The 55,048-nt window shown below is 44.7% G+C and carries 65 protein-coding genes (1 of these 65 cut by a window edge); 35 read left to right on the top strand and 30 right to left on the bottom strand.

The features are described 5' to 3' along the window. On the top strand, window positions 1-966 hold the 3' portion of the coding sequence (locus LZT21_RS00320; protein WP_233923076.1) for an undecaprenyl-phosphate glucose phosphotransferase. The gene continues 366 nt to the left of window position 1, outside the view; the window shows 966 of its 1,332 coding nt (coding positions 367-1,332); its start codon lies off the left edge, out of view; its stop codon occupies window positions 964-966. Window positions 967-979: 13 nt separating this feature from the next. Further along, window positions 980-2,374 (top strand): hypothetical protein, encoded by a 1,395-nt coding sequence (locus tag LZT21_RS00315; RefSeq protein ID WP_233989062.1) that lies wholly within the window; start codon window positions 980-982, stop codon window positions 2,372-2,374. Here LZT21_RS00315 and LZT21_RS00310 read toward each other — a convergent pair. Continuing rightward, the gene (locus LZT21_RS00310) at window positions 2,371-3,681 is read right to left on the bottom strand and encodes an O-antigen ligase family protein (protein WP_233989061.1); all 1,311 of its coding nucleotides are present in this window, start codon (window positions 3,679-3,681) and stop codon (window positions 2,371-2,373) included. The two genes, LZT21_RS00315 and LZT21_RS00310, sit on opposite strands and share 4 nt — an antisense overlap. Window positions 3,682-3,827: 146 nt before the next feature. On the opposite strand from LZT21_RS00310, the gene galE reads away from it, so the two are divergent. The 3 genes from galE to LZT21_RS00295 are packed head-to-tail and all read left to right on the top strand — an operon-like array spanning window position 3,828 to window position 6,763. Further along, window positions 3,828-4,841, top strand: coding sequence for a UDP-glucose 4-epimerase GalE (gene galE, locus LZT21_RS00305; protein WP_233923073.1), 1,014 nt, complete (start codon window positions 3,828-3,830; stop codon window positions 4,839-4,841). 12 nt (window positions 4,842-4,853) lie between these two features. Next, a complete protein-coding gene (locus LZT21_RS00300; protein ID WP_233989060.1) occupies window positions 4,854-5,768 on the top strand; it encodes a DUF6492 family protein in 915 nt (304 codons plus the stop codon). Window positions 5,769-5,779: 11 nt separating this feature from the next. Next, complete coding sequence (locus LZT21_RS00295) at window positions 5,780-6,763, top strand: glycosyltransferase family 2 protein (RefSeq protein WP_233989059.1); 984 nt, start codon at window positions 5,780-5,782, stop codon at window positions 6,761-6,763. A gap of 30 nt (window positions 6,764-6,793) precedes the next feature. Here the strand turns inward: LZT21_RS00295 and LZT21_RS00290 are convergent, their stop codons facing one another. Next, on the bottom strand, window positions 6,794-7,696 hold the full coding sequence (locus LZT21_RS00290) for an alpha-1,2-fucosyltransferase (protein WP_233989058.1): 903 nt from the start codon (window positions 7,694-7,696) through the stop codon (window positions 6,794-6,796). A gap of 94 nt (window positions 7,697-7,790) precedes the next feature. On the opposite strand from LZT21_RS00290, the gene LZT21_RS00285 reads away from it, so the two are divergent. From LZT21_RS00285 to waaC, 7 genes are read left to right on the top strand one after another with little or no spacing between them, the layout of a single operon-like run. Next, window positions 7,791-8,870 carry a glycosyltransferase family 10 domain-containing protein gene (locus LZT21_RS00285; protein WP_233989057.1) on the top strand — a complete coding sequence of 360 codons (1,080 nt, stop codon included), beginning with the start codon at window positions 7,791-7,793 and terminating at the stop codon, window positions 8,868-8,870. A gap of 8 nt (window positions 8,871-8,878) precedes the next feature. After that, window positions 8,879-9,787: a hypothetical protein gene (locus LZT21_RS00280; RefSeq protein WP_233989056.1), complete on the top strand. Its 909-nt coding sequence runs from the start codon at window positions 8,879-8,881 to the stop codon at window positions 9,785-9,787. Window positions 9,788-9,814: 27 nt separating this feature from the next. Next, a complete protein-coding gene (rfbB, locus tag LZT21_RS00275; RefSeq protein WP_233923067.1) occupies window positions 9,815-10,876 on the top strand; it encodes a dTDP-glucose 4,6-dehydratase in 1,062 nt (353 codons plus the stop codon). Then, window positions 10,866-11,846 (top strand): dTDP-4-dehydrorhamnose reductase, encoded by a 981-nt coding sequence (rfbD, locus tag LZT21_RS00270; RefSeq protein ID WP_233989055.1) that lies wholly within the window; start codon window positions 10,866-10,868, stop codon window positions 11,844-11,846. The genes rfbB and rfbD overlap by 11 nt, the downstream gene beginning before the upstream one ends. After that, window positions 11,839-12,720 (top strand): glucose-1-phosphate thymidylyltransferase RfbA, encoded by an 882-nt coding sequence (gene rfbA, locus LZT21_RS00265; RefSeq protein ID WP_233989054.1) that lies wholly within the window; start codon window positions 11,839-11,841, stop codon window positions 12,718-12,720. The genes rfbD and rfbA overlap by 8 nt, the downstream gene beginning before the upstream one ends. A 13-nt stretch (window positions 12,721-12,733) precedes the next feature. Next, a complete protein-coding gene (rfbC, locus tag LZT21_RS00260) occupies window positions 12,734-13,291 on the top strand; it encodes a dTDP-4-dehydrorhamnose 3,5-epimerase (RefSeq protein WP_233934977.1) in 558 nt (185 codons plus the stop codon). A 29-nt stretch (window positions 13,292-13,320) separates the two neighbouring features. Continuing rightward, on the top strand, window positions 13,321-14,394 hold the full coding sequence (waaC, locus tag LZT21_RS00255) for a lipopolysaccharide heptosyltransferase I (RefSeq protein ID WP_233989053.1): 1,074 nt from the start codon (window positions 13,321-13,323) through the stop codon (window positions 14,392-14,394). On the opposite strand, the gene LZT21_RS00250 is transcribed toward waaC, so the two are convergent. Then, on the bottom strand, window positions 14,365-16,050 hold the full coding sequence (locus LZT21_RS00250; RefSeq protein WP_233989052.1) for a TolC family protein: 1,686 nt from the start codon (window positions 16,048-16,050) through the stop codon (window positions 14,365-14,367). The two genes, waaC and LZT21_RS00250, sit on opposite strands and share 30 nt — an antisense overlap. Window positions 16,051-16,161: 111 nt before the next feature. Here LZT21_RS00250 and LZT21_RS00245 point away from each other — a divergent pair, with 111 nt between their 5' ends. The 4 genes from LZT21_RS00245 (at window position 16,162) to trmB (ending at window position 19,287) form a co-directional block, all read left to right on the top strand. Further along, window positions 16,162-17,040 (top strand): undecaprenyl-diphosphate phosphatase, encoded by an 879-nt coding sequence (locus LZT21_RS00245; protein ID WP_233923372.1) that lies wholly within the window; start codon window positions 16,162-16,164, stop codon window positions 17,038-17,040. A 19-nt stretch (window positions 17,041-17,059) separates the two neighbouring features. Continuing rightward, window positions 17,060-17,527, top strand: a complete 468-nt coding sequence (locus tag LZT21_RS00240) for a DUF2721 domain-containing protein (protein WP_233923061.1) — start codon at window positions 17,060-17,062, stop codon at window positions 17,525-17,527. 68 nt (window positions 17,528-17,595) lie between these two features. Further along, window positions 17,596-18,564 carry a UDP-glucuronic acid decarboxylase family protein gene (locus tag LZT21_RS00235; RefSeq protein ID WP_233989051.1) on the top strand — a complete coding sequence of 323 codons (969 nt, stop codon included), beginning with the start codon at window positions 17,596-17,598 and terminating at the stop codon, window positions 18,562-18,564. Window positions 18,565-18,573: 9 nt separating this feature from the next. Beyond that, entirely contained in the window at window positions 18,574-19,287 is a 714-nt protein-coding gene (gene trmB / locus LZT21_RS00230; protein WP_233989050.1) for a tRNA (guanosine(46)-N7)-methyltransferase TrmB, read from the top strand. 11 nt (window positions 19,288-19,298) lie between these two features. Here trmB and LZT21_RS00225 read toward each other — a convergent pair whose 3' ends face one another. Next, the gene (locus LZT21_RS00225; RefSeq protein WP_233989049.1) at window positions 19,299-20,789 is read right to left on the bottom strand and encodes an NAD-dependent succinate-semialdehyde dehydrogenase; all 1,491 of its coding nucleotides are present in this window, start codon (window positions 20,787-20,789) and stop codon (window positions 19,299-19,301) included. A 458-nt stretch (window positions 20,790-21,247) separates the two neighbouring features. On the opposite strand from LZT21_RS00225, the gene LZT21_RS00220 reads away from it, so the two are divergent. Then, complete coding sequence (locus LZT21_RS00220; protein WP_233989048.1) at window positions 21,248-22,129, top strand: lytic transglycosylase domain-containing protein; 882 nt, start codon at window positions 21,248-21,250, stop codon at window positions 22,127-22,129. Between the two features lie 24 nt (window positions 22,130-22,153). On the opposite strand, the gene nusB is transcribed toward LZT21_RS00220, so the two are convergent. The 3 genes from nusB to ribBA are packed head-to-tail and all read right to left on the bottom strand — an operon-like array spanning window position 22,154 to window position 24,296. After that, window positions 22,154-22,624, bottom strand: coding sequence for a transcription antitermination factor NusB (gene nusB / locus LZT21_RS00215; RefSeq protein ID WP_233923056.1), 471 nt, complete (start codon window positions 22,622-22,624; stop codon window positions 22,154-22,156). Beyond that, window positions 22,624-23,139: a 6,7-dimethyl-8-ribityllumazine synthase gene (gene ribH / locus LZT21_RS00210; RefSeq protein WP_233934984.1), complete on the bottom strand. Its 516-nt coding sequence runs from the start codon at window positions 23,137-23,139 to the stop codon at window positions 22,624-22,626. The genes nusB and ribH overlap by 1 nt, the downstream gene beginning before the upstream one ends. Window positions 23,140-23,159: 20 nt before the next feature. Further along, window positions 23,160-24,296 carry a bifunctional 3,4-dihydroxy-2-butanone-4-phosphate synthase/GTP cyclohydrolase II gene (gene ribBA, locus LZT21_RS00205; protein ID WP_233989047.1) on the bottom strand — a complete coding sequence of 379 codons (1,137 nt, stop codon included), beginning with the start codon at window positions 24,294-24,296 and terminating at the stop codon, window positions 23,160-23,162. Between the two features lie 124 nt (window positions 24,297-24,420). On the opposite strand from ribBA, the gene LZT21_RS00200 reads away from it, so the two are divergent. The 6 genes from LZT21_RS00200 (at window position 24,421) to LZT21_RS00175 (ending at window position 28,189) form a co-directional block, all read left to right on the top strand. Further along, entirely contained in the window at window positions 24,421-24,690 is a 270-nt protein-coding gene (locus tag LZT21_RS00200; RefSeq protein ID WP_233989046.1) for a hypothetical protein, read from the top strand. Next, window positions 24,687-25,322: a hypothetical protein gene (locus tag LZT21_RS00195; RefSeq protein ID WP_233989045.1), complete on the top strand. Its 636-nt coding sequence runs from the start codon at window positions 24,687-24,689 to the stop codon at window positions 25,320-25,322. The genes LZT21_RS00200 and LZT21_RS00195 overlap by 4 nt, the downstream gene beginning before the upstream one ends. Further along, entirely contained in the window at window positions 25,319-25,762 is a 444-nt protein-coding gene (locus LZT21_RS00190; protein ID WP_233923051.1) for a hypothetical protein, read from the top strand. The genes LZT21_RS00195 and LZT21_RS00190 overlap by 4 nt, the downstream gene beginning before the upstream one ends. A gap of 18 nt (window positions 25,763-25,780) precedes the next feature. Further along, window positions 25,781-26,338 carry a GspH/FimT family pseudopilin gene (locus tag LZT21_RS00185; protein ID WP_233923050.1) on the top strand — a complete coding sequence of 186 codons (558 nt, stop codon included), beginning with the start codon at window positions 25,781-25,783 and terminating at the stop codon, window positions 26,336-26,338. A 67-nt stretch (window positions 26,339-26,405) separates the two neighbouring features. Beyond that, entirely contained in the window at window positions 26,406-27,533 is a 1,128-nt protein-coding gene (ribD, locus tag LZT21_RS00180) for a bifunctional diaminohydroxyphosphoribosylaminopyrimidine deaminase/5-amino-6-(5-phosphoribosylamino)uracil reductase RibD (protein ID WP_233923049.1), read from the top strand. An 8-nt stretch (window positions 27,534-27,541) separates the two neighbouring features. Next, window positions 27,542-28,189: a riboflavin synthase gene (locus tag LZT21_RS00175; RefSeq protein ID WP_233923048.1), complete on the top strand. Its 648-nt coding sequence runs from the start codon at window positions 27,542-27,544 to the stop codon at window positions 28,187-28,189. On the opposite strand, the gene queC is transcribed toward LZT21_RS00175, so the two are convergent. The 7 genes from queC to tolQ form a co-directional block, all read right to left on the bottom strand. After that, complete coding sequence (gene queC, locus LZT21_RS00170) at window positions 28,186-28,914, bottom strand: 7-cyano-7-deazaguanine synthase QueC (RefSeq protein ID WP_233923047.1); 729 nt, start codon at window positions 28,912-28,914, stop codon at window positions 28,186-28,188. The two genes, LZT21_RS00175 and queC, sit on opposite strands and share 4 nt — an antisense overlap. Before the next feature lie 27 nt (window positions 28,915-28,941). Then, window positions 28,942-29,745 (bottom strand): tol-pal system protein YbgF, encoded by an 804-nt coding sequence (gene ybgF / locus LZT21_RS00165; protein ID WP_233989044.1) that lies wholly within the window; start codon window positions 29,743-29,745, stop codon window positions 28,942-28,944. Further along, on the bottom strand, window positions 29,681-30,184 hold the full coding sequence (pal, locus tag LZT21_RS00160; RefSeq protein ID WP_233989043.1) for a peptidoglycan-associated lipoprotein Pal: 504 nt from the start codon (window positions 30,182-30,184) through the stop codon (window positions 29,681-29,683). The genes ybgF and pal overlap by 65 nt, the downstream gene beginning before the upstream one ends. Before the next feature lie 94 nt (window positions 30,185-30,278). Further along, window positions 30,279-31,514: a Tol-Pal system beta propeller repeat protein TolB gene (gene tolB, locus LZT21_RS00155; protein ID WP_370634740.1), complete on the bottom strand. Its 1,236-nt coding sequence runs from the start codon at window positions 31,512-31,514 to the stop codon at window positions 30,279-30,281. 79 nt (window positions 31,515-31,593) lie between these two features. Further along, on the bottom strand, window positions 31,594-32,412 hold the full coding sequence (locus tag LZT21_RS00150; RefSeq protein ID WP_233989042.1) for an energy transducer TonB: 819 nt from the start codon (window positions 32,410-32,412) through the stop codon (window positions 31,594-31,596). 42 nt (window positions 32,413-32,454) lie between these two features. Further along, on the bottom strand, window positions 32,455-32,883 hold the full coding sequence (locus tag LZT21_RS00145; RefSeq protein WP_233923043.1) for an ExbD/TolR family protein: 429 nt from the start codon (window positions 32,881-32,883) through the stop codon (window positions 32,455-32,457). A 23-nt stretch (window positions 32,884-32,906) separates the two neighbouring features. Then, a complete protein-coding gene (tolQ, locus tag LZT21_RS00140) occupies window positions 32,907-33,560 on the bottom strand; it encodes a protein TolQ (protein WP_233923042.1) in 654 nt (217 codons plus the stop codon). Between the two features lie 137 nt (window positions 33,561-33,697). On the opposite strand from tolQ, the gene glyA reads away from it, so the two are divergent. Then, entirely contained in the window at window positions 33,698-34,942 is a 1,245-nt protein-coding gene (gene glyA, locus LZT21_RS00135; protein ID WP_233923041.1) for a serine hydroxymethyltransferase, read from the top strand. Between the two features lie 15 nt (window positions 34,943-34,957). Next, entirely contained in the window at window positions 34,958-35,404 is a 447-nt protein-coding gene (gene nrdR / locus LZT21_RS00130) for a transcriptional regulator NrdR (RefSeq protein ID WP_233934999.1), read from the top strand. Window positions 35,405-35,604: 200 nt separating this feature from the next. Here the strand turns inward: nrdR and LZT21_RS00125 are convergent, their stop codons facing one another. The 8 genes from LZT21_RS00125 to LZT21_RS00090 all read right to left on the bottom strand — a co-directional run bounded on the left by LZT21_RS00125 (window position 35,605) and on the right by LZT21_RS00090 (window position 42,137). Beyond that, on the bottom strand, window positions 35,605-36,291 hold the full coding sequence (locus tag LZT21_RS00125) for a glycosyltransferase family 2 protein (protein WP_233989041.1): 687 nt from the start codon (window positions 36,289-36,291) through the stop codon (window positions 35,605-35,607). A 20-nt stretch (window positions 36,292-36,311) separates the two neighbouring features. Next, complete coding sequence (locus LZT21_RS00120; protein WP_233989040.1) at window positions 36,312-37,919, bottom strand: hypothetical protein; 1,608 nt, start codon at window positions 37,917-37,919, stop codon at window positions 36,312-36,314. Window positions 37,920-38,027: 108 nt separating this feature from the next. Further along, window positions 38,028-38,693 (bottom strand): adenylate kinase, encoded by a 666-nt coding sequence (gene adk / locus LZT21_RS00115; protein ID WP_233923037.1) that lies wholly within the window; start codon window positions 38,691-38,693, stop codon window positions 38,028-38,030. Between the two features lie 138 nt (window positions 38,694-38,831). After that, a complete protein-coding gene (gene kdsB, locus LZT21_RS00110) occupies window positions 38,832-39,608 on the bottom strand; it encodes a 3-deoxy-manno-octulosonate cytidylyltransferase (RefSeq protein WP_233989039.1) in 777 nt (258 codons plus the stop codon). A 31-nt stretch (window positions 39,609-39,639) separates the two neighbouring features. Then, the gene (locus tag LZT21_RS00105; protein ID WP_233923035.1) at window positions 39,640-39,822 is read right to left on the bottom strand and encodes a Trm112 family protein; all 183 of its coding nucleotides are present in this window, start codon (window positions 39,820-39,822) and stop codon (window positions 39,640-39,642) included. Between the two features lie 50 nt (window positions 39,823-39,872). Then, on the bottom strand, window positions 39,873-40,973 hold the full coding sequence (gene lpxK / locus LZT21_RS00100; protein WP_233989038.1) for a tetraacyldisaccharide 4'-kinase: 1,101 nt from the start codon (window positions 40,971-40,973) through the stop codon (window positions 39,873-39,875). Window positions 40,974-41,002: 29 nt separating this feature from the next. Beyond that, window positions 41,003-41,500, bottom strand: coding sequence for a biopolymer transporter ExbD (locus tag LZT21_RS00095; RefSeq protein ID WP_233989037.1), 498 nt, complete (start codon window positions 41,498-41,500; stop codon window positions 41,003-41,005). Then, the gene (locus tag LZT21_RS00090) at window positions 41,490-42,137 is read right to left on the bottom strand and encodes a MotA/TolQ/ExbB proton channel family protein (RefSeq protein WP_233989036.1); all 648 of its coding nucleotides are present in this window, start codon (window positions 42,135-42,137) and stop codon (window positions 41,490-41,492) included. Before LZT21_RS00090 ends, LZT21_RS00095 begins: the two co-directional genes overlap by 11 nt. A 332-nt stretch (window positions 42,138-42,469) precedes the next feature. Here LZT21_RS00090 and xseA point away from each other — a divergent pair, with 332 nt between their 5' ends. Continuing rightward, window positions 42,470-43,681, top strand: a complete 1,212-nt coding sequence (xseA, locus tag LZT21_RS00085) for an exodeoxyribonuclease VII large subunit (RefSeq protein ID WP_233989035.1) — start codon at window positions 42,470-42,472, stop codon at window positions 43,679-43,681. 3 nt (window positions 43,682-43,684) lie between these two features. On the opposite strand, the gene LZT21_RS00080 is transcribed toward xseA, so the two are convergent. From LZT21_RS00080 to murB, 4 genes are all read right to left on the bottom strand, one after another. Continuing rightward, entirely contained in the window at window positions 43,685-44,077 is a 393-nt protein-coding gene (locus tag LZT21_RS00080) for a type II toxin-antitoxin system HigA family antitoxin (RefSeq protein WP_233935025.1), read from the bottom strand. Further along, a complete protein-coding gene (locus tag LZT21_RS00075) occupies window positions 44,043-44,372 on the bottom strand; it encodes a type II toxin-antitoxin system RelE/ParE family toxin (protein ID WP_233935029.1) in 330 nt (109 codons plus the stop codon). The genes LZT21_RS00080 and LZT21_RS00075 overlap by 35 nt, the downstream gene beginning before the upstream one ends. Further along, window positions 44,369-44,671, bottom strand: a complete 303-nt coding sequence (locus tag LZT21_RS00070; RefSeq protein ID WP_233935030.1) for a type II toxin-antitoxin system ParD family antitoxin — start codon at window positions 44,669-44,671, stop codon at window positions 44,369-44,371. The genes LZT21_RS00075 and LZT21_RS00070 overlap by 4 nt, the downstream gene beginning before the upstream one ends. Before the next feature lie 75 nt (window positions 44,672-44,746). After that, window positions 44,747-45,799, bottom strand: coding sequence for a UDP-N-acetylmuramate dehydrogenase (gene murB, locus LZT21_RS00065; protein WP_233989034.1), 1,053 nt, complete (start codon window positions 45,797-45,799; stop codon window positions 44,747-44,749). A gap of 60 nt (window positions 45,800-45,859) precedes the next feature. Between murB and LZT21_RS00060 the strand changes: the two genes are divergently transcribed. The 3 genes from LZT21_RS00060 to plsY all read left to right on the top strand — a co-directional run bounded on the left by LZT21_RS00060 (window position 45,860) and on the right by plsY (window position 48,011). Then, window positions 45,860-46,345, top strand: a complete 486-nt coding sequence (locus tag LZT21_RS00060) for a YajQ family cyclic di-GMP-binding protein (RefSeq protein WP_233923026.1) — start codon at window positions 45,860-45,862, stop codon at window positions 46,343-46,345. Between the two features lie 31 nt (window positions 46,346-46,376). Continuing rightward, window positions 46,377-47,294 carry a site-specific tyrosine recombinase XerD gene (xerD, locus tag LZT21_RS00055; protein WP_233989033.1) on the top strand — a complete coding sequence of 306 codons (918 nt, stop codon included), beginning with the start codon at window positions 46,377-46,379 and terminating at the stop codon, window positions 47,292-47,294. Window positions 47,295-47,399: 105 nt separating this feature from the next. Continuing rightward, complete coding sequence (gene plsY / locus LZT21_RS00050) at window positions 47,400-48,011, top strand: glycerol-3-phosphate 1-O-acyltransferase PlsY (protein ID WP_233923024.1); 612 nt, start codon at window positions 47,400-47,402, stop codon at window positions 48,009-48,011. Here the strand turns inward: plsY and LZT21_RS11890 are convergent. Beyond that, entirely contained in the window at window positions 47,970-48,059 is a 90-nt protein-coding gene (locus LZT21_RS11890) for an SVM family protein (RefSeq protein ID WP_370634739.1), read from the bottom strand. The genes plsY and LZT21_RS11890 overlap by 42 nt on opposite strands. Between LZT21_RS11890 and LZT21_RS00045 the strand changes: the two genes are divergently transcribed. From LZT21_RS00045 to LZT21_RS00025, 5 genes are all read left to right on the top strand, one after another. Beyond that, a complete protein-coding gene (locus LZT21_RS00045; RefSeq protein WP_233935038.1) occupies window positions 48,041-48,412 on the top strand; it encodes an MAPEG family protein in 372 nt (123 codons plus the stop codon). The two genes, LZT21_RS11890 and LZT21_RS00045, sit on opposite strands and share 19 nt — an antisense overlap. Window positions 48,413-48,485: 73 nt before the next feature. Next, the gene (folE, locus tag LZT21_RS00040; RefSeq protein ID WP_233989032.1) at window positions 48,486-49,229 is read left to right on the top strand and encodes a GTP cyclohydrolase I; all 744 of its coding nucleotides are present in this window, start codon (window positions 48,486-48,488) and stop codon (window positions 49,227-49,229) included. A gap of 140 nt (window positions 49,230-49,369) precedes the next feature. Next, entirely contained in the window at window positions 49,370-49,678 is a 309-nt protein-coding gene (locus LZT21_RS00035) for a high-potential iron-sulfur protein (protein WP_233989031.1), read from the top strand. Window positions 49,679-49,827: 149 nt separating this feature from the next. Next, window positions 49,828-50,010, top strand: a complete 183-nt coding sequence (locus tag LZT21_RS00030; RefSeq protein ID WP_233923370.1) for a type II toxin-antitoxin system HicA family toxin — start codon at window positions 49,828-49,830, stop codon at window positions 50,008-50,010. A 14-nt stretch (window positions 50,011-50,024) separates the two neighbouring features. Further along, window positions 50,025-50,417, top strand: coding sequence for a type II toxin-antitoxin system HicB family antitoxin (locus tag LZT21_RS00025; RefSeq protein ID WP_233923020.1), 393 nt, complete (start codon window positions 50,025-50,027; stop codon window positions 50,415-50,417). A 142-nt stretch (window positions 50,418-50,559) separates the two neighbouring features. On the opposite strand, the gene LZT21_RS00020 is transcribed toward LZT21_RS00025, so the two are convergent. From LZT21_RS00020 to LZT21_RS00010, 3 genes are all read right to left on the bottom strand, one after another. Next, window positions 50,560-50,997, bottom strand: coding sequence for a rubrerythrin family protein (locus LZT21_RS00020; RefSeq protein ID WP_233989030.1), 438 nt, complete (start codon window positions 50,995-50,997; stop codon window positions 50,560-50,562). 294 nt (window positions 50,998-51,291) lie between these two features. After that, the gene (locus tag LZT21_RS00015) at window positions 51,292-53,436 is read right to left on the bottom strand and encodes a DUF6311 domain-containing protein (RefSeq protein ID WP_233989029.1); all 2,145 of its coding nucleotides are present in this window, start codon (window positions 53,434-53,436) and stop codon (window positions 51,292-51,294) included. A 54-nt stretch (window positions 53,437-53,490) separates the two neighbouring features. Next, window positions 53,491-54,057, bottom strand: coding sequence for a 5'-methylthioadenosine nucleosidase (locus LZT21_RS00010; protein WP_233989028.1), 567 nt, complete (start codon window positions 54,055-54,057; stop codon window positions 53,491-53,493). Between the two features lie 138 nt (window positions 54,058-54,195). On the opposite strand from LZT21_RS00010, the gene LZT21_RS00005 reads away from it, so the two are divergent. Beyond that, entirely contained in the window at window positions 54,196-54,924 is a 729-nt protein-coding gene (locus LZT21_RS00005) for a hypothetical protein (protein WP_233989027.1), read from the top strand. Window positions 54,925-55,048 lie beyond the last annotated feature (124 nt).

Here is a 55,048-nt window from a genome sequence, read left to right as displayed (position 1 = left end):
TTAGTGAGCTATATTTTGTTGCGTCAGTATCGTGCCAAAGGCGTAAATCTGCGCCACATTGCCATTATTGGATCTGGCTCAACCGCCGAAGAATTAGTCACTCGCATTGAATCTTCGAGATGGTCTGGCTATCGTATTCAAACCCATTTAAGAGAATTGAATCCGCAGCAGTTAACTGCGCTGGCTTTACAACCGCTGAATGAAATTTGGCTCGCCTTACCGATGGGCGATGGTAGTCAAATGCGCATGGTCATGGAGCATCTCAAATTAAGTACCGCGACCATTCGCTTTGTGCCCGATTGGTTTTCATTTCGCTTAATTAATCATGGCGTTAGTGAGGTGTTGGGGATGCAGATGATTGATTTATACGGCACCCCGATGGCTGGGGTAAATCTATTTATCAAAACAGTAGAAGATTACGTGTTGGCAACCCTGATTTTAATCTTGATCAGCCCCCTCATTTTAATTTTGGCTATCTGCGTCAAGGTCAGCTCACCAGGTCCAATTTTTTATCGCCAAGAACGCATTGGCTGGAATGGCGAAGTTTTTGAAATTCTGAAGTTTCGCAGCATGCCTACAAATCTAGAAGAAGAGCAGGTGCAGTGGGGTGGTTCAGCAAATAAATCCGTTACGGGTTTTTCAAAATGGATGCGCGCCACTAGCCTGGATGAATTGCCACAGTTTTTTAATGTCTTACAAGGCCAAATGTCGATTGTGGGCCCACGCCCCGAACGCCCGATTTTTGTTGAGCAATTTAAACAAGAAATTCCAGACTACATGAAGAAGCATTTAGTAAAAGCAGGAATCACGGGCTGGGCCCAAATCCATGGCTGGCGGGGGGATACCGATTTGCATGCCCGTATTGAGCACGATTTATATTACATTGAAAATTGGTCGCTCTGGCTCGACTTCAAGATTATTTTCTTAACGATCTTTCGCGGCTTTGTAAATAAGAACGCATATTAAAGTTAAGGCGCCAATGAACTCGACCATGAGCTCCACCATGGACGTCACCGAACTAGAGTACTTACCCAAACGTTGGTTAATTCTGGCGCATGGTTTTAATATGGATGGACGTGCCGCAAGTCAAACGATTACTGATAAGGTGCCTTATTTATTGGCTGCTGGTCTAGAGTTAACAGTCTTTAGTGCGGTTACTGGTTCTGCTGATCAACGCTTTACGCATCGGCAATTTTTCCCTTGGGGGCCTGCAGGTTTACGCTTTGATTTTCGCCATTGGCTTGCTATGCGGTGTGGACGAGGCTTTATTTATAAAGTCTTGACGGTTTCATTATCGGCATTGCTGGCGCCTTTTATTGCTCTCGAGCGACTCATTGCTGGTTATTCAAGTCAATGGTCATGGGCATTGCCAGCAGCCTGGCATGGTATTCAGTTAGCCCGCGCTGGCAAAATTGATCTGGTGTATTCCACTGGCGGAGCTTGGTCAGCTCATTTAGCAGCAATGTGGATTAAGCGCTATGCAGGCAAAAACGCGCAGCTAAAGTGGCTGGCAGAAATTCATGACCCCTTAGTCATGCGCAGTAATGAGCAGGATGATGGACTCAATGCCCCAAGTGAGCGTGAACCCCATTTTCGCTTTCAGCTAGAAAAGCAAATTTGTTTACATGCAGATCGGGTTTGGTGGTTTACACCAGGTGCTTTAAGTTATGCACAAAAGCGTAACCCTAACTTATTAGTGCCTGATGCGCGCGGCAAGTTAAAAGGCTTAGTTGTCTTGCCAGGGGCAAACCCACCAAGGACTGAGACTGCGCCGCTTGCCTGGAGGGCTAGTGGACAATTGCATTTGGCTCATTTTGGCTCTTTATCGCATACTCGCTCATTACAAGGACTGCTCAATGCATTGCCAGCGTTTTTTTCTCGGCATCCAGAGGCAAGAACGCATTTACGGATCGATATTTATGGCTCTGACTTAGATGCACTTTCAGCTCGCGCGATCCAAGATCATCGGCTAAGCGATATTGTGATCACACACGGGCGTTTAGAGTTTGATTCTGCTAGTCAACAATCGGGTCGCGAAAAAGTCAATCAACTGATGCGCGAAGCTGATGTATTGCTTTTGCTCCATGGTAATAGCGAGTGGTGTGCTGAATATATACCTTCAAAAGCCTATGAATATTTTTGGGCGCAGCGACCAATTTTGGCTTTAACCCACCGCAACCCCACCTTTAATCAGCTCTTGGTTGAGCATCAAGCTTATATTGCCGAGCAAAGTAATCCAAGTGCGATTATCGCCACGCTTGAGCAAATTTACGCCGCTTGGCAGCAGCAGCAAATGCCCGTCATTAGCGCAAAACCGCTGGGAGTTGATCAAGCTGTACAAACGATTTTGCATGCCGTTGGCGAGCTCAACTAAGTAGAATCGGTTGCTGGCAAAATCATTGCACTCAAGAGTGCAATACAGAAAAATAATATTTCAATTGAATGTTTACTGCTGACCTCAGCTACGGTAAAAGTAAGTAATAAACCAGATGCGACCCAAATCGCCATCAGTGCATTGGGCGAAGTGCTTGCACTTAGCTGCCTCAAGGCGCTGCCGATGATGCTAAGTAAAGCGCCCAGAGTTAATAGCAAACCAGGAATACCAAAAGCTAGCCCATAATCAATCCAAGCGCTGTGAGCTGATTTAATAGTGGCATTAGGATAAGATTGTTTAATGACTCTCTCTAATGAGTGCTCAAGCAAGCCAAAGCCCAAAGGATTTTTAGTAATCGAATCAATCCCTGCGGTCGCCCAGGCAGCGCGTTCGTAATTATTGGGATACACCATTTCACCGCTAGCAGTTTGAGGATAACCGAGCTGCTGCGTATTCTGCCATTGGGGGTAACGATCAATTTGCGTGGCAATGTGTAAATCTTCAAAAAAATGATTCCAACCCCGATTAATTTGTAGATGACCTTGAATAAAAAATAGTAAAACAAGCAAAGGCAGCGCTATAAGGAGTATTGATTTCCAATAACTTACATTGAAATTAGTGCCCAATCTATTTTTTATGCTGCGCAATTTAGCGAGCAAAATAATCATAATCCAGACAATTAATAGAATAGTAGCGATACCAATTCCATTGCGCGTATCAATAATGGTGGTGTAAGAAAATAAAATAAGCAGAACACCCGAAAGCCAAAAGGCAGATAAGCCCCAGTTGAGCTTCATTTTATTTAAACTGATTTGTTGATACTGAAAAGCAGCCGCGCCGCAAACTGCACTAATAAATAGGATGCCCATGATTACGGTATTAATCTTGTTACCAAAGGGGCTGACAAAATAATAACGGGGCATAAATACTTGTCCCGTTTGTGTAAAGGCGACTAAGTAGTCAACCAGTAAGAATAAGAAACTGGCATAGATGCCAAGCCACAGGAAGTTAGTTTGCTGCGGGCGCTGGCGCAGCACTAAGCCAGTTGCTCCACCGATGAGAAAGGCCAACAAGCTTCGCTTCCAAGTACTACCGAGCTCATGCAGTTGCAAAATAGGGTCTTGACTGAACAGCAAGAAATGCAATAAAACCCAAATGAACATGCCAATACTCAGACTGATGGGTAAAAAACGGATTAGGTTTTTGGTGCAAGAAAAACGCTTAAAGACGATTAGCGCCAATATAGTGCCAGCAATGAGCAATCCATTACGTAGGGCAATCGTATTACTGATGGGCCAAATCAACAATAAAATACTGCTTATGGCGATCAGGATAAAGTCCAAAATAGGGCTTGAGCTGTTGGCAGTGGACGACCTCATAAAAACAAATGATAAAGGGTAATCGGGGATAATAAGTAAATTACTAAATTGCTTAATGAAGGTATTGGTAAGACATGATTCTTTTAACAGGCGCAACGGGTTATATCGGCTCGCATACATGGCTTGAACTGCTGCTAGCAGGGCACGAGGTAATCGGGATCGATAATTTTGTGAATTCGAGCCCTCAAGTACTGCGGCGGCTTGAAGGACTCGCTAAACAAGTTCCTAATTTTATGGAAGGGGATGTTTGTGACCCCATTTTTATGGCAGCGCTGTTTAATCAATATCCTATTGAAGGGGTCATTCATTTTGCGGCACTAAAAGCGGTCGGCGAATCAGTCGCCAAACCCTTAGCCTATTACCAAAATAATTTGCTCGGCTTATTAACGGTTTTACAGGTAATGCAAGAGCACCATTGCAAGCGATTTGTATTTAGTTCTTCAGCAACAGTTTATGGCGATCCCGATGTCGTTCCCATTGATGAGCAGGCAGCATTACGGCCGACAAACCCCTATGGTCAAACCAAACTCATGAGTGAGCAAATTCTGCGTGATTTAGAAATTGCTGACCCAAGTTGGCATATTGCCTACTTGCGTTATTTCAACCCCATTGGTGCGCATGAGTCTGGTTTAATTGGTGAAGATCCACTGGGCATTCCGAATAATTTATCTCCCATTGTGGCGCAAGTAGCCATTGGTAAATTACCCGTACTCAATGTGTATGGTAACGATTGGCCTACACCCGATGGAACGGGGGTGCGCGATTACATCCATGTGGTTGACTTAGCTCAAGGACATGTGCGGGCAATCGATTATTTATTGGATGACAAGCCTTCCCTTACCGTCAATTTAGGCACTGGCTTGGGTTACAGCGTGATGGATGTATTACGTGCTTACGAGCAAGCAGTAGGGCGCGCAATACCTTATCAAGTAGTAGCTAGGCGTGCTGGCGATATTGCAAGTTGCTATGCAGACCCCCATTTAGCCGCACAACAGCTTGGCTGGAAAGCCTCTCGTGGTATTGAGCAAATGTGCGTTGATAGCTGGCGCTGGCAATCGCAAAATCCTCAAGGCTATAAAAATGAATAAGGTCTAGGCAGAATGACCCAAAGCATGGTGCTCTACTGTAAATCATACCGCCGCGATTTTCTGCGCGTTAAGCGCTTATTAATTTCCTTACAAAAACACAATCGCGACCAGTTACCGTTTTATATTTCTACACCTACAGCCGATCGTGAATTACTTTTAGAAGTGCTAGGCAAAGATGGGCAAAGCTTCAGTTTTACCTGGATCGCCGATGAAGCCATTATTGCGGCAAATCCGCGCGCTTCTAAAGATGTGCAGCTAGATATGCCTGGAGGCTTAAGCCAAGCAATCATTAAAGCCGAGTTCTGGCGTTTAGGTTTAGCCGATAACTATCTTTGTATTGATTCAGATAGTATTTTTATTCGTGATTTTGGCAAGACCGATTTTTTAGCTAGCGATGGCTATCCCTATACTGTTTTGCATCAAAACAAAGAATTATTTCAATTGGCTACCAACCGTGGCTATACCAAAGTGGAATCGAATTTACGTGAAGAGGCGATGCGGGTACAGCAATTATTTGGTCGGGAAGGCCCCCAATATTATTGTGCTCCTGCGCCATTTATCTGGTCGGCTAAAGTATGGCAATCACTCGATGAACAGTATTTGATGCCTAAAGGCATTACTTTATGGGATGCCGTTACACCCGAATACCCTGAAACTTTGTTCTATGGTGAGGCCTTACTGAATTTTCAGGCCATTCCCATACGCATGATTGAACCTTTATTTCGCATTTATCACTACGACTGGCAATACTATACGGCGCAACGTTTAGGCGAAACCGAAGCAAAATTAAAGCAGAATTTTTTAGGGGTAATTTATCAATCCAATTGGGAAGTCGAGCTCGATTATGGGGTAGGTAATAAATCATTACCCTCAAGATTGCTGAAATCGGTCAAACGATTTTTGCGCTACATTAAAAGCTATTTTTAAGCTGAATATGTATGGATGCAATTGAACTAAACAATTCATTTCTACAGGCCGCAGAGGATAAGCCAAGCGTTTTAGGCCCATTGGTAAGCGTTTCAATGCCAGCGTTTAATGCTGAACGCTATATTGGCGAAGCAATTGAAAGTATTCTTTCGCAAACTTACACCAATTTTGAACTGATTATTATCGATGATGGCTCTACCGATCAAACCCGCGAAATTATCAATCGCTATCACGATACGCGAATTGTCAAAATTTTTTCTGATCAAAATCTCGGATTAATTGCCACCCGTAATCATATTGCTCAATTAGCACGGGGGAAGTATTTAGCTTTATTAGACGCTGACGATCGGGCCTTTCCGAATCGCCTTGAACTACAAGTTAATTTTTTAGAACAAGGCATTGCTGATTTATGTGGCGCCGATCATTGGACCCTGAATCAGGGTAATGGCGCCATTAAGCCATCTAAACAGCGCCATAGTAATGCCGATATTCAAGCACTACTAACTGTTTGCAGTCCTATTTGCAATCCAGCAGTAATGGGTAAATTGGAAATTTTTCAACGTTTGCCCTACAAAAAAACGTCCTTACATGCAGAAGATTATTCTTTATGGACAGAAATTGCTTTAGCTGGATATCGTTTTGCAAATCTAAATAAGAAACTCATTATTTACCGTTTACACCCAACTCAAACCAGCATTAATCACATGGAAGCAGCAAAAAATGTGTTTAAGCAGTCACAATCACACTACCTTGAGTCACTAGGTATCCCCATTACATTTCTACCACGGGCTTTGCCCGTTAAAGAGCGCTTGGTTTTTGGTATTCGCTTTATGCGCATCTTAAATCAACGTATTCGTAATATATCAATTGGGGCAAACTATGAGCTTTATGCCCGCTTCCAATTTCGTCAAAATGGCTTGCTCACCCCGTTAACGCGCTTAGAGCGTTTACTAGTGGCAATTTCAGCCAGTTGGATTGGTCGACAAGAAACATAAATCAGCTGCATGTAGTTAACTGCACGTAATTTATGCGGGTAGTCTTTGCCAATTGGCTGGTAATAAATCACTTAGGTCTAGGCTTGTATCAGAAATCCAGCGATTTGGGGCGATCACCAAGCCGTCGATATTTTTTCTTAACCATGCGCCCCACCAGCTAAAAGAACTATTCGCAATAATAAAGTGCTGGCAATAAGTCATTAGATCTATTTCTTGAGCGTCTGCATCCGCCGCATCACTTCGGTCTATATATGTAATTTTAAAATCACGAGGGAAATTTTCTTTACACCATGGCAGGTCATCAGAAAATAAGAAGAACTGAGTATTGGGTTCACGCTCCAGAATTAAGCGCATGCCTGCAAGGTAGTAATGCAAAGATAGGGCACCGTGAAATTGCGCTGCAGCAGGTAAATGGATGTAATCACCACGCCGTACATGGACCATTGCCGCAGGGCTAGATTGCATTAATGAGCGATAGTATTGGTAGTGCTGATTAAGCCCAGCACGAGGCTGAAATTCAGCCTGTAACTGTGTGCGAATAGCCTCGATGTAGTTAAAGGCTTGCCAATAACCCGTAAAAAAGTGATTTTGCGTGTTAGCTGAGTTAAGCGTAAAAACGGCACGGTCGAAAAAAAACCCCTTTTTTTCACGATGAACGACTGGACCATTCGGTAAAAAAGATTGTAATAATTTTTTAAGCCGGGTTGATTTTATGAAGCTAAAAGCTTCCTTTTGCGGAGGGATGAATTGCGTATTACTAATTTTCAAGCACATTAAATCCATCTGCCTTGCGGTATCTGCAGCTGGTAGGCGTGCATACCAAGAATCGTCAAGTAGTAAATTGGTTTGATAATGTTGGGCTAGCGCTGTGCCAAAGGCATATTGAAACATTTGGTTGCCAAGGCCGCCAACAAGATGGATAGTTATGGTCATATCTCTATAATTAAAGCACTAAGTAAGGTGTTACAACAGTTTTATGCTTTATTAGCAAGGTAATTTTAGATTAATTTAAATAGAGCAACTCTTCATGCTAATTGGAAGTATTGTCGGGTGGGAGGTAGGTCAGGACGATCTATTTAACCCACAAAGCCCGCGCAATCGGGACGATTGCCTTGAGCCTTTCCGTGTATTAAAGGCGCAAGCATTAGCTTGTGGCATTGAATTACATACGCTGGATGTAATTCATAGTCAGGGTAAAGAGCCTGACTTCAATCTCTATATCGAGTCAATCCCCCTGATTACCCAAGGTCAAGGTAAAAATTATTTAATCCGTTTTGAGACTGAATTAACTGTACAAGCCAATGCAGACGCTGTGTATTTGCAGCAGTTTGATGGCATTTTTACTTGGGATAAAAATTTACTCGAAGCTAATCCACAGTCGCTAATCGGCTTAGGGCTTGCTAAAGCAAAATTACATGCAATGACGATACCAAATCCACTGCCTGCTGAATTTAGTCCACATCAAGTAGTTAATTTAGGCTTTAGTGCACGCCCTCAGTTTTGTATTTTAATTGCCAGTAATCGGCATGCTAATTGCAGGGATGAGCGGGAATTGTATTCAGAGCGAGTAAAAGCTATTCGCTGGTTTGAGACTAATGCACCAAGCGATTTTGTTTTGTATGGACACGGGTGGAAAGTACCCCAAAAGCGCTTTGGTATGCTAGGAAAGATGCGCTATCGTCTGGCTAAGGTGCCGCCCTTTCTCATGGGCAAAGCCGTTTTTCCAAGCTATGGTGGTCCGGTAAACAGTAAATTTACCGCCTTAAGTCAAGCTCGCTTTAGCATTTGCTTTGAAAATGCGCGTGATATCCGTGGCTACCTTACCGAAAAAATATTCGACTGTTTATTTGCGGGATGTGTACCGATTTATTGGGGTGACCCTGAGGTAGAAAAAGTCATTCCAAAAAATTGCTTTATTGATTTTCGTCAATTTCAATCCTACGGAGCACTCTATAGTTTTCTAAAGGATTTATCTGCAGAAGATTATCAGGCATACCAAATAGCGGGTCAGCAATTTTTAGCATCTCCCCAATTTCAAGGGTTTAGTTCAGCAGCATTTGCTCAAAAGATTATTGCTTCCATTCAACATGATTTTGCATTAACTTGAGTTTGGCAATGTCAAAGCGAAAGCCGATAGATCAAGCAGAAATATTAATTGCTGGCCCAGCGCGGAATATTGCCGCCCATATTAACCAAGAGCTCGATGCTTTGTATGAGGCCATGCGCGACTTCAAGTGTATTCATGGCTTAGTAGTAGAAAGCGATTCGGATGACGGCACCATCCAACAATTAGCGACATTAAAATTACGCTTACCAAATTTTGATTACATTAGCTTTGGTAGATTAATCAAGCAGATACCTATGCGTACGGCCCGTTTGGCATATGCGCGTAATTACATCGTGACAGAGGTGCAAAATAATCCCCGCTATGCCGGTGTAGATTTTATTGCGATGGCCGATTTAGATGGCATTAATCGGCATATTTCCGCGCAATCGATTGCGCAATGCTGGGAGGTAGCCGAAGAGTGGGATGTAATTACGGCCAATCAGTTGCATACTTATTATGATGTCTGGACCTTGCGCCACCCAGATTGGAGTCCAGTCGATTGTATGGTGCAGATGCATAAACTAGAGCCCATCCTAGGTGAGTCAGCGGCCCAAAATTTAGCAGTACAGGCTAAGCAGGTTCACTTAAACGCTAATCAAGGCATGATCGAAGTTGACTCTGCATTTGGTGGGCTGGGCATTTATCGCCGCGGGGCTTTTCTGGCTGGTCGATATAGTGGCGTTAATGCGGCAGAGCAAGAGGAGTCTGATCATATTGCTTTTCATGCTGATTTACGCAAACAAGGCTATCGAATTTATATTAATAGCGCCCTGATCAATAGCGCTAGTCACCTTGATCCGCCACCACCTCCCCTTGCTAAAAAACACACTTTTTGGACAATCGGCGTCATGCGATGGCTGGGCAGGTTACTATTTGGGCATAAACGGTTTAATAAGTATCTTGATCTTCTTAAATAAACTGAAATAAGATTTGGGCGTGTCATTATGATTGTAGTTACTGGTGGGGCAGGTTTTATTGGCAGTAATTTTGTCTTGGATTGGCTTGCCAACCCCAAGGCTGAAGGTATTATTAATTTAGACAAACTGACTTATGCAGGTAATTTAAGTACCTTAGCCCCGCTCGAAAAAGACCCCCGTCATATTTTTATTCAAGGCGATATTGGCGATAGCACTTTAGTGGCTAATCTTCTCCAAGAGCATCGCCCTCGTGCCATTATTAATTTTGCTGCCGAGAGCCATGTCGATCGGTCAATTCATGGGCCGGCTGATTTTATTCAAACGAATATTTTGGGCAGTTTTAATTTATTAGAATGTAGTCGTACGTATTGGAATTCATTACCGACTGAAGCGCAGCAGCAATTTCGCTTTTTACATGTATCTACTGATGAGGTATATGGTTCATTAGGAGCAAGCGCTGCGGCGTTTAAAGAAACTACGGCCTATGAACCCAATAGCCCCTACTCAGCTTCCAAGGCTGCCTCTGATCATTTAGTACGCGCCTGGTTTCATACCTATGGTTTACCTGTGCTCACCACCAATTGTTCAAATAATTATGGACCTTATCATTTTCCCGAGAAGCTGATTCCGCTAGTAATTTTGAATGCCTTAAACGGTCAGCCGCTACCAATTTATGGTGACGGCATGCAAGTGCGCGATTGGCTTTATGTGGGTGATCATTGCGCGGCAATTCGACGTGTACTTGAAAAAGGGACTCTGGGGGAAACCTATAACGTGGGTGGCTGGAATGAAAAAACGAACTTAGAGGTCGTCAACACGATTTGCTCGATTCTAGATGAGCTTAGACCCCGCTCAAGCGGCGGATCTTATGCTGAGCAAATTCGTTTTGTAACCGATCGGCCAGGGCATGATCGGCGCTATGCAATTGATGCGAGCAAGCTAGAGCGAGAACTTGGCTGGAAGCCAGCGGAAACTTTTGCTACAGGCATTCGGAAAACCGTAGAGTGGTATCTAGCTAATCCGGAATGGGTGGCTGGAGTGCAAAGCGGCTCTTACCGCGATTGGATTAATCAGCATTATGTCGCTTAGTCATTCATTTAGTAAGATTCTGGTTTTTGGAAAGAATGGGCAGTTAGGGCGCGCGTTTCAAAATGCCCTAAGTAATCATGTACAGCAAGATATTATTTTTATTGGGCGGGGCGTTGGCAGCAATGAGGAGCCCAACGCTTGTGATTTAGAAAATCCCTTAGCACTTGGACAGCTTTTAAAAAAACAGCAGCCTAAGCTCATTATTAACGCTGCGGCCTATACCGCAGTCGATCGGGCTGAAACCGACAAAGAACGCGCGTTTGCGATTAACGCTACTGCAGTGCAAATCATGGCCGAGTACGCCGCTAAAACGAATGCAACTTTATTACACTACTCAAGCGATTATGTTTTTGACGGTAAAAAAGAAGCCGCCTATCTAGAGACTGATTTACCAGCACCACTGAGCATTTATGGGGCAAGTAAAGCTGCTGGAGAAGCAGCAATCATTGCATTAGCACCCCACTATGCAATTTTTAGAACCAGTTGGGTCTATGGCGATGGCGCTAATTTTATTCGCACCATTTTACGTTTGGCGAAAGAACGTGAGCAACTAGCCATTGTGAGTGATCAATTTGGGGTGCCAACTAGCGCAGCTTGGTTAGCGCAAATAAGTTTAGACTTTATCGCTCAGCCATTTGCATCAGGTATTTATCATGCTGTACCTGATGGTGAAACGACCTGGTATCAATTGGCTTGTTTGGTGGTGCAAACTGCGCTAGACGCTGGCGCCACCCTAAAACTGCAAGTAGCAAATATCCGTCCCATTCCCACTAAAGATTACCCAACTCCAGCCCCGCGACCAAACAACTCTAAAATGGCTAATACGAAGCTAAAAGGGGTCTTTGCCGATCGATTAGCCGCGAGTGCCAATGGCGTTCCCGACTTTCCTCATTGGCAGCCAGCCGTGATTGATTATGTTCAGCAGTTAGTAAAGCAGGGTAAACAAGAGATGATGAAGTCAAATGAATAAGCGCAAGGGAATTATTTTAGCGGGGGGCTCGGGTACGCGTTTATACCCAGTAACCCAAGCTGTTTCAAAACAGCTGATGCCAATTTATGACAAGCCCATGGTGTATTACCCTTTAAGCACCTTAATGCTTGCGGGTATTCGGGAAGTTTTATTAATTTCTACTCCGCACGATACTCCTCGCTTTCAAGAGTTGCTGGGCGACGGCTCGCAATGGGGATTGCAAATTCAATATAAGGTGCAACCTTCGCCCGATGGCTTAGCCCAAGCATTTATTCTCGGGAAATCATTTATTGGCCAAGACCCTAGCGCATTAGTTTTGGGTGACAATATTTTTTACGGCCATGAATTAGTCAATCAATTACACCGTGCCGATCGGCAAACTACGGGAGCCACAGTCTTTGCCTATCATGTGCAAGATCCAGAACGGTATGGAGTAGTTGAATTTGATACGCAGTTCAAAGCCATTTCAATTGCCGAAAAGCCACTCAAGCCGCGTAGTAATTATGCGGTTACAGGCCTGTATTTTTATGACTCGCAAGTCTGTGAGATTGCCGCAGGAATTAAACCGAGCGCGCGTGGTGAATTAGAAATTACCGATGTGAATCGACATTATTTGCAGGCAGGTCAACTCAATGTTGAAATCATGGGCCGGGGTTTTGCGTGGCTAGATACAGGCACACACGATTCCTTATTAGATGCTGCAGGTTTTATTGCCACCTTACAAAAACGCCAAGGTTTAATGGTGGCTTGCCCAGAAGAAATTGCCTATCGGCAAGGATGGATTACAGCCGCAGGCGTTGAAAAAATCGCTAGCCAAATGATGAAAAGTGGCTACGGTCAATATCTGCAACGCATCTTGCAAGAAAAAGACTGAGGATGAGTGGCGCATGAGTAATTTATTGGTAACACCAACCCGTATTCCTGAGGTCTTAGTTTTAGAACCCAAAGTCTTTGGCGATGAGCGGGGCTGGTTTTATGAGTCGTTCAATGCAGCCCAGTTTCTTGCGGCAACGGGTATTCAGGCCGAGTTTGTCCAAGATAACCAATCTTTCTCGAAAAAGAACACGCTACGCGGCTTGCATTACCAAGTAGAAAAAACCCAAGGTAAATTGGTACGCGTTACTGCCGGCGCAGTCTTTGATGTCGCAGTTGATTTACGCCAGTCATCAGCCCACTTTGGGAAATGGGTCGGGGCAGAGTTAAGCGCGCAAAATCATCGGCAAATGTGGATTCCAGCAGGGTTTGCCCATGGTTTTTTTGTGCTCTCGGATGCTGCTGAGTTTCTGTATAAGACGACTGATTATTATTACCCCCAAGGTGAGCGTTGTTTAGCTTGGAATGATCCCACGGTAGGGGTTGTATGGCCCATTCCAGAGGGAATAGAGCCGACTATGAATGCCAAAGACTTAACTGGCTTTGCGTGGAATCAAGCGCCAAAATTCTAGTCTTTTAAAAAAGCAAGATAATTAGCGGTATGAGTTCAGCACACATCCGCATTTTGATCGTGAAGTTATCTTCTTTAGGAGATGTCTTACATAACCTACCCCTCGTTTGGGATTTGCGAGAACACCTTCCAGAGGCACAAATTGATTGGGTAGTTGAAGAGGCCTATCTTGATTTACTAGAGCCCTTGCGCTCGCGTAATGGCTTGCGAGGTATTGATCGCATTATCCCCATTGCGTTAAGGCGCTGGAGAAACAATATCTTCAGCTTAAAAACCTGGCAGGAATTTTTTGCTTTTCGTAAACACTTACAAGCGCAGACCTATGATGTAGTAATTGAAACCCAAGGACTTTTAAAGTCGGCTTTAGTTTGTGCCATGACTAAGAAAACCTCGACTACTGTCGTAGCAGGCCTCGCTAATGCCACCGAATACTCGGGTTATGAGCCAATTGCTCGGCGTTTTTATACGCAAGCCGTGCAAGTGCCTCGCCAATGTCATGCAGTTGATCGTTCGCGTTGGGTTATGAGTGCTGCTTTTGATTGGCCATTACTGAATCGCCAGCAACAACCCCCCTATTTTTATCCCCAAGCATGGGTCGAGGGTTTAATCTCCGCCACTCAAAATAGCATTAGCCAAAATTACGTGGTATTTTTTCATGCGACTGCTCGAGAGGCTAAACGCTGGCCCAATAAAAACTGGATTACTTTAGGTCAAGGGCTAGCCGAACAAGGCTTGCAGATCATTTTGCCGTGGGGCAGTGCAGCAGAAAAATTAACCAGTGAACTCATTGCCAAAGAAATTGATGGCGCTGTAGTACCAACCGCGTTTTCGATCAAAGAAGCTTTTGCTGTCGTCGTTGGCGCCCAATTAACCATTGGGGTGGACACGGGCTTAACGCATTTAGCCGCAGTCTTAGCTAGACCTACGATTGAACTATATTGTGATTCACCGAAATGGAAAACGGAGGGCTACTGGTCAGAAGCGATTTGCAATTTGGGTGATCTGAAAAACCCACCAGCGGCGAAAACAGTGCTCGCGGTTGCTGAGCGCTTATTGAAAGCAAGCCAAAGCGCTTTATCTAAGCAAGCCATTGATGCTAGTTAAGTCCGAATCCGTTAAGGTACCCGCATACGATTTTAATTTCAGCGCATTCATGATGGTGTTGTAACGAGCCTGATTTAAAGACAGCCGAGTGTTAATCAGGGCGTCAAATGCCAACAACACATCAATACTAATTAAGGTGCCAACCTCAAAACCCAGTTGGCTTGATTCAGCTGCAGAGGTAGTGGAGCGTTCAGCCGCCTCGTAGGCCTTGACACTCGCTAGACCGCCATAAAATCCAGTAAAAGCTTGGCGCGTATTTTGTGCTGCCGTACGCCGTAAATTGTCATAGTCCGACTTGGCTTTATCTACAAGCGCGGCATTTTGACGAATCAGCGAAGAGTTGTAGCCACCCGAGAAAATCGGAATATTTAAATTTAGTGCTACCGTATTGTTGTAGATATTTTGTGAAGCGGAAATATTACTAAAGGTCACACCATTATTACTGTTGTATGCAGCAGAACCAACAAAATTGAGGGTGGGGTAATTGGTTGCTAAAGCAGCGCGATAGTTACTTGAGGCAATATCCACATTGAGTAAGGCGCCCAAGACCCCAAAATTGGCGTTCTCAGCTTGATGAATCCAATCGTTCAAAGTTTGCCCGGGAGGTAATTGCGGGTTAATATTTTCGGATGGGGCTGGTAATGCCTCTGTCACTTTGGCGCGTGGATCCCTGACCACCCCGTCAATTTTGGCTTCCTTAGCTAGCGGCTTTAGCGCTGGTACGGGCCGCCCTACTAGCTGCTCTAAGATGCCCCGCTTCACTACTAAATCGGCTTGCGCAGTAATTTCTTGAGAGATTGCTAAGTCATAGCCTGCTTGAGCAATATTGACATCCACAATTGTTGCTAGGCCAGCCTCAAAGCGTGCTTTGGCAGCATTGAGCTGCTGTTTAATCAAGCCAATTTTCGATTTAAATAACGCCACATTATCTTGGCTATAGAGCACATCAAAATAAGCTTGCGACACGCGTAACACTAAATCTTGTTGGGCTTGGTAAAAACCCATATCAGCAACTTTAGTATTTAAGTCGCCCTGTCTAAATACTTCAAAAGCACTAGCATTGAATAAAGGCTGGGTCAAAGTGACCGCATAATTTCGTTGTCCGTAAACGCGACTATTACCTGTGAAGGTTTGCAGCGCTGAATTATTGGCAGCATGTTGGTAGTAGCGGGTTAATCCGGGAGAGGCAACAATTTGCGGCATGAGTACGGAGAGCCCCTGCCAAAATAATTCTTGTTTTGACTCATATAAAAAGCGGGCGCTATTTAAAACGGGATCGCTAAAAGCAGCCTCTTGGTAGAGCCCCATTAAATCAATTGCTTGTCCAGGGGCAATATTAAATGGGTTGGAACTTAATAAATTAGACGCGCTGGGTTGAGTTGGCACCCCCAAGTTTTGCCTCACCACCATATCGGGAGGAATTTGCAAGCCCGTTAAGTCAGCCGCTGTTAGTGGCTTAGGAATTCCTGAGCGGGGTTTTGTAATGGCTTCGGGTTGACCTTGAATGGTGACATTTGGAGAAGCTGGCTGCGCTCCGGTTTGCGCAAGGGCTGCAGTAATTACAAACGAGCCCACTAGACCTACCATGACAGTAGAGTAAATACACCTTAGCGGTAATCTCAGACGCAAATTCAAGGGGCAGGCAAACCAACTCATGTCAATCCAAGGCTTCTCAATATGACCTGAAGTTTAAGGCCAAATGCCAAAATGGGCCTTGCATCGCCATTTCTACAGGAATTTACGGGATAAGGCTTTAATATGCGGGCTATGGATCTCATTTTCTTAATTAAAGCAGTCATTTTGGGGGTAGTTGAAGGGCTCACAGAATTTTTGCCCATTTCCAGCACTGGGCACCTTATTCTAGTAGGCGATTTACTCCATTTTAATGATGGCCATGGCAAGGCTTTTGAAATCATCATTCAATTTGGCGCCATTTTGGCAGTTTGCTGGGAGTATCGGCAGAAATTATGGCAAGTGGTCATTTCTTTAGGTAGTCGTGCAAGCTCAAGACGGTTTATCCTCAATTTAGTCATTGCCACAATTCCTGCGGCGGTCCTTGGAATTCTTTTTGGAAAATATATCAAAAATTATTTATTTGCACCAATCCCCGTTGCACTGGCTTTTATTGCTGGCGCACTGATCATATTTTGGGCTGAAAAACGTCAAGCTCAAGCAGGCCCTCAACTGGGCTCCCAATCACGGTTGGGGCGCTCCATTCATTCGGTCGATGACCTCTCCCCTTTTGACGCTTTAAAGGTGGGCTTAGCGCAATGTGCGGCTTTAATACCGGGCACCTCACGTTCGGGCGCGACCATCATTGGCGGCATGCTGATGGGTTTGCCACGTACCGTTGCCACCGAGTTTTCTTTTTTCTTGGCCATACCAGTAATTGGAGGCGCGACCATCTATGAATTACTGAAGCTCTCTAAAGCACCCACTGCGCAACTATTAGTGAGTCCCGCCGACTTTACCTTGGCGTTAATTTTTGGCTTTGTGGCTGCCTTTATTGCCGCCTTTATATGTGTGCGTTGGTTAATTCACTATGTTGCTAGCCATACATTTATACCCTTTGCTTGGTACCGGATTATTTTTGGTGCCTTCATTTTAATTACCAGCTATACCGGCTTCATTGCCTGGACCCATTAGAGAGATTAGAAAGAACGCAATGGACTTGTCAATTACCAACGTTACCGCCAATATTCAACTGGCTTTGGCGCCCGTTTTCTTGCTAACTGCAATTGCAACTTTATTGTCAGCCATTACAGCTCGCTTAGCACGTAATGTTGATCGAATGCGCTTTGTCCAAAATGAACTTTACGGAGGTTCTACTATTTCGGTAGATTTACGCACGCATTATTTGGGTGAGCTTAAAGAATTTAAGATGCGCGGTCGCTTATGTACCGCGGGCATTTTTTTTGATGTGTTAAGTGGTTTTTTTATTTCTTGCACAATTCTAGAGCTCTTTTTTGTACAAGCGGGCGCTGCACAAGTTGTGCGTTCGGGCTTTGCCGTGGGCACATTCGTGCTGGGTATTGTCGCTTTTATGACGGCAATGGTTATGATTCTCATAGAGGTTATCGTGGCTTATCGCTCAGCGAGCTGGGATGTGCCACAAGATGGGGCTGAGCTCTAGGGGCTAAAATACCTTAACTCATTTTTTATTAGCAAATCACCTTTAGGTTCCACTCATTTAGGCTAATCATGGCAAGTAATGCAAGCAGTCAGCTGGGTAATAAAAAAATTCTCATCACTGGCGGTGCCGGTTTTTTAGGCTCACATCTGACCGAACGTTTATTGGAGCGTGGCGAAGAAGTTCTAGTCGTGGATAATTTTTTTACAGGTAGTAAACAAAACTTAGCGCATTTATTGGGTAACCCCCATTTAGAAGTCATGCGCCACGACGTTACCTTTCCGCTATATGTAGAAGTAAACCAAATTTATAATTTAGCTTGTCCAGCATCGCCAGTGCACTATCAACACGATCCTGTACAGACGACTAAAACCAGTGTGCATGGCGCAATCAATATGCTCGGCTTAGCCAAGCGTACGCGCGCGCGTATTTTGCAAGCGTCTACTAGCGAGGTTTATGGCGATCCCGAAGTGCATCCCCAACCTGAGGCCTATTGGGGCAGAGTCAACCCGATTGGGATTCGTAGTTGCTATGACGAAGGCAAGCGTTGCGCTGAAACTTTATTTTTTGATTACTATCGTCAACATGCATTAGAAATTAAGGTCGTGCGCATCTTTAACACGTATGGCCCCAGAATGCATCCCAACGATGGGCGCGTTGTTAGTAATTTTATTGTGCAGGCCTTACAGGGTAAAGACATTACTATTTATGGCGATGGCCAACAGACCCGCAGTTTTTGTTATGTCGATGATTTAATTGCCGCAATGATGTCGATGATGGATGCGCCAGCAGACTTTATCGGGCCAGTCAATATTGGCAATCCAGGTGAGTTCACCATGTTGGCTTTGGCCGAGGCGATCTTGAAATTATCGGGTAGTAAGTCGAAATTAGTCTTTGAGCCCTTACCCGCAGATGACCCCAAGCAACGGCAACCCGATATTGCCTTAGCGAAAGCCAAGTTGGGTTGGCAGCCGAAGGTGGCATTAGAAGATGGCCTAAAAGAAACCATTGCTTACTTTAGGCAATTGCTGGCTACTTAGTCTCTTCGCTTGAACACGCCTCGCAGTCACACCGGCCGTATTCGATCTTTTGTTTTACGCACTGGGCGAACTACTTCAGCGCAGCAGCGCGCTCTAGAGACACTGTCATCTGCACTGTTAATCCCTTTTCAGCCCATGCAGCTCGATTGGGCTCAGGCTTTTGGGTTAAGTTCGATTTCCTCAGATAAAAATGCGCCACGCATTGTAGAAATTGGTTTTGGCATGGGAGAAACCACCGCTAGTATTGCCGCAGCTCGACCCGAAGACCAATTTTTAGCACTTGATGTTCATTCGCCGGGCGTGGGTGCATTACTAAAACGGATCGATGAAATGGGTCTGACAAATGTGCGCGTCATGCGCCATGATGCAGTCGAGGTCTTAGAGCAAATGATTGCACCAAATACATTGGATGGAGTGCATATTTTTTTCCCCGACCCATGGCATAAAAAACGCCACCACAAGCGCCGTTTAATTCAAGCGCCTTTTATGAAGCTGCTGGCAGAGCGTTTAAAAGTCGGCGGCTATCTTCATTTGGCTACCGATTGGCAAGAATATGCCGAACAAATGTTAACAATAGGTAACGCTGAACATAGGCTGAGTAATACATCGCCAAATAAAACGTATGTACCTAGACCTACTTATCGTCCTGTTACCAAGTTTGAAAACCGTGGCCTTAATCTAGGCCACGGGGTCTGGGATTTGGTCTATCAAAAGCTAAGGTAGAAACGAGCCGCTTAGAGACCCACGCAAACATATTTCATTTCAAGGTATTCATCCATACCCCAAATGCTGCCTTCACGACCTAAGCCCGATTGTTTAACGCCACCAAATGGCGCTACTTCGTTCGACATAATGCCAGTGTTCACACCGACCATGCCATATTCCAAAGCCTCCGCGACTTTCCAGACACGACCAATATCACGACTATAAAAATAGGAAGCTAAACCATACTGACTGTTATTGGCCAACTTCACTACAGCTTCATCATTATCAAAAGGAATAATCGGCGCTACTGGCCCAAAGGTTTCTTCATACGTAATCAGCATATCGCTCGTCACGTTCGACAAAATGGTGGGCTCATAAAAATTGAGACCACTGGTATTGGCTTTACCACCTGTAACTAATGTGGCACCTTTACTAATAGCATCGGCCACATGTTTTTCAACTTTAGCAAAAGCAGCATCATCAATCAACGGACCCTGACTCACGCCTTCAGTCATTCCATTGCCGACTTTAATCGCTTGCGTGGCTTTAGCAAATTTTTCTACAAAGATAGCTTGCACTTTTTGATGTACATAAAACCGATTAGCACAGACACAGGTTTGCCCCGAGTTGCGGTATTTAGAAGCAATTGCGCCAGCAACAGCAGCATCAATATCGGCATCTTCAAACACGATGAAAGGCGCATGCCCACCTAATTCTAGGGCAACCTTTTTCACGGATGGTGCACATTGCGCCATCAAGATTCGGCCTACTTCAGTAGAGCCAGTAAAAGAAAGGTGCCGAATGGTGGGCGAGGCACAAACAACTTTACCAATAGCAATCGATTGATCTGCATCAGAAGGAATGATGTTGACCACTCCCGCAGGCATACCAGCGCGCTGCGCTAATTCTGCTAAAGCCAAAGCACATAAAGGAGTTTGCTCGGCTGGTTTGATAACCATGGTGCAGCCTGCCGCAATCGCTGGCGCAATTTTGCGCGTAATCATTGCAATCGGAAAATTCCACGGGGTGATAGCAACACAGACACCAATCGCTTGCTTTAATACCAGCATGCGTTTATCGCCCCAAGTGCTCTCAAGGATCGCGCCCGTTACTCGCTTTGATTCTTCCGCAAACCACTCTACAAATGAGGCGCCATAAGCGACTTCGCCGCGCGATTCTACGAGGGGCTTGCCTTGCTCAAGAGTCATCAAAATAGCCAAATCTTCGGTATTGGCAATAATCAGATCGAACCATTTACGCATTACTATGGCTCGGTCTTTGGCGGTCTTCGAGCGCCAACTGATAAGCGCTTGCTCGGCTGCAGTAATCGCCAACTCAGCGTCTGCGCCATTGAGGTTTGCTACATTGGCAATGATGTCGCCTGTTGCTGGGTTATTAACAGAAAAAGTAGTACCTGCTTTAGCCTTAACCCACTTGCCGTTAATAAAGGCATCTTCGCGGAATAAGCTAGGGTCTTTTAAGTGTGAGCGAATATCAATTTGCTGAAGTGAAGCATTCATAGTGACAGAGATCCAGTTAGGGTTTGCGAGAATACGTGTGCCCCATTTTAGGGGAGTTTGCACATGATAGTGAGTAACAAGCCAATCAAATAAGTCATGATTGATTGGTAATTATTATTAATTTGTAAATTTGTATAAAAACTATAGGTAGGTGTTGATACCCGTTTCAAGAACTAAATATAGGGTTTTCAGACCGATTTTTCGAGTAAAAAGGACAAAAATAAGCCTAAATTCAGTCTTTTTCATATAACAAAAAAGGTGGCCACTAACTTTTATAAACCATTGATATATATAGTTTTTATTTTGGAATGAGGGGGTCTGATTAGCCTTAGGGCAAGCTATACCTACAAAAAGTTATGTATATTGATTTCTATATGCTTGACATGATATATAAGAGTTCCTAAGATGCATCATGTCCATTATTTGCTGCATTGCAATATGCAAGCTAGCCCTGACCTATGAGAGTAGTAAAAAAAATTAGCCCAGCCAACTATTTGAGTCCTCTTTTACAGAGTACCAAAGCATCGCTGCAGCGGGTAGCTAGCTCTTTACTCGGCTTGGGTGTCTTCATGGCAATTAGTTTATGGCTGGCTGGGCCAGGTACCAATGCGGGCCCCTTTGATTTTGCACGTCTTTTAGTGCCTGGTATAGCGCGTGATCTGTTGTATAGCCCTCAAGGTCTCGACGGGTCACAAGCTTGGTTTACCAGCTACAAAGACCAAGTTGGTCAGCGTGACGATACTCAGGCAGAGGCCCATTTATCGCCCGCAAGCTATCCTGCGGCCACAGAGACTCCATCAATAGCTGGTCTAGCAGCAGCTATTCCCAGTCATTTAGTGGATATCGAAGCGGTTGATCGTCATTCGCTGAAGTCGGAACAAGAGCGCAAAGTCGTTTCACAATATTTAGTCGATAAGTACCGCATTACTCCAAGCGAGAGCCTCAGTTATATAAACGAGGCCCTGCAAGTAGCCAAAGAAGTGAATTTAGACCCCACTTTATTGCTCGCAGTGATGGCAATTGAATCTAGTTTTGATCCAAACGCTCAAAGTAAAGCGGGTGCACAAGGCCTGATGCAGGTGTTAACGAATCTTCATCAAGAAAAATTTGAGCCCTTTGGCGGTAAAGCAGCCGCCTTTCTTCCAGAAGCCAACATTCGTGTAGGCGCGTTAATCTTAAAAGCATGTATTGCTAAAGCTGGTTCACTCGAAGCGGGTTTACGTAGTTACTTGGGTAGTCCCAATGCTGCAAGTGGCGAATCGAGTTATACCGGACGAGTGCTGAGTGAGCGTGAGCAGTTACGCAACGCCGCACGCGGCAAACGCTACGCCAGTATTTAATTCAAACCTACCCAGTATTGGTTTTTAGACGGCTTGAGTTTCAGCACTGCGCAATGATTTTGCTAACAAGTCGAGCACACCATTCACATACTTATGTCCATCGGTACCACCAAAAATCTTGGCGAGCTCAACTGCCTCATTAATCGCAACTTTATACGGTACGCTTGGGTCATCCGCTAACTCATAAGTACCAATTAAAAGTGCGGCATGCTCAACTGGTGAGAGCTCATTAATCGGGCGATCGAGGGCAGGGGTAATGAGGCTTTCTAAGGCATCTACCCGCAGCAAAACGCCACGAAAAATCCCCTCAAATAAATCTAGGTTACAGCGTGTAAACGCGGGATCTTCAGCCAATTGCAAGGCAATGACTTGCACATCGGGCAGACTTCCAGCACGCCGCATTACCAGCGATTGGTAAATGCCCTGTAGGGCATACTCACGAGCCCGTCGTCTGGGCGTAAGTGAGCGCTTAATTACTTTCTGCTGCACAGCCATTATTTAGATTCTTCGAGGTGATGCATTTCAATATCTAAATCGGGCGTCAGGGCTAAGGCTAAATTGGCCATTTCGACTACTGCACGTGCACAGTCGGCCCCTTTGCTGGCCGTGCGTTGGGTGGCCTGATCATCGTTATCACAGGTGAGTACGCCGTTTGCAATTGGCAAACCAGATTCTAAGCAAACCCGACTAATACCTGCAGCTGATTCATTCGCGACTAATTCAAAGTGATAGGTTTCGCCGCGAATAACTGCGCCCAAAGCAACAAGGCCATCAAAGGTGTCTGTTTCAGCTAAACGTTGTAAAGCAAACGGAATTTCTAAGGCACCAGGCACAGTGACCAAATGAATATCTTGTTGATCAACCCCTAATTGCAATAGCTCACGAATACAAAATTCGGCGAGGGCTGCGCCATGTTCTTGATTAAAGCGCGCTTGCACGATGGCTATGCGCATCCCTTCGCCGTTCAGATCGGCCTCTAAAACCTGCACACCGGGAGCATGATTTGACATAGTTTTACCGATCCTGTAATTTATTCTACAAAGGGCGTATGCCCAGTAATTTCAAGCTTGTAGCCCGACAAACTCGGAGTAGGGCCGGGATTGCCTAATAAGCGCATTTTGCCAACTTGCAAGTCTTTTAAAATTTGCGCGCCAATACCATAGCTACGAAAGTCGGGTTTACGCTGCAGGGCTTTATTGGGTTGGGTATTCGTCAATTGAACAAAACGCGCCAGCCAACTCGCATCATTTGGCGCAGAAACACCCGCCACATTTAACAGTACTGCTACACCAACTGGGGCAGCCGCTAATTTTTCTAAGGCTTTAGCTAGGGGCCATGAATGGGTAGAAGCAACTGTATCCAGAAAGTCAAGCACGGTGGCTGGTTCATGAACGCGCACCAAGGTTTCTTGATCTTCAGTGGGAGTGCCCTTGACGAGTGCCAGGTGAATGGCTGAACTCGGCCGATCGCGATACACCACGCCATGAAAATTTCCCCACGGTGTATTAAATTCGCGACTTCCTTCGCGCACCACAATACTTTCATTTTGACTACGATACTGAATCAGGTCAGCAATACTGCCAATTTTTAGACCATGCTCATTGGCAAAGACCATTAAATCTGGCAGCCGCGCCATACTGCCATCATCTTTCATAATTTCGCAGATCACAGCGCTTGGCGAACCGCCAGCCAATAAGGCTAAATCACAACCCGCTTCGGTATGTCCTGAACGAATAAGGACGCCACCGGGTTGTGCCATGAGCGGAAAAATATGACCAGGCTGGACTAAGTCATCCGGTTTGGCATGCGGGGCTACCGCTACTTGAATCGTACGGGCCCGATCAGCTGCGGAAATACCGGTAGTTACACCAGAGGCGGCCTCAATCGAGATCGTGAAGTTAGTGCCAAGTGCCGTGCCATTGTCACGCACCATCAAGGGTAAATTGAGTTGCTGACAGCGCTCGCGCGTTAGGGTTAGACAAATCAAGCCACGCCCATGCTTGGCCATAAAGTTAATGGCTTCTGCACAAACATGGTCGGCAGCTAAAACTAAATCGCCTTCGTTTTCACGATCTTCTTCGTCCACCAAAATAATCATCTTGCCTGCCCGCAGATCGGCAATGATTTCTTGAATTGGGGCTAACGACTTCAGTTCTTTATCAGACATAGACAGCCATTTTAAGCTGAGGGACATTTTCGCGGCGCTTTACCCTGCCAATTCCAGCTTTTCCTACAGCGAAATGGCTTGCAACGGATAGTGCAGACCGCCTTAAGCGAGCACGATAGGGGACATGAAAAACCGCTCTAATCATGGATTTATTCTCTTTGAAGCCTTAATTGCCATGACCATCGTCGTGAGCAGTGGTCTTGGGTTGGTTGATATTTACCAGCGTTTACAGGGGCAGCACCTTCATTTGCAGGACAATAAAACCAAGCAATGGGCACAGGCTAGCGCATATGAAATGCAAATAAAGGCTAGTGCTAAACACCCAACCACCCCAATCAAGTCCTCAAGCAGTCAGCCAACAAGTCAGGCTAGCAGGGGGAGAAAAAACCCATGAATTTACTCGAATGTATCGTGGGCTTGGGCATTGGCACGATGGTCTTAGCGCCCATGCTCAAAATAACGAGTACGGTTTTAATCAAACAAAGTCAGCTAGAACGGGCCACACTCGAGCTAGCCGATCAAGACCGCATGTTTACTTTAATGGGCCGAGCCATCCGTATGGCCGGTTACCGCGACCCGCTTGCAGAACCCATTAAAAAATCTTCAGCTACAACCCTAAATCCCCTCACGATTCGTAAAGCGGTTGGGTTCAATACATCCGATGAATTGATCATCCATCATGGCTTGCAGCGCCACGCTTCTAAAAAAGCGGGCGCTGAAGTCGATTACGATTGCAGTGGCAATCCCTTAACTGGCGAACGCACTCAACAAGGCCTCGTTCGTTTAGGATTTTCATTAGATCGTCAAACTCAGAATAGCTCCTCTGCTAGCGGTCGTCATTCCCGATTTGCCGGTTCTTTGATGTGCGAGTCATTCGATCGCCAAGGGCGCGCTCAAAAAACTACCTTAATGACTGGGATAGAACAAATTCGCTTTCATGAAATTGCCCCACAGAAAATTCAGGTTGAGCTTACCTTGAATAAAAAAACGCTGGCACGTACTTTTGCGCGCCGCAATGCACCTTGATCATTGCAGCAATTTTAAGTCTTGTGTTGGTCTTAAGTTGGTCGATCGGCACGCTTGAGCGCTTATTAGCAATGGAGCTAAAGATAACGCAAACTGCCAGCTTACAACAGGCCGAGTTTATGGCGACAGAAGCTAGTCTGCAGGCCTGTGAGCAAGGGTTGTTCAGTGCAGAGGTAGGCATTACCGCAATTAATGCTGGCGAATCAATTGAAATTGAAGTGAGCCCCGGACGAGTTTGCGAGGCTTTAGTGCGGCAGCATATTACTGAGAAAAAGTCCTTGCAACCCAAAATCATCAGCACATGGGTTGAAGTAACTACCCTACCTTTCGAGGGTGTGCCAGCCGCCAAGTCAAACGTCAGCTTACAAACTACGGTGTTGTTAAAGCATGCTACAGCAGAAATTGAGCGCCACAATTGGCGCGAAATCTTTATTAATTAACTCATTAGGCGTAAACCAATGCAGAGTTTATTTACTCAACAGCAGGGTGCTAGTTTGCTCGAGATGATGGCAGTGGTGTTCATTGTGGCTATTGCCGCAACAATGGCTGTACCGCGGCTACAGGAACAGTTGTATCAACGCGAGCTCGATACCCTCGCAATGCGATTTATTCAGCATGCTCACTTTGCACGACAGCAAGCGCTTCATTCGGGAAGTGCAGTGCGCATTCGGCCACGCAATGAAGCGGATTGGAATGGCGGATGGCAAGTAGAGTCCGTATGTAAAGTCCAGGGTTGTAAAACACAAGTGTGGTTACAACAAGCTAGCCTTGATCCGGTAGTGATTCATTCACTCACGAATAAGACAGGGCAGCAATTTGCCGATCCACAAACGGGGCGTAAGCAAATCGTTTTTAATGCGGCGGGAGCGGCGCGAACCCAATCAGGGGGTTTTGTGGCTAACCGCTTAGTCATGACGCACCGCAAAGCCCCGACATTAGAAAAGCACCTAATTTTGGCTAGCGGCGGACGCTGGCGCCTTTGTAACCCCAAGCAAGACGCTCGCGGCTGTCACTAATTAGCTCCTTATTCACTGGCGAGGATGGCTTCAGTGGGGTGATAGCAAAAAGAGGGAAAATAGCACCATGTTATTTACCGCAGAAGATACCCAATTCATGCACCTTGCTATAGAGCAGGCGCAGCAGGCGCTGTATTTGTCTAACCCTAACCCAAGGGTGGGCTGCGTCATTGTTAAGGAAGGTCAGTGTATTGGCGTCGGTCATACCCAGGCGGTTGGGGGGCCACATGCAGAAATCGAGGCTTTAAAAGATGCACGTACCCAAGGCCATAATCCACAGGGGGCTACTGTCTACGTGACGCTTGAGCCTTGCAGCCATACGGGTAGAACAGCGCCCTGTGTCGAGGCTTTAATCGCTGCTAAGGTTGCCAAAGTCAGTATTGCTATGAGCGACCCTAATCCATTAGTTTCAGGTCAAGGAATTCAACAATTAAGGGCGGCTGGCATCGTTGTACAAATGGGCTTGCTTGAGGCAGAAGCACGAGCATTAAACCCGGGTTTTATTAGGCGTATGTGCCAAGGCCTGCCTTGGGTCCGCATGAAAATGGCCGCTAGTCTAGATGGTAAAACTGCTTTGCCTTCAGGGGAGAGTCAGTGGATCACAGGTCCCTTAGCTAGGGCAGATGGGCACCATTGGCGCGCCCAAGCATGCGCTATCTTGACTGGTGTAGGCACAGTAATCGAGGATGACCCGCGCCTCAATGTACGTGACGTGAACACGACTCGTCAACCCATAAAAATAATTATCGATTCCCATTTGGCCATACCGCTAAATGCACAAATCTTCACTACCGAGGCGAGCGGCGTCATGATCGTTTATGCCGCAGCCAACTCTCATGAACAACAGCAAAAAGCGGCTGAACTTACAGCGCGCGGTGTGGAGTTAATTGCCATACCCAACACAGGTGGAAAAGTTGATCTCACTAAATTATTTTCTATACTCGCGACTAAATATGCCATGAATGAGATTCATGTTGAGGCTGGCTTTAAGCTCAATGGCTCATTACTGCGCGAGGATTGTGTGAATGAGCTTCTGCTCTATTTAGCCCCACGCTTTTTAGGTGAGGGCCTAGGCATGGCGCAAGTCGATCCACCTACCCATTTATCTCAAGACCTAATGGGTAACGATTGGCGCATCATCGACCAAACCCTTTTTTATCCTGATTTACGTCTACGCCTGATGAAAATGAATTAATCTTACTTATGTTTACAGGAATTATTTCTGCTATTGGTCAAATTCAAACCATTACCCCGCAAGGCGATGGTTTGCAACTCGGCATTGCAACCCCACCAAATTATGTAGATGACGTCATCGTTGGCGATAGTATTGCCATTCAAGGTGCTTGCATGACGGTCACGCAAGTTAACCAAGCAGGTTTTATAGTCGATATTTCGCGTGAGTCATTGAATAAAACAGTTGGCTTAGCAACAGTTGGTTCGGTTAATTTAGAAAAAGCCTTGCGCTTAAGCGACCGCTTAGGTGGTCACCTCGTAAGCGGCCATGTTGATGGCTTTGGGCGAGTGATTCACTTTGCTGAAGCAGGAAGCAAAGATACCTCTTGGTTATTACGTATTGCCGCGCCTGCCGAGCTGGCACAATTTTTAGCTTACAAAGGGTCTATCGTGGTCAACGGTGTTTCACTCACTGTTAATAGCGTCAGTGAAGCAACAAGCGCAGACTTAATAGAAGTTAAGCAAGCAGTATGCATATTTGAGATCAATATTATTCCGCATACTTTGCAAAATACCACTTTAGCAGCGCTAAAAGTTGGTGATCAAGTCAATCTTGAAGTCGATTTAATTGCGCGCTATGTGGCGCGTATTCTGAGTCAGAAGTCGCCAAGCACTTAAATGGAATAGCGCGTTGGGTCAACAACCCCAGCTTGAGCGAAACCGATTTTCCGTAAACGGCATGACTCGCAAACTCCGCAGGCTTCACCATCACTATTAGCTTGATAACACGAGACGGTTTTAGCGTAATCAATACCCAACGATAAACCAAGGCTAATGATCTCCGCTTTACTTAAATGAATAATGGGCGCATGCACTCGAAAACGGGTTGCTGCAGTGTGCGACTCAACCCCCGCCTTGGTGGCTAAATTAGCCATGAGTTCAAACGATTGAACATACTCTGGACGGCAATCGGGGTAGCCCGAGTAGTCAACTGAATTAGCCCCATAAAAAATATCCAGACCGCCTAAGGCTTCTGCCCAACCGAGCGCCAAGGAAAGCAAAATGGTATTGCGGGCTGGCACATAGGTAATGGGAATTTCATTCGCAGGACCTGGGGTAGTGGGAACCGCTAAGTTGTGATCAGTTAACGCCGAGCCGCCAAAGCGCGTGAGGTTAATGTCGATGACCTCATGGCGTTCCACCCCCATTTCAACTGCAATGCGTTTAGCCGCATGAATTTCAGAGGAATGTTTTTGTCCATACGTAACGGATAAAGCATACGGTGCATAACCTAATTCTTTAGCTAAGGCTAGCAAGGTGGTGGAGTCGAGGCCACCAGAAAATAAGATGACCGCTGGCGCAAGCTTGCTTCGAGGCGGTAAATAGGATGCAGGAAATCTCATGACAGCAACTTAAAAAATACAGCGAACTTATTTTACTGCGCCAAGCGATTTTTGCGCCTGATTCGCTGCGTCACTATCAGGATAGTTAGCGATGATCTCATTCAAGGTTTTGCGGGCTGCAGCCTTATTGCCACTTTCTGCTTGGCAGTTAGCAATGGTTAGCATTGCAGCAGGAACCCGCGACTGTTTTGGAAAACGTTTCACAAAAGCTTGTAATTGCGCAATTGCGCCAGGGTAATCTTGCAAAGCATATTTGGTATTACCCAACCAAAACAGGGTTAAAGGTGAATAGGGGCTAGCAGGATATTTGCGAATAAAGGCATTAAACTCAGCATCGGCTTTTTTGAGTTGACCACCCTGAAAGGCTTTTAAGGCGTCCTCGTACTGTTTCTTTTCGCCAGGCTGTACAGTGCCAGTAATGCCTTCCACTTCAACTGTGCGGGGTTCAAAATGACCTAAGCGCGAATCTAAATCTTGATAATAAGTTTTTTGTTTAGTTAGCAACTCTTCTGTTTGTTTTTCAAGTGTCTCTAGCCGGCCCCGCAATTGGGCATTATCGGCCTTCACTTTTTCTAGTTGATTTTGTAGTTCTGCCGTCGCGCTTTGGGTCGCGGTAAGTGTTTTCCGTAAATCGAGAATTGCCTTACGCGCATCATCATCTTCAAACAAAGCCCAAGCACTCGGCATAAAACTAGTAGTGCCGATTGCAGTTAGCGCAAGCGCGCTCAGAAAAACTACTTTCCTGAGCGCTTTAGCGATGTGTAACTCACTTCGTGATGTAGACAATATCAGCACGGCGATTTTCTGCCCAAGCAGCTTCATTATTGCCATCGGCCTTCGGCTTTTCTTTACCAAAGCTCACGGCTTCCATTTGGCCATCGCCTACACCCAATAAAGCGAGTTGTTTGCGAACCGCATCTGAGCGACGTTGGCCTAAAGCCAGGTTGTACTCTGTAGTGCCACGATCATCGGTATTACCCTGAATAATAATTTTTTGGGCAGTATTTTGTTTAAGGTAATTTGCATGTGCCATCAGCATTTTTTGATATTTGCTCGGGGAAACGTTGTACTCATCAAAGTCAAAGTAAACGCTTTTCTCAAAGAGAGGGCTCTTAGGATCATTCCAAGGTTGCGATCCAAAGGAGCTGGTATCTTTTGCGCCATCGACATCGTCAAGCTTTACACCTGAAGAACAGGCTGCAAGTAGGGCTGCCAAACCAAATAAAGCCAAGCCAACTGCGCGGCGATTAAAAATGGAGAGTAGTTGCATGTTGAATTCCTTATTAAATCGAGAAGAGGTAATAGTACGTAACTTTATTAATTTGATAACAATATTATGCCTTGCTCCCGCCTCAGCCTCGCTTTTAGTCCATGAAGGGTCCCCAAGAGGGTTGGCGGACATCGGCACCGGGAATACTTAAGATTTGCTTGGAGTTACCATCAATCGATACTGCAGCCAGAACTCGGCGAGCACCTACCCGCGTGGAATACAGCACATAACGGCCATTGGCAGCAAAGGAGGGTGATTCATCGTTGACGGTATCGGTGAGCGCCACCGTTTCGCCAGTCGCCAAATTCATGAGATGTACTTTAAAGCCGCTACCACCATTGGCAATGAACACCAGGTTTTTACCATCAGGAGAAATGCGTGGCGAAGTCACAAAAGCCTGCTTAAAACTAATTCGCTTGGCTCCTTCAGACCCTTCACCCTCAGCACTCATGCGATAAATCTGCGGATTACCGCCACGATCGCTGGTGAAATAGATAAAGCGACCATCGGGTGAAAATTGTGGTTCCGTATCAATCGTGCTACCCCGCGTCAGGCGACGTAAGCCAGAGCCATCAGCATTGATGAGATAAATTTGGGTATTGCCATCCCGCGATAAAGCGAGCGCAACTTTTTTGCCATCAGGCGACCAAGCGGGGGCACTGTTATTGCCCTTTTGGTTCGAGAGAGAAATACGCTTGCCGGTAGCCAACTCATGAATGTAAATCACGGGTTTGCGATCTTCAAAGGACACATACGCAACCCGCTTACCATCAGGCGACCACGCTGGCGAGATGATCGGCTCTGCACTATTGAGCGCATTACGAATATTTTGTCCATCCGCATCGGAAATGACCAAGCGATAGCGTTTGCCATCTTTAATCACATAAGAAAGGTTGGTAGAAAAAATGCCGCGTTCACCGAGTAATTTAAAAATAATATCATCGGCAATTTTGTGCGCTACTTGCCGTAAATTATCGGTACTAGCAGTGAGCACTAAGCCATTGAGGCTTTGCGATTTACGAATATCAAATAATTTATAACGGATTTCAAAATTAGTAGCACTTTTTTGTTCAACCGAACCAACTACTAAAGCATCAGCGCCACGTGCTGCCCAAGTTTTGTAATTGGGCGTGCCTTCGTCGCTTTCAGTTGCATTGCCGTTCTCGGTATTTTTAAAATAACCACTTCGAGCTAAATCTTGCCGAATAATATCGGTCACGCTAGTTGGTAACTTAGCCTCATTTTGAAAACGCATCACGGCAATGGGATAGAGCGCTTGACCAACCCCAGTAATTTCAATATTCATTTGCGCAGAAGCAATTGAGCTCAAGCTTAGCGTGCATGTAACTAAGAAGAATGAAACTAAAACGCGGCATGAATATAAATGAAGTTGCAAGTAAGACATTAATTTAATCCTTGGGTTTAAAGGTTAATTTCAATTGGCGCATTGGTATTAAACCATTGTCATCCTTTGGCAGGCTTTGGGCGCGATCGAGGGCAAGTAAAACCGCACGGTCCCAATTGGTATCACCGCTCGATGAGGCAATATTACGATTTAAAATCGCACCGTCAGGAGCGAGTTCAATCTCAATCACCACCGCAGGGTTACCCACCACCACTTCTGGATTAAACACAATGAAGGGCTTCACTTTGCGCCGTACCTTATCCGCATAGCCCGCAGGCGCATTACCTCCAGCGCCAACGCCACTGCCGACTTTACCGCCGCTACCGCCTTCGGCGCCAGCAGCCGCTTTCAAGCGCGCTAATTGATCAGCGCGGGCTTTGTCAGTAGCGGGATTGGCTTTAGCTGCAGGTGGGGGTGGAGCCGGTGCAGGCTTTGCGGCCTTAGGCGTCTCTTTAGGCGCCTCTTTAGCCTTTGGAGGCAAGGGTGGCGCAGGTTTCACCACTTTGGGCTCCACCTTTGGTGGAATCACTTTATTTTTCTTGAGGGCAATATCTGCATTGTCAATTTTTAGATCGAGTTTAGGGGCAGGCTCGTCAATTACTGGGGTAGGTAAAGTGGCATCCCATAATTCAACTTCAACGCCAGCAGGAGTGCTACTCCGCCAACTAATGCCAAAGGTTAGTAAGGCCAATAAAGCTAAATGCACAATTAATGAGAGGGTAATTGCGCTCCCCGATTTTTCTTTGGGAATTTTCTTGGGCCGTGATTCTGGCGAACCATGAAAGGGAAACCGTGGCGCAGTCCAATTTTGCGTGCTACTCATTAGGCGTCCATGAATTCATGATTGCATTCATCTGGCTTAGGTTTATTGGCTCTTTACAGCTAGACCAACTCGCTTCACACCATTTTCTTTTAGCTTAGCCATGACATCCATTACCACTTCATATTTAACCGATTTATCTGCTGCAAGTACAACAGCTTGGTCAACTGATTTTTCTGCTTGAGTGCGAGCAAAAGTGCCAAGCTCAAGTGCTGTTAGTGATTGAGTGGGTGAGCCCTCGGAGCGCACGGTAATATTTTCTTTGGCATCAATATTTAAAAAGATCGGTGGTAAGGGTTGGGTTTTAGCCCCCCCTACCGTTGGTAAATTCACAATGCCTGGATTGACGGCTGAAGCAGTCACCATAAAAATAACCAACAAGACCAGCATCACGTCGATGTAAGGCACGACATTAATTTCCGACATCACCCGCCGACGGGAAGAGCGAAAAGAAGAGCGGGTTGATTGCGCCATCGTGATTGATCGCCTAATTAATCTTAACGACCTGCTTGGCGCTGCAAAATATTAGTGAACTCTTCAATGAAAGTTTCAAAATGAATTGAGAGACGATCGATATCAGTGGCATTGCTGTTGTAGGCAATGACCGCAGGAATGGCTGCAAATAGACCTATTGCAGTTGCCACTAAGGCTTCAGCAATTCCAGGGGCCACAGCTGCCAAGGTGGCTTGTTGCACATTAGCTAAGCCCCGGAAAGCATGCATGATGCCCCAAACTGTGCCAAACAAGCCAATATAGGGTGAAACTGAGCCGACTGAAGCTAAGAAGGGTAAATTGGCCTCCAGACGGTCCATTTCACGTTGGTAGGCGGCTTTCATGGCACGACGTGCAGCATCAATTTCACGGGCTTTCAAGAACTCTTGCATTCCTGCCGCAAAAATACGCTCAAGAACAGCAGCGCTATGGGTGGTTCTCTGGGCAGACTCAAGGAGGGTATTGAGATCGCCGCCAGACCAAAAATCCCGTTCAAAGCGTTCAGTATCTTTGCGCACAGCGCGCAAAATCGAACTTTTCTTAAAAATGATGGCCCAAGACGCAATTGACATCACCATTAATAAGGCCATAACGCACTGCACCAGCAGGCTGGCATTAAGGACGAGAGAGAGAATCGAGAGGTCTTGAGCTGAATTCATAGGCTTTTTGTATGATGTAGGGTGATTTTATCGCTAAAACCAAATGCCACTAAATGCTATGCATAATAAGTTAGGTGAGAAGTCAGTAGAATAAATCAGCAGAATAAATAAGCCCAAAAATACGATAGGAGCTGTACATGTTTGACCGTCAAAATACTTTAGCCAAAACCGACCCCGAATTATGGGCTAGCATTGAAAATGAAAATCGCCGTCAGGAAGAGCATATTGAATTAATCGCCTCGGAAAATTACACATCTCCAGCAGTAATGCAGGCACAAGGTTCGCAGTTAACGAACAAGTATGCCGAGGGCTATCCCGGCAAACGTTATTACGGCGGATGTGAATTTGTCGATGTGGCCGAGCAATTAGCCATCGATCGTGTAAAAGCTTTATTTGGTGCAGAGGCTGCTAACGTGCAACCGCATTGTGGTGCTTCGGCGAATCAAGCGGTATTTTTAGCTTTCTTAAAACCTGGCGATACCTTTATGGGTATGAGTTTGGCAGAAGGTGGGCACTTAACCCATGGCATGGCTTTAAATTTAAGTGGTAAATGGTTTAACCCAATAGCTTATGGTTTAGATAAAAACGAAGTTATCGACTATGAGCAAATGGAGCGGTTAGCGCGCGAGCATAAACCGAAGTTAATTATTGCTGGTGCTTCTGCTTATTCACTCAAAATTGATTTTGCCCGCTTTGCAAAAATAGCCAAAGAAATTGGCGCAATATTTATGGTTGATATGGCGCACTATGCGGGCTTAATCGCCGCCGGTGAATATCCAAATCCTGTGCCGCATGCAGATGTGGTTACTTCAACTACCCATAAAAGCTTACGTGGCCCCCGTGGTGGCATTATTTTAATGAAGGCTGAGCATGAGAAGGCCATTAACTCCGCGGTCTTTCCAGGCCTACAGGGCGGCCCCTTAATGCACGTCATTGCTGGCAAAGCAACGGCTTTCAAAGAGGCGCTTGAGCCGAGTTTCAAACAGTATCAAAAGCAAGTGATTGCGAATGCCAAAGCCTTGGCTGCTGCCTTAACCGAGCGCGGTCTGCGCATTGTTTCTGGTGGCACAGAAGCACACGTGATGTTGGTTGATTTACGTGCTAAGAAAATGACCGGTAAAGAGGCTGAGCGTATTTTGGGCGAAGCCCACATTACCGTCAATAAAAATGGCATACCAAACGATCCTGAAAAACCTATGGTGACGAGTGGTATTCGCTTAGGTTCTCCAGCGATGACAACCCGCGGTTTTAAAGAGGCTGAAGCCAAACAAGTAGGCTATATGATTGCGGATTTATTGGATAACCCCAATGATCCAGCCAACATTGCGAAAGTGAAGGCTCAAGTAAGCGAGTTGACTAAGCGCTTTCCGGTTTACAGCTAAAAACAGAAATCCAGCGTGCGCTGTCCATTCTGTCATGGTGACGATACTCAGGTAATGGATACGCGTGAGTCCGACGAGGGCGATTCGATTCGCCGCCGTCGGCGTTGCGCTTCTTGCGATAAACGTTTTACAACCTATGAGCGTGCTGAGCTAACTCTGCCCGCAATTGTGAAGAAAAATGGTAGTCGAGTTGAATATAGCCACGATAAATTAATTAGCTCGATTCGTTTAGCCTTACGTAAGCGCCCTGTTTCGGCCGACGCAGTCGATGAGGCAGTGGGTCGTATTGAAGAAAAACTCTTAAGCTTAGGTGAAAAAGAAATTCCGAGTGAGCGCGTCGGTGAGTTGGTGATGCGCGAACTTAAACGCCTTGATAAGGTGGCCTATATTCGGTTTGCTTCGGTATATCGCAGTTTTGCCGATATTGAGTCGTTTGAAAGCGCCTTAAAAGAGCTTAAATAGGCTCTTTACTACTGTTGCTATAAATAAGCTTGGGCTGGTTTTTGCTACCTTTGTTTGAAAAAGGCAAGTAATAAGCCAAGTATTTCCTTTACTCGAAAAAGCCTTCGGAACTTTTTCTTTAGCAAAGGAAATACCTAGCTTTTATGGCATTGTTCTTTTACTAAGAGTAGTTAAGCGGCCGCAAGGGAGGGTTTCGGTGCTTAGCTGTATTTAACGATGCAGTAAATTGCTCTTACACCATCGCGCCAGCCAATTTTCTTACCCTCATCATAAGTGCGTCCGTAGTAAGAAATGCCGACTTCAAAAATTCGGCATTTTAACTTTGCTACTTTAGCGGTAATTTCAGGCTCAAAACCAAAGCGATTTTCTTCGATCTTGATGCTTTGAATAATTTCGCGGCGAAACACTTTGTAGCAGGTTTCCATATCCGTTAAATTCAAATTGGTAAACATATTTGACATTAGGGTTAGGAAACCATTGCCAACGCGATGCCAAAAATACAGTACGCGGTGCGCATCGCCACCTAAAAAACGAGAACCAAATACCACGTCGGCCCGATTTGTTAAGATTGGTTCAACCAGTCTTGGATATTCATTAGGGTCATATTCCATATCTGCATCTTGAATGATGACTAAATCACCTGTTGCCGCTTGTATTCCACTACGTAAAGCAGCGCCTTTACCTTGATTCACAGCGTGATAAAGCACTTTGCTAACTCGACCCGAATTTTCTATTTCCTGTTTTAATTTATCGCGTGTGCCATCAGTGGAGCAATCGTCCACGATGATAATTTCTTTATCAGGATAAGGTGCAGCATTGACGGCATCAATGATGGTATCAATTGTATTGAGCTCGTTGTAGCAAGGAATAATGACAGATAGGCGCATTGAGAACAATAAGAATTAAATCAATTTACCTTGACGCAGGTTGAAGGGGGTATTTGAATAATATGAGTCATTAATTCATTCGTAGACGCTTCAGTTAGATGGTGAAATTTACCATAGTCTTGCACTCGGGCCATATAAGGAATACATGAATTTGGGGATTGATGGTCATGCCCAGGCGGAAATTTTCCCGAATAACCATTAATGGTTGGTATGCCCAAATCTTGTGCCAGAACCATGGCATCAACTTCGGCAAAATACCACGTTTCCTTACCGCTGTTATCGACAAATAAAACACTCCCTGCTGGAATGGGCTTAGGCAAAAGGACGGATAGTCTATTTAAGCGCTCAGTCCAAATTGCATTTGGTGTTTTAACATGATCAAAAAAGATAACTTCTAGACTCAGTAGCGCTGCCACAATAGCAATGCCAGCTGCACGCCAAAAATAATTATTTTTATTAAGACTGCTGATTAAAGTTTCGCAAGCTAAAGCCACCAGAATAGCGATGGGTAAGCCTTGAACCAGAATCAATCTAGTGACAGCTCTAATTGATAAGATTCCTGGAATAGAGAATAAGTACTCGTAAGGGCTTGTTAGTTGCCCACCACCAACGCCATACTGCAGGGTTGATAAAAAAAGAATTAATAATGAAAAAAATGCCAGCTTACCAATTGCATTTTGATCCTTAGCATAAGGCCTATTGATGCCAAAGTAATTAAACCAAGGAATACAACAGCCGATAAAAAATATCAGTGCAACCCCAATACCAATGAATAATTGATGCTCATGTCGATAGAGGGGAATTTGATTAAACCAGCTTCCAACAAATGAGCTGAAGCTTGAGTTATCAGCAATCAGATAACTTTCTAATCTGGGCAGCATATGCTTTACTTCCACTACATTACCTGTAAATCCATATAACGAAGCTACTTGCTGATATTTTTCAAGCAATAAAATAAAGCTGATGGAGCTGGCAATCGCTAAGGCGCTAAGGAAAATTTTGCGGGGCTTGGTTAAATCAAGCCATGAGCGTTTTAAGTCCTTGAATAAATTTTTGTGTTGAAGAATAAGCGCGGCAATAGAAGCGGCAAGAAGGAGATAAACCAGAAATACACCCAAATAAATCGAACAATAAAATTGCACGCAGATCCAAAGAAATAATAGCCCTAAGGCACTAATCTGGCGCTTGTAAATGAAATTCCACAATGCATAAAATGCTAGCGGTATCGCAAAGCGATAGGTTAATTGCGCATGACCCGCCTGAATGATTGCTGGTAGAAAATAAGCAAAAACAAAAGCCCCAGCACTCGCTGCAAATACCGAGAAATGCAGTTTTCTCAGCACAATGTAGGTCACTAGAAAATTCAGCAAGCAGCCGCTGACATACCAAGCACTAAATGCGACTTCTCGTGATAAACCTAAAATACGCAGCAGCGCATAAATAAAGGCATTCCCAAAATGATTATCACTAAAAGCCAGCACATCCAAATTGGGATAAAAGAAGCTTGGACTCCATAGGTCTTGTTGACGGCCGGTAATCCAGTGATAAAAATGCTCTAGGATGACGCTATTAAATCTTCCATCGATTAAGTCACCAGGCGTTGCGGTAAACCAATTGATGGATGGCATTAAGTAGCCAAAAAATCCCAGGCCAGCAAACACAAAGAATGGGTAATACTTACCCAATAAAATTTTAGATTGGGTGAATATGTTCAAACCGATAAAGGCGCGAAAAAATTATTGAAGCGCTTTAAAAATTTCTTTTGTAATAGTGTCAACACTTCCCGTGCCGCTGACTTTGCGGTAGGCTGGCGCCTTTACTTTAGCTTGAGGGTCGGGGGTATTTGACCAGTTGAAATAGTAATCGACGAGGGGCCGAGTTTGGTCGTTATACACCTGCAGACGTTTGCGCACGGTTTCTTCTTGATCATCATCCCGCTGAATTAGCGGCTCGCCAGTGACATCGTCTTTACCAGCAATCTTGGGTGGATTAAATGTGAGGTGATAAGTGCGCCCCGAAGCAGGATGCACACGCCGACCGCTCATTCGTTCAATAATGGCTGCAAAAGGCACATCAATTTCTAATACATAGTCGATGGGAACGCCCGCGTCTTTCATCGCTTGGGCTTGGGGAATGGTGCGCGGAAAACCATCGAATAAATAGCCCTGTGAACAATCGGGCTGAGTTAAGCGATCTTTTACTAGACCAATAATGATGTCATCCGAAACAAGGCCACCGGAGTCCATAATTTTTTTAGCAGCTATACCTAGTTCCGTGCCTGCCTTGACAGCAGCGCGCAACATATCACCCGTTGAAATTTGTGGAATGGCAAATTGCTTGCAAATGAATTGGGCTTGAGTGCCTTTGCCAGCGCCTGGCGCGCCCAACAGTATTAAACGCATTGTTATTCCCCTCAAACCGACAAAAATGGATATAAAACGTGATTGTCCTGTATTTTTTCCTGCTTAACGCTGGGCTGAGCTAAGGATTTTCCCGATATTGTCCTTAAATTAGGGTTGTGGGCGGTCGTGGTGTTGCGCCTATTGCCAGATGGCCCTCACCAGCTCGAGATCTTCGGGGGTATCAACGCCAGCGGGCGGGGCTTCATTAGCAATACAGACTTGTATTGGATAGCCATGCCATAAAGCCCGTAGCTGCTCAAGTGATTCAGCTATTTCAGGGGGGGCAGCGCTTAATTGCGCATAAGCCAAAAGAAAGTTGGCCCGATAGGCGTAGATGCCTAAGTGGCGGTGGTAAGTTGGCTTGGGGGAAGCTAGTTTAGCGCTCTCTGCTGAGACATCACGGCAAAATGGGATGGCTGAGCGTGAAAAATACAGAGCCTCACCAGCCTGATTCAGCACCACCTTAACAACATGAGGACTGGCAATTTCATTAGCGTCTGCAATTGCCACTGCAGCAGTCGCAATTGCAGCGTGTGAATGCGTTAGGAGAGTGAGCGCTACTTGATTAATTAATGCAGGCGGAATTAAAGGTTCATCGCCTTGTACATTCACCACCACATCATTGGGTTTCAGTGCAAGCAATTGGGCCACCTCGGCTAAGCGATCGGTGCCAGTTAAATGATCTGCTCGCGTCATCACACACTCAATTTGATGTAAGGCGCAGGCTGCTTGTATTTCTGTAGAGTCAGTGGCAACGATAACTTTTTTGGCTAGCGATTTTCTGGCTTGCTCTGCCACTCTTACCACCATGGGCTTACCTGCAATATCAGCTAGTGGTTTACGCGGCAAGCGGGTTGAATCAAGACGAGCTGGAATGAGCACAATGAATTCATTTAATGGGGCAGTTGAACTCATCTTGTGTTCAGGGCGAAGAAGTAAAGAGTAATTAAGAAAAGATTTCGTCAGGCGTCAGGCTGCGCGCTTCATCGACTAGCATCACGGGAATGTCATCTCGAATTGGGTAGGCTAATTTATCGACCTTACAAATCAACTCTTTTTTACTGGCATCGAAATGCAGTGGACCTTTGCACAAGGGGCAAACCAAAACATCTAATAAGCGTTTATCCATTATGTCTTTTCCTTATCCAGTTACACATTCATATTAAGTTAATAGTGATGTTATTTCAGGCGCGGATCAGGACGAGAAATAATCGAGATGACCCAGGTCATAAAATCAGTTGACAGGGTAACTTTCATCGGCACCACCCAAATGCGTTCATCAACAATATGTCGACATTTTACGGCATCCTTTTCAGTAATTAAAATACACTCGGCCTTTATTTCAGCAAAAAACTCACTCGAGTAACTACTGTGATCAGGTAAGGCAATGCACCGTGGTTCAAGACCATGTTCATTTAAGCAAGCAAAAAAGCGACTGGGGTTACCGAGGGCAGCTATAGCAACGATCGTTGTGGGAGCAAACATTTGCGCAATTTCTGCCAATGAATATTGCAAAGAATGATCATTCAAACTATAAGCTAAGCCTATTTCAGGCGAGAGATAAACCGCCCGCTGTTCTAAAAAATAATTAGGGTCAGTAGCGCTATCAATTTCGACACTAGTCATGAGCGTGGCATCGCGTTCACGCAGAGCAGATTCGCGCAGTGGGCCCGCGGGTAATAAAAAACCATTCCCTTCGCCACGGCTATCACGCACCACTAATTCAATATCTCGACCGCCTTCACGGGCAGGCCAACGCGGGAGGCCAAAATTCTGCAGGCCATCATCACTAATGATCACATTGACCTGAGGATTTTTATTGAGCAATGCGGCAATACTTTTACGCCGATTTGCCTGAACCCAAAGGGGAATGGTGCCATGGGTTTTTTGCGCAATCAAAACCGGTTCATCGCCAACTATTGCAGGATCAGAGCGTGGCGTTACTTCGATCGCTTCCCGCAATTTTGTGGCATGGTAGTGGGTAGACTTTTTCTTACTGTCGGCACTTAAATATCCCCGACTAATAATCCCGGGGTGCCAGCCCAGCGCCTTCAGTTGTAGCGCAAGCGCAATCACAATTGGGGTTTTGCCTGTGCCACCCACCCGAAGATTACCAACGATGATGATTGGCACCGGCGCAGCTTTAGCAAAATTGAAATCTTGAGCTACGTTGCGTAAACTTAAGAACCAACCGTAGATGAGCGCTAGTGGCCAGAGCGCATAACTCAGCAAGCGGCTGAATAAATTGCGGTTATCCCAAAATTGTGGCGCCGTTAGCATATGGTCAGCATATCTTAGGCAGCATCTACTTATTTGGTTTGGCTAGTAAAAACAATATTACTTAAATTGGCATCACGGGCAGCTTCTAGCGCTGTCATCACGGCCTGATGAGATGCACGGGCATCAGCATCAATGCTTACTTGCAGGGCTGACTTAGTATCGCTAGAGTTAGTACCAGCAGGCTTAGCAATGGCCAGCTGCGCTAAAGCGTTGCTGAGCTGCTCAGTACTAACGATGCGCCCATTTAGCGCATAGCGTCCATCGCGACTTACTGCTAAATGAATTTGCTGACTTTGATTTGCAGAATCAGTAGTACTTGCGTTTGGTAAGGCGATGGCCAATTCTTGAAAGCGTGTAAAAGTCGTCGAGATCATTAAGAAAATTAAAATAACCAGTAAGACATCAATAAATGGAATTAAATTAATTTCTGGGGGTGTAGTGGCGCCAGCAGAAGTCCGACTAAGAAACAGGCCGTGATTTTTTCTTAAAGAAAAACGTCCAACGCTAGCTTGATTTTTATTCATCATTAGCGGCGGGGTAGAGTTTTTTAAATAATTGGCGGGTAAATTCTTCACACTCGCGTTGGCGTTGATCGGCCATTGAGCGTAAGAGCCGCCAAGCAGCTAAAGCGGGAATGGCAATTAATAAACCAAAGGCAGTGTTGTAAAGTGCCACCGAAATACCATGCGCTAGTTGTAATGGGTTACCAACAGCACTTCCTTGACTGCCAAAGATTTCAATCATGCCCACGACTGTGCCAAATAAGCCGAGCAAGGGTGCTACGGTGGCGATGGTTGCGAGTGCACCTAAGTAACGGTCTAGCTTCAGCCAAACTGCCTCAGCGGTGGCCTGAAGCTCTTCTAGGGCATCGTTAGCGGGCTGACCCGCCATCTTTTCTGCCAGAGCGCACGCCAAGAGCGAACCTACAGGTGAAGAATTTGCAATTGCGCGAATCAAATCGGCGAAATGGGGATTTGATTGCTTGCCAGCGACACTCTGGTTTACCTGCAAACCTAGTTCGAAGGCTTCCTGCAAAACCCGCGGCGGCAAAACCCGTTTTTTACGTAAATACCAGCTTCGCTCAATCAGAATGGCTAGGCCAAAAATAGAGACTGCTAAAAGAGGCCAAATGGGCCAACCGGCTGCAAGTAAGATGGTATACATAGACTTTCAGTACTTTAGCAAACTAAACGGAAAGTACGAGTCAAGCCTGTGGATAACTCTGTGCAAAACTTTTTTAAGGGGCCAAGCTAAGTGATTGATTTTTCGGTAAAGTGATTAATTTATCAATTTTCAGTAAGGTAAAAATAGCAATATTTATTGAATTAAATCAATGAGTTACAAAAAATATGTCTGTTTTATGCCACGCTTTGGGTAAGTTAGTGTTTACTTTCAATACTTGGCAGTAAGAAATTTTCCACCTGTGGATATGTATTACAAAAGAAGCACAAAAAATCACCCTAGAAGCCCCATTTTGATTGAATAGAATAATAAATATGTCGGAAATATCAAGGTCAGTACTCACCGTTGGCGAGCTTAACCGCGCAATTGCTGAATCCTTACAAGAGCATTTCGATACAGTATGGGTTAGCGGGGAGATATCCAATTTCAAGGCATATGACAGCGGGCATTGGTACTTCTCATTAAAGGATGAAGAGGGTCAAATTCGTTGTGTGATGTTTCGGGGACGCAATGGTCAAGTGGGCTTTATGCCCCAATCTGGTGATTTGGTTGAAGTGGGTGCCAGCTTAGGTTTGTATGTTCCACGAGGTGATGTGCAACTGACTGTGCAAGTGATGCGCAAAGCAGGCTTAGGTGGTCTTTACGAAGCTTTTCTTAAATTAAAAGAAAAATTGGCGAAAGCAGGTTTATTTGCCGAAGAAGCTAAACAAGCAATTCCGACTCATCCCCGCGCCATTGGCATCATCACTTCACCACAAGCAGCGGCACTAAAAGATGTGCTCAGTACTTTAGCGCGGCGTGCACCGCATATTCCCATTGTGATTTATCCCACTCTTGTGCAGGGGCCCGAAGCCCCCGCTGGAATCATTGCCGCCTTAAAAGCGGCCAATGTAGAAGCTGAAGTTGATGTTATTTTGTTAGTGCGGGGCGGCGGTAGCATCGAAGATCTTTGGGCTTTTAATGACGAGCAATTGGCCTATGCGCTTGCCGACTCCACCATTCCCGTAGTGAGTGGGGTTGGTCACGAAACCGATTTCACTATCGCAGATTTTGTTGCAGATGTTCGGGCGCCAACACCCACTGGCGCCGCCGAGCTAGCCGCGCCTCGCCGCGATCAATTACTCAGCGAGTTAGCCAGTTTTCAGCAAGCCTTACTGCAAAGGCTGACCTTGCGGCTTGAGCGCGAAGCACAAACCTTAGATCAATTGGCCTTACGTTTGAATCATGCCTTGCCTAACCCTGAACGGATGCGCGAGCAATTAACGTTTTTACGGCAACGCTTAAGTCAATCGTGGTTAGTGCGAATAGAAAGTTGGCAACAGGGCCAAACCCATTTGGGCGCCCAGCTAGAAGCGCTTAACCCCCAGCGCACGCTTGAGCGGGGCTATGCGGTCATCATGCGGGGGATGGGTGAGCAAACTCATGCGGTGCGTAATCCAGATGAATTAAGGCCCCAAGAAACGCTTCAAGTGCGACTTGCTGAAGGCGAGGCAGAAATTGTCTTGGGGGCCGTGAAGCCGCTCTAAGGTTTAAAAAAAGACGGTTGCTGGCACGGCAAAACGTTTTGATAGAGCCCGAATTTGTCTTATATTAGGATTGCGGGCACCAGAAAGCAGCATTGATATCACGCTTTGATTGCCAACCTCGGGAAGATCGGCTTGTGAGAGCCCATGCTCTTTCATCAAAAGAGTCAATACAGCCCGTGGACTTGCATTAGGTACAGCGAAATGTTCGGCATCATAAACACGGATCAGTTCAGCAATAATTTCTAATAAATCAATTAGCGGATGTTTTTTTGTATGACCAATGACATCGGTGAGAAGGTCAGCCAACTGAACCATCTTTGCGTATTGTTTTCGATTGTGAATAGGGGCAAGCGCAACCGATTTATTCAATTGTTCCCAGGCTATTTGTAGTTTCATTAAATTCAACTTTAGTGCTGTCTCTAGTGTGGTGCAAAACACGAACAATTTTGAGTAAGCGGTGGTCAAATAAGTAAAAGAAAATATATTTTGTTTCAGATGGCCAACTGCGAATACCATCTTTAATATCTGGCCTCAGCCTACCCATGAATGGAAATACACGCAAGGTTTGCGTTTCACGAGCAATAATTTCAAGCGCCTTATTTGCCACAGATAAATTTTTTTTAGCGAGGTAGATCCAGAGTTCAACCAAATCAACATCTGCGCTAACAGTAAAGCAAACTTCTCTCGTCAAACAGAGCCTTTAGCTTTTAATGCGGCGCGACCCCTAGCTTTAATACTTTGAATATCTAGGCTCACAACTCTATTTGCTTCAACATCAGCCAAGCCTTTTGCTAAATCAAGCTTGAGCGCCTCTAGTTTAAGTTGTTGCGTAGACTGCAGGGATTCAAATAAGCGCAACGCCTCTCTAATTACTTCGCTTGCGGAGCTGTACATACCTGAGGCAACATGATCTCGCACGCGGTTCTCAAGCTCAATAGGAAGTGAAATATTCAGGGTCATTTTAATAAAATAAATGGCAATATATGCCATATTATGCCATATTTAAATATCTAGCAAGCTGGGTTGAAAGAGGCAATACTGATTTATTCGATCCACTTCCCCCAACTACATTCGAACAGGCTCAATCTCCAGCAAAACGCCAAAGCGATCTTGCACTGCTGATTGAATCTCGCTTGCTAGGGTTAGGAGCTCTGTAGCAGTGCCCTTACCGAGATTAACTAGAACCAAGGCTTGTTTCTCGAAGACGCCAACAGCGCCCCTCTGTGCCCCCTTAAAACCGCACTGCTCAATCAACCATCCCGCCGCGAGTTTATGCGAGCCATTGCTCTGCGGATAAGCAATCATCTTAGGGAAAGTATTAAATAATTGGGTCAATTGAGTTTGGCTAACTGTGGGGTTTTTAAAGAAGCTGCCCACATTACCAATTACTTTTGGGTCAGGTAATTTTTTTTGCCGAATAGTGCAGACGGCGTCAAAAATTGCAGTCGGGCTTGGCAGATTTTTTTGTGAAGAAAAGAAATTCGTTAAATCGGCATACTGCAATTGTGGCGCCCACGCGTTGGGTAATGAAAAGGTTACCGCAGAAATAATGTAACGCTGTGGATGACGTTTAAAAAGACTATCGCGATAAGCAAACTGACAAGCCGCAGGCGTAAGCTCAACAACTTGTTGGGCAGTGCAGTCAAAGGCAGTGATCGATTGAATCAAGTCGCTAACTTCAACCCCATAAGCGCCAATATTTTGGATCGGTGCAGCACCCGTTGTGCCTGGAATTAATGCGAGGTTTTCTAGTCCTGGTAAACCTTGCTCTACAGACCAAGTAACAAATTCATGCCAATTCACACCCGCACCGACCCGAATTTGGGTCGTAGTCTGATCGTTGGAAATAAGCGCTTGGCCACTAATCTCCATCAAGAGGGTTATGCCCGGTAAATGTGCAGGTAAGACCACATTGCTGCCTCCTCCCAAAACCCGCCAAGGCATGCTAGTTGATAGAACAGTACTCATCAGCAGGGGAATTTGCTCGGCAGAGCGAATAACACAACTCAATTCAGCAGTGGCAGCAAAACCAAGGGAATTTCGCTCCCTCAATTGGGTATTGCGCAGTATGGGTAAGCCGGCATCCCAGTTTAGGCCGGTAGTTTGAGTCGAGTTCATGCCACAATCTTATTCGTTAACAGAATTATTTAAAAATTTTGCCAAATAAAGGAGTTAGTCATGCCCTCATTTGATGTTGTTTGTGAACCCGATATGGTTGAGCTCAAAAATGCCCTCGAGCAAGCCAATAAAGAAATTACCAACCGCTTCGATTTTAAGGGCTCTGATTCACGGGTAGAGCAAAAGGAAGAACAAATTGTGCTGTACGCCGATGATGACTTTAAGTTGGGCCAAGTACGTGATGTCTTGTACGGAAAAATGGCTAAACGGAATGTCGATGTCCGTTACCTCAAAGATGACAAACTCGAAACCATTGGCAGTGATAAGCGTAAGCAAACCATGAAAATTCAAAAGGGCATTGCCGCCGAGTTAGCCAAGAAAGTAGTACGTATTATTAAAGACAGTAAGATTAAAGTGCAGGCTAGTATTCAGGGCGATGCAGTGCGTGTCACGGGCGGCAAGCGTGATGATTTGCAAGAGGTGATGGCCATGCTGCGCAAAGATGTACCTGAATCACCTTTAGGCTTTAATAACTTTCGCGATTAACTTCGAAGATGAACTTCGCAGATGAACTGCAGTGAATAATTCGGGCGCGTTGGTTCCCAGTAATACGGAAGCAATAGAACGCTTCTGTGATGCTTGTTGGTTAGAAGATGGTTTAGCAGCAAATAGTTTAGCCGCCTATCGCCGGGATTTATTACTCTTGGCACAATGGTTGCAAGCGCATTCATCGACCGATTTATACGCAGCGAGCGAACAAGAACTCACCGCCTATATTGCCCATCGGCGCGCTGATAAAGCGACCACTGCAAATCGCCGCCTTACGGTGTTTAAGCGCTTTTATCGCCATGCTTTGCGCCTCAATCTGGTGAAGAGCGACCCATGCATGAAGTTGCGTGCAGCTAAGCAGGCCCAGCGCTTTCCAAAAACTTTAAGTGAAGCGCAGATTGTGGCCTTGCTCAACGCACCGAATGTTGACACCCCCTTGGGCTTACGCGATCGCACCATGCTTGAATTGATGTATGCCAGCGGTTTACGCGTATCAGAAATCGTCACACTCAAAACGATTGCATTGGGCTTAAATGAGGGCGTGGTACGCATTGTGAATGGCAAGGGCGGTAAAGAACGCTTGGTGCCATTTGGTGCAGAGGCTGGTTTATGGCTTAAACGTTATCTCGCCGAAGCGCGCGTGCCTTTGTTGGAAGGTAAAAACTGTAATGAAGTCTTTGTCGGGCGCCATACTGGAAGCGGCCTGACCCGCCAAGCCTTTTGGGCCCTAATTAAGCGTTATGCGCTGATTGCCAATATTCCCATTGCCTTATCACCACATACTTTGCGTCATGCGTTTGCGACTCACTTACTGAACCATGGAGCCGATTTACGGGTCGTACAACTTTTACTGGGCCATGCTGACATCTCAACTACGCAGATTTACACCCATGTAGCTCGAGAGCGCCTCAAATCGATCCATCAACAGCATCATCCTCGGGGTTAGCCTAATTCACTTCATCGCCAGCAGTTTTGAGCTTAAAAGCAGAAAAACTTCGGTACGGTTTTTCACTTTTAAGCTCAAAACGTGCCTCTTGTTTAAGATAGCGGTATGTTAATTTCCTTTTTATTGATTCTGGGCGCTTATTTATTGGGCTCCATCTCCTTTGCGGTGGTGGTGAGTAAGTGCATGGCTTTGCCCGATCCCTATACCTATGGATCAAAAAATCCTGGTGCAACCAATGTGTTGCGTACGGGCAATAAAAAAGCGGCTTTTTTTACTTTGCTCGGCGATGCCTTAAAGGGTTGGTTGGCGGTTGTGATTGCGCGGATGGTCATGAGCGCAGCACCTGCGGATTCGCAAGAGTGGGTTTTATGTGCTGTCATCATCGCGGTTTTCTTGGGACATTTATTCCCCCTCTTTCATGGCTTTAGGGGTGGTAAGGGCGTAGCCACAGCCTGCGGTATCTTATTTGGTATTCATTTCTTCTTAGGTTTGGCTACCTTAAGTACTTGGCTAATCGTGGCTTTCTTCACCCGATATTCTTCATTAGCAGCTATTGCTGCCGCATTATTTGCACCGTTCTACTATGTTTTCCTATTTGGTTTTCATCCCGTAGCGCTAGCCCTGGTAATCCTGTGTGGCCTATTAATTTGGCGCCATCGCAGCAATATTCAGAACTTAATGAATGGCAGTGAAACTCGCATTGGTAAGAAAAAATAAACCTAAAAAAATAAAAAGGAGATGAAGCAATGACCATTGCATTTGCATGTATTTTATTTATGGGAATTCTGCCCATCGTTTGTGCTGGAATTGCCAAAAAAGGCTTCGATGGTTACGACAATAGCCGCCCGCGCGAATGGCTGGCTAAACAAACCGGATTTCGGGCGCGTGCTAATGCAGCTCAAGCCAATACCTTTGAATCCTTGCCCCTATTTTTTGCTGCAGTCATCATCGCGTCCTTTACCCATGCGCCTCAAGGCAGAATTGATCTTTTCGCTGTAGCATTTGTCATTGCCCGTTGTTTGTATGTGCTGTGTTACTTGGCCGATTGGCCAACCCTGAGAACCGTTGCGTGGACTTTAGGATTGATGAGTATATTGGCAATATTTTTGCAGATTTAAATCGTTCCAAAAAAGAGGGCGCAAACAAAAACAGAATTAGTTTAGAGATAAAAATAGAAACCAGAAAGAAGTGATGCCGATTAAAAAGACTCTCGTAGCAAAGAAAGTACCTTCCCTAAAGAAAGCCACTAGTGAAGATGGCATACCTTTATCAACAGTAATACGGCGCCGTATCCAAGCGCAAAAAGCGCGTTTTCATGCGAACGACAATATTGCGGAATTTATTAAGCCAGGCGATCTCGAGGGTTTAGTAGATGAAGTGGCGCAGAAGATGCAAGGCGTACTCGAGAGTTTAGTGATCGATACTGAAAGTGATCACAATACGCGTAATACGAGCTTTCGAGTGGCAAAGATGTTTGTCAATGAAGTTTTCAATGGCCGCTATGTCAGCCAACCCGAGCTCACCAAGTTTCCCAATATTACCCATCTCAATGAGTTAATGATCATTGGCCCTATTACCGTTCGGAGTGCATGCTCACATCATTTATGTCCCATCATGGGCAAAATTTGGATTGGCGTTTTGCCCGATAAAGATAGTGCCCTCATTGGCCTCTCAAAATACTCACGCATTACTGAATGGGTCATGTGCCGACCCCAAATTCAGGAAGAGGCGGTAGTAGAGTTAGCCGACCTTCTAGAAAAGAAAATTAAGCCCACGGGCTTAGCAGTAGTGATGGAAGCCGATCATTTCTGTATGCAGTGGCGCGGAGTAAAAGATCCCGATTCCAAAATGATTAATAGCGTTATGCGCGGCTCATTTCTAAAAGACTCCAACCTCCGTCGTGAATTCTTAGCCTTAGTGCAACGTAAGTCGTAAGTTAAGTCAGCGATAGAAATTGAATTGAGAACCGTTCTCAAGAAAATAGTGAATTAAATCAATAAGATGGAAGCTTCATTTAGGATGAGCAACTTGTGATTTATGATCACGGTTGAAATTCTTAACCCAATGGAGCTCGCATGAAAACCAATCGTCGTCAATTTATGATTTTGTCCGCAGCAGGCGCTGCTAGCTTGGCATTAAGCAATGGTGTTCAAGCGCAAGCCATGGTTTCGCCAACCGATCCCCAAGCAGTTGCACTCGGCTATGTTGAAGATGCTGCCAAGGTAGACAAGGCTAAGTTTCCTAAGTTTGTCGCCGGCCAAAATTGTGCTAACTGTGCCCTGTATCAAGGTAAAGCTGGTGCTGCAGCAGGTGGCTGTACTTTATTTGCTGGTAAGCAAGTAACAGCCAAAGGCTGGTGTAGCGCACACGCCAAGAAGGCTTAATTAAGAGGGCCCTTGCGGCCTTGTTTGATAGTTCATTAGCGTAATAAAAAGGCTTCACTTTTAAGTGGGGCCTTTTTTATTGGGGGTTGGCGGAGTATATCAATACACCTTTTATAAAAGTGTGTATAGTGTGTATTTATAATTTGCTAATGAAGAGCAAAGAATTAATTAAGCAGTTAATTGAAAATGGCTGGGTCTTAAGGGGAATTAAAGGATCTCATCATATTTTTATTCACCCATGTAAATGGGGGCACATCAGTGTGCCACACCCAAAAAAAGATCTTGGTATGGGATTAGTGCAAAAGCTGTTGAAGCAAGCAAGCTTGAAATGATAGGAGTACTAAAAATGAAATATCCAATTGCAATAGAGGCGGGGGATAAAAAAACTGCATGGGGTGTAGTAGTGCCCGATCTGCCTGGTTGTTTTTCGGCTGCCGACTCAGGGGTTGATGAAGCAATTGAAAATACTAAAGAGGCTATCGAGCTCTGGATCGAGTGTGCGCTTGATGCTGGCCAAGCAATTCCCAACCCAAGCTCTATTACTGAGCTGCAAAAGAAAAAAGAATTTAAGGGGTGGATTTGGGCTATAGCAGAAATTGACCCAGCGCTACTTTCAGATGAAATTGAACGAATCAATATAACCTTGCCCAAAAGAGTATTAGCAAGGTTAGACGCAAAAGCCAAATCTGCAGGCGAAAGTCGCTCTGGCTTTATTGCTCATTTAGCAATAGCTGCTTAATTAGTTGGGGTCACGGTCTAGACAGCAGCAATTCCAGCAAGGTGAATTGATTAATTTTACAAGCCTTAGAGTAGAAATAAAAAAGCCGCCCAAGCAAGACCTCAGGCGGCTGGTAATGCGTGTAACAAAAAACTAAAGCAAATTAGGCGTTTGCTAAATGGGCTTCTAAGGTCTTAGCGAACTTATTAGCGTGGCTACGTTCAGCTTTAGCTAAAGTTTCAAACCAGTCAGCAATTTCATCAAAGCCTTCTTCACGAGCTGTTTTAGCCATGCCTGGGTACATATCAGTGTACTCATGGGTTTCGCCTGCAACCGCTGCTTTAAGAACATCTTCAACCGTTTTAGCGGGCATGCCAGTACCTGGGTCACCAGCGCCACCATCGATCAAATATTCCATGTGACCATGGGCATGACCAGTTTCACCTTCTGCAGTCGAACGAAATACTGCAGCAACATCATTTGCTCCAGCAATGTCAGACATGTTTGCGAAATACAAATAACGGCGGTTTGCTTGCGATTCGCCAGCAAATGCTTCTTTTAAAGACTGTTCTGTCTTAGTGCCTTTTACAGTTTTAGCCATCGTATTACTCCTAAAAAATAAACAATTAATTTCTGGGGTTAAGTCCAAAACCCTCAATTGCTGAAGGTATTTTGGTATTACCAGACGTTCATTATGGAGATATTCTGAGGTAGTGAAATCGTATTTTTGTATGGTCTTGATAGTTAAAATTAACTAACTTCTAAATAGCTATTAAGTAAATCAAACAGACATAAATCAATAAGTCATTGATTTTAATAAGTAATTATTTAATCTAAGTCCTTTTAAATAGTAAAAAAGACAAAAATTGAGGTAAAAGCAGATTAATACCGTAGTTTATTCAAATACAGCAGTTGTTAACCCGATGCCTAAGTCACGGTGGTCAGCATTGTTGTAACCAAGCACAGCGGGTTTGACTGGATTTGAAACTCTAAACTCAATCGATAAGTATTTTTCTGAGTGCATGGCTTTATTTAAATCAAGTTTGAGTAGGTTATCTTCAAATTGAGAGATTCTATATTTTTGAAACCATTTTTCATTAATAAATACATCAAAATCAAGCTGGGGATGCGTAATAGGGTTAACAAATGCTTTGTAATGCAAGGTCAAGGACTTGCTAGTAGCAGACGGTATCAATAAATTTAACACCGCTTTTTTTCCATTGGACCAAACACCCCATTCCTCTGGCAAAGCCCAGCCGCTTCTTAAATAATATGGAGCTCGAGAATTTTTTTCTGAGAAAGTAAAGGGCCTGCCATTCAGTTCTAGAAATTGTGATTTGGTTAATATTTCAGCGGGGGGTAGCGCTTGACAAAAGTGACAAGAGACCCAGTTAGGCGCAAGTACATTAAAACCATTTACTTTGGCCAGCAGATTATTCCCACCTAAATTGCCAAGCGCCGAGATGACAACATTATTTTGCAGAATGTAAAGCGAATCTTTTGAAAAATTACCAGAGTTAAGTACACGTTCTAAATTTAGATTACTTACTCTTTCTTTATGCTGATCAATACGTGCAGCATGGATAGAATTGGTACCAAGATGATAGCGAGCTGCTAAGGCTGCAAATTGCTCCCAATGTGGGGGTAAATTCATCGCCGGAACAACAATAATATTTTGATAAAAATGGGCTGCATCTTGCCAAAATTGGCTTTGTAATTTTGGCGAGGCTAGCTCTTGAGAAAAATTTTCATTAATTTGTGCCCGGTTTACAAGCCAAGCCTTGCTCGTATCGCCAAGTTGGATGAAAAAGAAAAGGGCGAAAAAAATAGTAGACCATTTTTTTGGATACGCCTTACCAATTAATGTAAGGGCACCTAAAACAATTAAATAATGCACTGGCCACATCAAACGTGCTGCTGAACGCAGGTTATTCAATACGCTAATGACCCGCTCTGGTATTGACAAAATAATCAATTGTCCACCTAAGTGGATACGATGAGTAATTGCTATCAGGATAAAAAGGCACATTAAAGCAATTAAAAAACGGTGCCTTTGGAGGAATGTGAGCGCCCGATTGCGAAATGACCAAAGTTTGTGCATGCAGGAAAGTAGTAGCAGAATAATTCCTAAGCCAAGAAATGAAAATCCTTCGCCCCAGTCATTTTTTGGGCTTAGATTAGGCAATACATAAGACCAGCCATTAGGGTCGATTAAGCCTAGAACATTCATGGCAAAAAAGCCATAGCCACGCTCACTATTCAAGGAGGCGCCAATGGAAAAATACCCAACCAGCCAGCTAAGCGCTCCAACCAATAGGAGAGCACAAGTAATTTCAAAAAAGCATTTCAGCTTACGTTGTGCAAATTGGCTATGCAATCGATCTAAATAGTCTGCACTCCACAGTAGGCCAACTATCACAAACAAATAAAAATGCGTTAACAATGATCCGCAAAGTAATAACAGCCAATACCTATAGCAATTTTTAGTTTCATTACTAAGTAAAAGATACAAGCTAGCCAAAATAAAAAAGTGTGCCAGTAAAGAGGCGTGCATTCCTGCGGGGGTATTAATTCGCCAAAGAAAAGAGGGGCATAAAAATAATAAGCCGGTAGCAAAAAAATGAAGCGCGGGATTTTCTTGGGCTATTTTTCCTAGGGTTAACTCAATTAATTTCCAACAGACCCAAGCCTGCAAAACAAAGCAGACCAAAGCCCATAAACCAAAATATTGAAATGGGCTCGGCAGAAAAGATGCAAAGACTTTAAAAGGTATTGCAAATAAAGGAATCGAATCGGAATAAACGATAGCGCTACTGATGTCTAGACCAAAGCTTGGATTTAGTCCAAGTGGAAGAGCCCAAGGAGAATTTCTAAAAAAATCCCAGCCTAAAAAGTGCTGCGCTGGATCGAGTTTATTTAATAACCAGCCAATATTACTTGGGATTAGTGCATTTAGTCCTACCATGAGGCCGAACAAAATGAGGCCCAGTAAAATGGGTAAAAAAACAGATTTGAGTGATTTGGAGCTACTATCCGACATTTTCATCCAAGATAAAACTGCTGATAAATAATTGAATTTAACCTTGCTCCCGTATTAAATATCAGCCAAAATCTTCAGAAAAGCGCTCTGCCCGTGATCAATTTTGTCAGTCCACTCTTTTCCTGCAGAGGCATTTGCGTCATCAGTAATGTATTTAAAAGCCCGCCAAGGAATTTCTTGGTCATAAGCCGCTGAGGCGATGCCAAAAAGCTCCATATCAACCAAATCAATTTTTTGCTCAAATAACCAGGGATCTGGGCTTGTTACAAAGCTATCACCGGTGCCACACATTGCAAAACCATGTTGAGAAGAAAAAATGAAGGGTTGAGATGACAGGGGAATGCGACCCCTTGGCGCCAGGGGCTCTGCCATCATATCGCGCTGAACTACATGGGCAATTTCTACTAAACCAGAAAGCTCGGCATTTTGTAAATTGATCTTTCCAGCAGTTCCAAAGTTAATAATCAATTTGGGCTTAAAAGTTTGAATTGCTTTAAAGGTGCCTAATGCGGCATTAATTTTGCCCGCACCAGTATGGGCTATATGAAAACGCTTTGGCACTAGTAAGGGGTCGAGCTCATTTTCTAAAGCTGTAATAATCAAGATATTGGTATGCGTCATTTACAGTTCTCAAAAGGTAAAAAATGAATTTAGATTGACTTCAATATCATATGATAATAGAGAAGACTAAATCAATTTTACATAAAGAAATAAATATCGCTTAAGGCTTTATAAATTTTTAAAATAAGCAATTTGTTCATGAAAATCAACTATAAATTACTATCTTCAAAAAATTATCCAATTTATTTTTTTATTTTTTTTATTTTTATTGGATCACTTATTTACAGAGATTACGGAATTTCTGTTGACGAGCCACAGCAAAGGGAAATTGGTAAAACCTCATTAAATTATATTGCCCATTTATTTAAAATACCCGAATTTATAGACCCTCAAAACAGGCATATTAAAGCAGAAGATGTTTTTCAGGGACAGAAAGATAGAGATTACGGAGTAGCATTTGAATTGCCTGTTGAATTCCTGGTAAAAATTCTGGGAATACAAGATGAAAAAATATATTATTTTCGGCATTATATTAATTTTATTTTATTTGGCATATGCTTAATTTTTTTTTATAAGATACTTTTCTTTCGCTATCAAGATTCATCCATTGCATTACTTGGAACATTGTTTCTCATAGTTTCTCCAAGAATTTTCGGAGATGCATTTCATAACACAAAAGATTTGGCGTTCCTGTCATTTGTTGTTATTGCATCGTACACATTGATTCGCTATATTTTTCAGCCAAATACTTTAAATTGTATATGGCACTCTATTGCAACAGCATGTGCTGTCGATCTGAGGATAATGGGAATTATACTTATTGGCTTAACCACGGCAGGATTAATATTGCAGTTAAATGCAAAGAGTAAAAATCTATCACTAATTTTTACGAAATTGATAAGCTATTTAACTTTAACTTGTATTTGAACTGCTGTCAATTTAGGTCCACTACTTGAGAGAGTTTTTCCATAGTAAATCATTGCAGTAAAATGGGTTGAGTTTGGATGATTTTGGGTATTTGCACTTGGGGTGCTGGTGGCCTGTAACCTAA

It is taken from the genome of Polynucleobacter sp. IMCC 30228 (genome assembly GCF_021395205.1).
In the GTDB taxonomy this organism is placed as follows: domain Bacteria; phylum Pseudomonadota; class Gammaproteobacteria; order Burkholderiales; family Burkholderiaceae; genus Polynucleobacter.
The sequence above is the reverse complement of the archived record's forward strand: the minus strand, read 5'-3'. Positions and strand labels throughout refer to the sequence as shown.

Excerpts from the sequence above, each read along its gene's own strand:
- LZT21_RS00315 (WP_233989062.1), top strand. The coding sequence starts at position 980 with ATGAACTCGACCATGAGCTCCACCATGGACGTCACCGAACTAGAGTAC.
- galE (WP_233923073.1), top strand. The coding sequence starts at position 3,828 with ATGATTCTTTTAACAGGCGCAACGGGTTATATCGGCTCGCATACATGG.
- LZT21_RS00300 (WP_233989060.1), top strand. The coding sequence starts at position 4,854 with ATGACCCAAAGCATGGTGCTCTACTGTAAATCATACCGCCGCGATTTT.
- LZT21_RS00295 (WP_233989059.1), top strand. The coding sequence starts at position 5,780 with ATGGATGCAATTGAACTAAACAATTCATTTCTACAGGCCGCAGAGGAT.
- LZT21_RS00290 (WP_233989058.1), bottom strand. The coding sequence starts at position 7,696 with ATGACCATAACTATCCATCTTGTTGGCGGCCTTGGCAACCAAATGTTT.
- LZT21_RS00285 (WP_233989057.1), top strand. The coding sequence starts at position 7,791 with ATGCTAATTGGAAGTATTGTCGGGTGGGAGGTAGGTCAGGACGATCTA.
- LZT21_RS00280 (WP_233989056.1), top strand. The coding sequence starts at position 8,879 with ATGTCAAAGCGAAAGCCGATAGATCAAGCAGAAATATTAATTGCTGGC.
- rfbB (WP_233923067.1), top strand. The coding sequence starts at position 9,815 with ATGATTGTAGTTACTGGTGGGGCAGGTTTTATTGGCAGTAATTTTGTC.
- rfbD (WP_233989055.1), top strand. The coding sequence starts at position 10,866 with ATGTCGCTTAGTCATTCATTTAGTAAGATTCTGGTTTTTGGAAAGAAT.
- rfbA (WP_233989054.1), top strand. The coding sequence starts at position 11,839 with ATGAATAAGCGCAAGGGAATTATTTTAGCGGGGGGCTCGGGTACGCGT.
- rfbC (WP_233934977.1), top strand. The coding sequence starts at position 12,734 with ATGAGTAATTTATTGGTAACACCAACCCGTATTCCTGAGGTCTTAGTT.
- waaC (WP_233989053.1), top strand. The coding sequence starts at position 13,321 with ATGAGTTCAGCACACATCCGCATTTTGATCGTGAAGTTATCTTCTTTA.
- LZT21_RS00250 (WP_233989052.1), bottom strand. The coding sequence starts at position 16,050 with ATGAGTTGGTTTGCCTGCCCCTTGAATTTGCGTCTGAGATTACCGCTA.
- LZT21_RS00245 (WP_233923372.1), top strand. The coding sequence starts at position 16,162 with ATGGATCTCATTTTCTTAATTAAAGCAGTCATTTTGGGGGTAGTTGAA.
- LZT21_RS00240 (WP_233923061.1), top strand. The coding sequence starts at position 17,060 with ATGGACTTGTCAATTACCAACGTTACCGCCAATATTCAACTGGCTTTG.
- LZT21_RS00235 (WP_233989051.1), top strand. The coding sequence starts at position 17,596 with ATGGCAAGTAATGCAAGCAGTCAGCTGGGTAATAAAAAAATTCTCATC.
- LZT21_RS00225 (WP_233989049.1), bottom strand. The coding sequence starts at position 20,789 with ATGAATGCTTCACTTCAGCAAATTGATATTCGCTCACACTTAAAAGAC.
- LZT21_RS00220 (WP_233989048.1), top strand. The coding sequence starts at position 21,248 with ATGAGAGTAGTAAAAAAAATTAGCCCAGCCAACTATTTGAGTCCTCTT.
- nusB (WP_233923056.1), bottom strand. The coding sequence starts at position 22,624 with ATGGCTGTGCAGCAGAAAGTAATTAAGCGCTCACTTACGCCCAGACGA.
- ribH (WP_233934984.1), bottom strand. The coding sequence starts at position 23,139 with ATGTCAAATCATGCTCCCGGTGTGCAGGTTTTAGAGGCCGATCTGAAC.
- ribBA (WP_233989047.1), bottom strand. The coding sequence starts at position 24,296 with ATGTCTGATAAAGAACTGAAGTCGTTAGCCCCAATTCAAGAAATCATT.
- LZT21_RS00200 (WP_233989046.1), top strand. The coding sequence starts at position 24,421 with ATGAAAAACCGCTCTAATCATGGATTTATTCTCTTTGAAGCCTTAATT.
- LZT21_RS00195 (WP_233989045.1), top strand. The coding sequence starts at position 24,687 with ATGAATTTACTCGAATGTATCGTGGGCTTGGGCATTGGCACGATGGTC.
- LZT21_RS00185 (WP_233923050.1), top strand. The coding sequence starts at position 25,781 with ATGCAGAGTTTATTTACTCAACAGCAGGGTGCTAGTTTGCTCGAGATG.
- ribD (WP_233923049.1), top strand. The coding sequence starts at position 26,406 with ATGTTATTTACCGCAGAAGATACCCAATTCATGCACCTTGCTATAGAG.
- LZT21_RS00175 (WP_233923048.1), top strand. The coding sequence starts at position 27,542 with ATGTTTACAGGAATTATTTCTGCTATTGGTCAAATTCAAACCATTACC.
- queC (WP_233923047.1), bottom strand. The coding sequence starts at position 28,914 with ATGAGATTTCCTGCATCCTATTTACCGCCTCGAAGCAAGCTTGCGCCA.
- ybgF (WP_233989044.1), bottom strand. The coding sequence starts at position 29,745 with ATGGCAATAATGAAGCTGCTTGGGCAGAAAATCGCCGTGCTGATATTG.
- pal (WP_233989043.1), bottom strand. The coding sequence starts at position 30,184 with ATGCAACTACTCTCCATTTTTAATCGCCGCGCAGTTGGCTTGGCTTTA.
- LZT21_RS00150 (WP_233989042.1), bottom strand. The coding sequence starts at position 32,412 with ATGAGTAGCACGCAAAATTGGACTGCGCCACGGTTTCCCTTTCATGGT.
- LZT21_RS00145 (WP_233923043.1), bottom strand. The coding sequence starts at position 32,883 with ATGGCGCAATCAACCCGCTCTTCTTTTCGCTCTTCCCGTCGGCGGGTG.
- tolQ (WP_233923042.1), bottom strand. The coding sequence starts at position 33,560 with ATGAATTCAGCTCAAGACCTCTCGATTCTCTCTCTCGTCCTTAATGCC.
- glyA (WP_233923041.1), top strand. The coding sequence starts at position 33,698 with ATGTTTGACCGTCAAAATACTTTAGCCAAAACCGACCCCGAATTATGG.
- LZT21_RS00125 (WP_233989041.1), bottom strand. The coding sequence starts at position 36,291 with ATGCGCCTATCTGTCATTATTCCTTGCTACAACGAGCTCAATACAATT.
- LZT21_RS00120 (WP_233989040.1), bottom strand. The coding sequence starts at position 37,919 with ATGCCATCCATCAATTGGTTTACCGCAACGCCTGGTGACTTAATCGAT.
- adk (WP_233923037.1), bottom strand. The coding sequence starts at position 38,693 with ATGCGTTTAATACTGTTGGGCGCGCCAGGCGCTGGCAAAGGCACTCAA.
- kdsB (WP_233989039.1), bottom strand. The coding sequence starts at position 39,608 with ATGAGTTCAACTGCCCCATTAAATGAATTCATTGTGCTCATTCCAGCT.
- LZT21_RS00105 (WP_233923035.1), bottom strand. The coding sequence starts at position 39,822 with ATGGATAAACGCTTATTAGATGTTTTGGTTTGCCCCTTGTGCAAAGGT.
- lpxK (WP_233989038.1), bottom strand. The coding sequence starts at position 40,973 with ATGCTAACGGCGCCACAATTTTGGGATAACCGCAATTTATTCAGCCGC.
- LZT21_RS00095 (WP_233989037.1), bottom strand. The coding sequence starts at position 41,500 with ATGATGAATAAAAATCAAGCTAGCGTTGGACGTTTTTCTTTAAGAAAA.
- LZT21_RS00090 (WP_233989036.1), bottom strand. The coding sequence starts at position 42,137 with ATGTATACCATCTTACTTGCAGCCGGTTGGCCCATTTGGCCTCTTTTA.
- xseA (WP_233989035.1), top strand. The coding sequence starts at position 42,470 with ATGTCGGAAATATCAAGGTCAGTACTCACCGTTGGCGAGCTTAACCGC.
- LZT21_RS00080 (WP_233935025.1), bottom strand. The coding sequence starts at position 44,077 with ATGAAACTACAAATAGCCTGGGAACAATTGAATAAATCGGTTGCGCTT.
- LZT21_RS00070 (WP_233935030.1), bottom strand. The coding sequence starts at position 44,671 with ATGGCATATATTGCCATTTATTTTATTAAAATGACCCTGAATATTTCA.
- murB (WP_233989034.1), bottom strand. The coding sequence starts at position 45,799 with ATGAACTCGACTCAAACTACCGGCCTAAACTGGGATGCCGGCTTACCC.
- LZT21_RS00060 (WP_233923026.1), top strand. The coding sequence starts at position 45,860 with ATGCCCTCATTTGATGTTGTTTGTGAACCCGATATGGTTGAGCTCAAA.
- plsY (WP_233923024.1), top strand. The coding sequence starts at position 47,400 with ATGTTAATTTCCTTTTTATTGATTCTGGGCGCTTATTTATTGGGCTCC.
- LZT21_RS00045 (WP_233935038.1), top strand. The coding sequence starts at position 48,041 with ATGACCATTGCATTTGCATGTATTTTATTTATGGGAATTCTGCCCATC.
- LZT21_RS11890 (WP_370634739.1), bottom strand. The coding sequence starts at position 48,059 with ATGCAAATGCAATGGTCATTGCTTCATCTCCTTTTTATTTTTTTAGGT.
- folE (WP_233989032.1), top strand. The coding sequence starts at position 48,486 with ATGCCGATTAAAAAGACTCTCGTAGCAAAGAAAGTACCTTCCCTAAAG.
- LZT21_RS00035 (WP_233989031.1), top strand. The coding sequence starts at position 49,370 with ATGAAAACCAATCGTCGTCAATTTATGATTTTGTCCGCAGCAGGCGCT.
- LZT21_RS00030 (WP_233923370.1), top strand. The coding sequence starts at position 49,828 with ATGAAGAGCAAAGAATTAATTAAGCAGTTAATTGAAAATGGCTGGGTC.
- LZT21_RS00025 (WP_233923020.1), top strand. The coding sequence starts at position 50,025 with ATGAAATATCCAATTGCAATAGAGGCGGGGGATAAAAAAACTGCATGG.
- LZT21_RS00020 (WP_233989030.1), bottom strand. The coding sequence starts at position 50,997 with ATGGCTAAAACTGTAAAAGGCACTAAGACAGAACAGTCTTTAAAAGAA.
- LZT21_RS00015 (WP_233989029.1), bottom strand. The coding sequence starts at position 53,436 with ATGTCGGATAGTAGCTCCAAATCACTCAAATCTGTTTTTTTACCCATT.
- LZT21_RS00010 (WP_233989028.1), bottom strand. The coding sequence starts at position 54,057 with ATGACGCATACCAATATCTTGATTATTACAGCTTTAGAAAATGAGCTC.
- LZT21_RS00005 (WP_233989027.1), top strand. The coding sequence starts at position 54,196 with ATGAAAATCAACTATAAATTACTATCTTCAAAAAATTATCCAATTTAT.